Source organism: Streptomyces sp. NPDC054786 (assembly GCF_053611685.1).
The window spans coordinates 1-45,256 of sequence record NZ_JBSHAW010000011.1 but is presented as its reverse complement, the minus strand read 5'-3'; the positions used below and the strand labels follow the sequence as shown (position 1 = coordinate 45,256).

The window sequence follows — 45,256 nt, the reverse complement described above, 5'->3', positions numbered from 1 at the left end:
TGCGCCGCCCCGTCCCCCGGCCTGTCGGGGCGCCCCCCCCCCGGGCCGCCCGGGGGGGGGGGGGGGGGGGGGGGGGGGGGGGCGGGCCCCCCCCCCCCCCCCCGCCACACACCGAGCAGACATTTCCTGACGTAGGCAACACCGCGGCGCCACGGGCGCACCTGCGGTGAGCGGCAAAGGGTGGACGGACATGAACGGCATGCTTGGCCTGGTCACACACGCCGTGCTGCGGCGCAGACTCGCCGTGGGCATCTCCACGGTGCTCGTCGGCTCCCTGTTACCGGTCCTGCCGGCGGTGGCACAACCCGCCGCAGCTGCGGGTGCGGGTGCGGGTGCGGCAGAGCGTGCGGATGTCGGCATGGCCGTGCCCGGCTCCTCCGGCGCACGGATCAGGCCCCGGAAGCTGCCTGCGGGGCCGCGAACCCCCGCGCCGCGCCCCCAGCGCGACTGGCCCGAGGCTGCCACGGCCACCATCCGCCTGACCGGGCCCGGCGCCTCGCCACCGTCGGCCACGGCAGGTGGGAAGGGCAGGCGGCTTCCCCTGACCCTGGCTCCCTCAGCCGCCCGATCGGGCAAGCCGGCCAAGTCCGCAGGGGCGAAGCTCAGTGCGCCGGACGGGACGGTGCCGGCATCGGTGACCGCACGTGTCCTGAGCCGGCAGCACAGCCGCCGGGCCGGTGTCGACGGGCTGCTGTTCACCCTTCAGCCGGCCCAGAGCCCGACGGCGGCCGCCCGTCATGAGCCGGGCCCGCTGCGGGTGGGCGTCGACTACGGCGACTTCGCCGGGGCCTACGGCGGTGGCTACGCCTCCCGGCTGCGTCTGGTCGAACTCCCCGCGTGCGCGGTGACCGCCCCGGACAAGGCCAAGTGCCGCACCGCGAAGCCGCTGGCCACCCGCAACGACACCGAGAAGCACACCCTGACCGCGTCCTCGGTGCCCCTGCGCGCGAACGGGCCCACCGTGCTGGCGGCGGTCGGTGACGACAAGAGCGTCAAGGGCGACTACAAGGCCACCAGTCTCGCCCCGTCCGCCACCTGGGACACCAACCTCAACACCGGTGACTTCACCTGGTCCTACGACATGCCCGTCCCCGAGGTCCCCGGCGGCCTCAAGCCGAACGTGGGCCTGTCGTACTCCTCCGGCTCGATCGACGGCCGCACCGGCAACAGCAACAACCAGGGGTCCTGGGCCGGCGACGGCTTCGAGCTGTGGCCCGGCTACATCGAGCGTCGCTACAAGCCCTGCTCCGACGACGGGGAGAAGCACGCCGACGGCAACAAGCCGGGCGACCTGTGCTGGGGGTACGACAACGCTTTCCTTTCCTTCAACGGCAAGGCCGGTGAGCTCGTCCCCGCGGGCAAGGACACATGGAAGCTGCAGAGCGACGACGGCACGAAGATCAGGCGGCTGACGTCGTCGGCACGGGACAACGGCGACAACGACAGCGAGTACTGGGAGCTGACCGACCCGTCCGGCACCCGCTTCTACTTCGGCTACCACAAGCTGCCCGGCTGGGCCGCCGGGAAAGACACCACGGACTCGACGTGGACCGTCCCGGTCTTCGGCAACGACAGCGGCGAGGACTGCCACAAGGACACCTTCAAGGACTCCTGGTGCCAGCAGGGGTGGCGCTGGAACCTCGACTACGTCGTCGACCCGCACGGCGACGCGGTCTCGTACTACTACGGCAAGGAGACCAACTCCTACGGCCGCGACCTGGACAAGGACGACGACACCCCCTACACCCGCGGCGGCTACCTCAAGCGCATCGAATACGGCCGCACCTCCGCCGACCTCTACGCGGGCAAACCCCTCGCCCGGGTGTCCTTCACCAACGCCGAGCGCTGTCTTCCCCAGGACGGAGTGACCTGTGCCGCCGACACCATCGACGCCAAGAGGTTCTACTGGTACGACACACCCTGGGACCTGAACTGCAAGGCCGGCACCACCTGTGACCAGGGGCGCCTCTCCCCCACCTTCTGGACCCGCAAGCGCCTGACGGGGGTGACGACCGAGGTCCTCAAGGACGGTGCCCTCACCCCGGTCGACTCCTGGTCGCTGACCCACCGCTGGGGCAAGGCCGACGTCGACTACCAGCTGGAACTCGAGTCCATCCAGCACACCGGCCACACCGACACCACGCCCCTCACCCTGCCGAAGACCACCTTCGCCTACACCCAGCTCGCCAACCGCCTCGACAAAACCGGCGACGGCTACGCCCCCTACGTCAAAGACCGCCTGTCGGCCGTCGACGACGAATACGGCGGCGAGACCGACGTCAACTACTCCGAGCCCGCCTGCGCGTTCAACGACCTGCCCACCCCGGAGTCCAACACCACCCGCTGCTTCCCCCAGTTCATCGGCGGCAGCGCCAGTGACGACATGGACAGGGAGTGGTTCAACAAATACGTCGTCGAATCCGTGACGACCGCCGACCGCACCGGGGGCGCGCCGGACCAGGTCACCCGCTACGACTACCGCGATGATGCGGCCTGGCACTACGACGACGATGACGGGCTGACCAAGGAGAAGTTCAAGACCTGGTCCCAGTGGCGCGGCTACGGCCACGTCCGCGTCCGGACCGGCGGCCAGGGCACGGGTGCGGACGCCATGAAGACGCAGGAGGACAGCTACTTCCTGCGCGGCATGGACGGCGACCGCAAGACCGCGGGGGGCGGCACCAAGGACGTCACCGTCCCCCTGGACGAGGGAGAGGGCGAGCCTCTTACCGACGACGCCTCGGCTGCCGGCTTCGCCTACAAGACCGCCACCTACTCGGCGCCCGGCGGGAAGGTCCTGGCCAAAAGCGTCAGCCGGCCCTGGCACCACGAGACGGCCAAGAAAGTCCGCACCTGGGGCACCGTCACGGCGAACTTCAGCGGCACGGCCAGCACGCGTGCCTGGACCTCGCTCGACGACGGCGCCGGCGCGAAGTGGCGCACGACCACCACCGCCTCCACCTTCGACACCGTCGCCGGCCGCGTCACCGAGGTCAGCGACCGCGGCGACGACTCCACTACGGATGACGACCGGTGCACCCGCACCGCCTACGCCACCAACACCGACCAGAACCTCCTCACCCTGCCCACGCGCGTCGAGACCGTCGCCACCGGATGCGGCAGCAGCCCCGACCGTGCGACGGACGTCATCTCCGATGTCCGCACGGCCTACGACGGGGGCGGCTACGGCGCCGCGCCCGCCAAGGGTGATGCCACCGCCGTCGCCACGCTGAAGAAGCACGACGGCACCACGGCCACCTACCTGGAGTCCGGCACCGCCTACGACGGCTACGGACGCCCGGAGAAGGTCACCGACCTGACAGCCAACATCACCGCCATCGGTGACAGCGCACCCACCCGCACCCCCCGCACCGACGGCCGCACCACCACCACCGCCTACACCCCCACCACCGGCTTCCCCACCAAAACCGTCACCACCACACCCCCCGCCGACGCCAAGGACACCACCACAGCCCAGACCACCACCGAACTCGACCCACTGCGCGGCCAGCCCGCCGCCACCGTCGACACCAACGGCAAGCGCACCACCCTCAAGTACGACGCGCTGGGCCGCTCTGCGAAGGTGTGGCTAGCGGACCGCCGCAGTACCTCACTACTGCCCAACTACCAGTTCGACTACTACGTCGACGAGGGCAAGCCGGCCACCGTGGCCACCCGCACCCTCACTCCCGAGGGCGGCACCCAGACCGTCTCGTACACCCTCTACGACGGCTACCTCCGCCCCCGCCAGACCCAGGAGCCGGGGCCCGACGCCGGCTGGCTGATCAGCGACACCTTCTACAACGAACGCGGTCTGGCAGCCAAGACGTTCGCCCCGTACTACGTCGCCAAGAAGCCGGAACGCGAGCTGTTCAAGCCCGCCGACGCCCTGAGCGTCGAGACCCAGACGTGGAAGACCTACGACGGCCTGGGCCGCGAGACCGAAAGCCGTGACGTCGCCGGCAACGGCGAAGGCGGCAAGGTCCTCGCCGTCACCAGCACGCTCTACCGCGGCGACCGCACCACCGTCATCCCGCCCACCGGCGCCACCGCCACCACCACGCTGACCGACGCCCGCGGGCAGACCACCCAGCTCCTGCGGCACCGCTCCCGCGCCGCCGACGCCCCGGCCCAGACCACCCGCTACGCCCACACCCCGGCAGGCAAGCTCGCAGGCGTCACCGACCCGGCAGGAAACACCTGGGCCTACCAGTACGACCAGCTCGGCAACCAGACCTGGTCCAAAGACCCCGACAAGGGCATCACGAAGGCCGCCTTCGACGACCGCGGCCAGCAGATCTCCACCGAGGACGCAGGCGGCGCCGTGCTGGCCACCGTCTACGACGGCCTCGGCCGCAAGACGGAACTGCACGACAAGACCGCGAGCGGCCCCCTGCGCGCCAAGTGGGTCTACGACACCGTCACCGGGGCCAAGGGGCAACTCGCCGAGTCCACCCGCTACGTCGACGGCAAGCCGTACACCAACAAGATCACCCAGTACGACCCCGTCTACCGGCCGCTGCGCACCGCCACGGTCATCCCCGAATCCGAAGGCGCACTGGCCGGCACCTACACCGCCAGTACCAGCCTGTATGCGAACGGTCTGCCCAGAGGGCGCAGCGTCTCCCAGGCAGGCAACATCCTCGGCAAGGGCTGGAACTACGCCTACGACGACCGCACGATGCGGGCGACATCGGTCTACGGCACCGGCATCCGCTCCGACGCCACCTACACGCTCACCGGCAAGCCCCTCACCTACAAGATCGTCGGCAGCGGCAAGCCCGCCCAGGTCACCCACACCTACGAGTGGGGCACCCAGCGCCTGGCCACCTCCCGCGTCGACCGCCAGGACGTCGCAGGCGTCGACCAGTCCGCCACCTACGGCTACGACCCGGCCGGCAACGTCACCTCCCTCTCCGACGTCTCCCGCACCGGAACCGACACCCAGTGCTTCACCTACGACCACCTGCGACGCCTGGCCGAAGCCTGGACCCAGGACGAGAAGGCCTGCGCCGCAGGTCCGGCCGGCAACCTGATCGCGGGCCCGGCCCCGTACTGGCAGTCCTACGGCTACGACGCCGCCGGCAACCGCACCACCCTCACCCAGCACGACCCCACCGGTGACAGCACCAAGGACACCAAGAGCACCTACCGCTACCCCAAGCCCGGCACGCCTCAGCCCCACACCCTCACCGCCGTCGACACCACCGGCCCGACCAGCACCAGCACTTCCACCTACGGATACGACCCCACCGGCAACACCACCACCCGCACCCTGTCCGGCGACCAGCAGACCCTCACCTGGGACGCCGACGGCCACCTCACCAAGGTCACCGAACCAGCCGGCGACAAGGGCACCAAAACCACCAGCTACGTCTACGACGCCGACGGCAACCGCCTGATCACCCGCACCGGCGACCGGACCACCCTCACCCTCGGCGACCACACCGAACTCACCCTCGACAAGGGCGCCGACAAACCCAAGGCCACCCGCTACATCCCCCTCGGCAGCGGCAACCAGGCCGTCCTGTCCGACGACGGCACCTACACCATCACCCTCGCCGACCCCCTCGGCACCGGCCAACTCGCCATCAAGACCGCTGACCAGTCCCTCACCCAACGCCGCAGCCTCCCCTTCGGCGGCCCCCGCGGCACCAAACCCACCAACTGGCCCGGCACCAAAGGCTACGTCGGCGGCACCGACGACACCGCGGACACAGGACTGACACACCTCGGCGCACGCGAGTACGACCCGGAGACCGGCCGCTTCCTCTCCGTCGACCCCGTGATGGACCTGGCCGACTCAGAATCCGCCAACGGATACACCTACGCCGGCAGCAACCCCGTCACCGACTCCGACCCCTCCGGACTATGCCGCCGCGACATCTGCGGAGACGGCTACCCCGTAGCCGGCGACCCCCAACACGCCGGCTACACCGGCCAACGGAAGGGCGAGCGTCCCTTCGGCGGGTCCAGCGGCTTGGGCGCCGCAGGCGCCCACTACACCAGCTCGGTTCACCAGAGCGCGGGGTGGCGAGCGGCTTCCCAGTACGCGTGCGGATGCGAGCGGCCCGAAAGAATGGCCCCCCAGGAAATTCCGCGAACCCCGTTGTTTTTCCCTGCCGGTAGCGTCTTCGGGAAGTTCGAACGTGGAGACTGGCGCGGCGGCCTCCATGACATTTGGTATGGCCCCCCATGCAAATCGGGTGATCTGTGCGAAAACATGGCATACGGCGTCATGCCTATTGTCCCGGGAGGCACGGGTGGGCTCTTAGGCCCGAAGCCGCGTTTTCCTGAGAGCGCTGCCGACGGTGAGCGCTTGCGCAGACAGCTCAGCCAAGAGTCGGGAAGGCTCCCCGGAGTTCGCTCTTATGAGGACATCTTTGACACTCCCTCCATCCTGAGAGGGGGCGTTAAACCGGATCAGGTTCGCCCATTCTTTGAAGGCAAGAAGGGGTGGCAGGAAGAAACATTGAGAAATGGAAAGAATGAAAATGGCGGCTGGGTAATCCGCGAATATACAGATCGCGGACACGAAACCGGGAGGATGCTTAGATGGAATCCTGGCGGCGGCCATCACGGCAAGGGGGCATACTGGAGAGCCGTAGGACCCGAAGGGGATCTGGGAGGAATCATTCGATGAGCGCAGAGGAAGGCATGGCGAGATTCCAACGATGGACATTGTCTGCATTGGAGCTGCTCAGCGCAACGCCGGATCGTCAATCGGCTTATGCTCGGGAGTCGAATGTGGACCTGGATGAAATCGTGCTGCAGTTCGACGACGTGTTGCATGTCGCTCGCGCTAGAGTAAGTGACGGCTCCCTCAACGAAGCACACTACCTCGCACTCCTTGAGGTCAACGAACGAGTGGACTCCGTTCTCGAGATGCCAGATCCCATCTGGACCAGCACCGCTCTTGAAAATTCAGCAGAGTGGAGAGAACTGCGAATTAGCGCAGGGGCAGCAAAGGCGAAGTTGGAAAAGGCTTGGAGGCTGACCACTGAGTAATATCCAGGAAAGTCCTATTCTTTCAAGGCGAGTACACCTACCCTGGCAACAGAGATGAGCTACAAGGTCCAAGAATGGCCGTGCAGCCGCAGGGAAATCCCCTCCCGGGATCATCGGTTGCGCGGCACTCAACTTCGCCAGTTACGTCACCTCGGACGTAGAGCCTCGGCTGGATGCTCAGGGTGAGATCGACCTGGAAAAAGATAACTCGATGACCCCCTCAGAACGAATCATCAATGAAATGGCTCAAGGACTCCTCTCCTTGGAGGAGGGCGTAAAGTGGTTCACCTCGCTAGAGGAGGCCGATAAAAAAGAAGTGCTGCGTGAAATCGGCTGCTACGCCATGCAGGCCCACATCACAACGCAGGACGGCCGGGAAGGCGTTGCCAAATCCGGCGTGAAGCCCACGATGACCCCTGCGGTGCTGATCGTCCGGGAACCAATCCTCGATCGGATGGCGACGATCATCAATCTTCCAGCCGCGGAGTATACGAAGGCTTTTCGCGTCCTCATTTCCACTTTCTCCGTGGCAGACACGCGCCGCAGAGAAACAGAGTGCCGGGGAGCCTGCACTCACGAATGGCATAATCTGGAGTAATTCAACGTGGGCCAACCCGAGGACCACTCAGCCAGCTTTTCTGATCTGGCAGGTGAAACGGGAAAGGCTGGTGCCCGCCGGCGCCGCCAGCCCTTCCCCACTGCCTGGTTGGTTGCCCGCAGTCTGCGGGCTACAGCCCGTCTCATCAGCCGACCCCCGTCCAGCACGTCTCTCTTCATTGCAGCCGAACGGCACACACAAAGTCCCGGGGGATTCTGCAGTGGTTCGGCCGATCATTTCCTTCCTCAAGGCACGCAGTGTGTTCTCCTGAGGGGCCTGTAGGACCTGGTCAACCGTTGATGCAAGTGCGCTTTGCAACGTCCGCGCCATACGTCAGGAGTCTGGACGGGGTGGCATAGAGACTGCCACCAGGGTGTTGTTCGACCCAAGCGAGGCCTCCGATGTCGAGTCGGGTCCAGGTGCGGGTCACGGCGACGTAGGCAAGACGGGCTTCGGCGTCATCGATCGGGCCAGGAATGGGACGGCCGGAATCGTCTTGCTCGCCGCTGTCCCGAGGTGGGGGAAAGTCGTCGGCGATCCGCACGCTGGGCCATTCGCGGCCTTTCGCTTTGTGCGCGGTCGAGACGGTCACGTGCGCCTGGTCTTCATCAGTGAGCTGGCTGACGGCAGCGAGGATGGCGTCCGTGCCGTGCTTTCTAACGAGATCTATCAGCGGCTGCAGGTCGCGGCCTGCTGGGTCGTAGGAGGCGTAGTCCTGCAAGTCGCCCCAGGAGGTGAACAGCACGAGTTCGGGGTGACTGGTTCGGCGGCCTTCCTTCAGGTCGCGGGCGGCCAAGGCCAGGGCGCGCAAGCTGTCACCTCCCCCGACGAGGGCTACGCGGCGTCCGGTAGCGCGGAGTTGGACGACTTCGGTGATGGCGCCGACGTTCGTGCGGCACAAGACGGCGTCCGGGCAGGAGACCAAGCCGAGTTCGGTGGGGATCGCTTCACTGCCTTGCAGGCGGATCGGTGCGCCGGCGATGGCGAGCCAGCGGTTGGCTTCGTGGGCGAGGAGCGGGCCGAAGCGGAAGGACTTCGACAGGGCCAGGTCGGTGCCGCCGAAGCCGGTCATGACGTCTTTGGCGCCGCGCCATTGATAGATGGCCGGTTCGCGGTTGTGGTGCGCGGGACGGGGGGGGTGGCGGTGGGCTGAGCCGCGGGTGTCACTTGCTGCGTCCGCGGTGGCGGATGGCGGTGGGCAGGCGGGGGTGCATGTGCGAGTGATGCATCAGTGGGTCGAAGACCTCCCACTCGGCGAGCGCGAGGTCGGCGGCTTGTGAGGTGGCTGCGTGGAGGGGGCAGCGTTGAGTGCGCCAGCGCAGTTGCTCTGTGTAGGGCAGTTGGCCCAGGTCGTAGACGGCCATCTCGAATACGGGAAAGGTGAGTTGGCCGTGGGAGTGCGTGGCCGACAGGAGTGTCCAGGTTCCCGTCGGTGCGTCCGGGGCGAGGACGGGGTGGGTGCAGCGGTGGCGTGGGTGGGTCTGTGCAACGCACGGGATGTCGTCGAGGGGGCGCTGTGCGAGGTAGCGGCAGTACAGAAGTTGCACCACGGGTCGGGCGGGCTGGCACGGCGTGGTGGGTGGGGCTGGTGCGGGTTCGGTGGGGTGTGGTGTGAAGGCGCCGGTGTCGAGCAGGCGTCGGGTGCGCAGTGCGAGGTGGCGGCGCAGTTCGGCGAGCTGTGCGGTGAGTGGCGCGGTGACGGGGTGTGCGGGCAGAGGGTGGTGTGGGGGACGCGGCACCAGGGTGTGCCGTCCTGCGGGGTGGGCGAGGCCGGAGCTGACGTGCCAGCGGCATCGGGCGGGAACGGCGGCTGCGGTCATCTCGTGCGGATGGAGGCTGATGGGGTGTTGGTTGGTGCGGGTGTACCAGTCGATGCGGTTGCCGCTGTCGCGGCAGCGTGCCGGCTGAGGCGCACACAGCAGACGGCTGGGGCTGACCGTAGCGACGCTCAGGGCACGTGGGCGGTGGTGCGGGCGGGTGGGGCTGCCGTCCCATCGGCGGGCTGGCAAGGCGGTGGAGCGCATGGCCGTGAAAGTGACAGTCGGCGCACCGGAATCGCGGTGCCCATGCCGTCCCCATCCCACGGATGGCTCACTTGCGGCGCGAATACATTCGATTCGCCTCTGTGCGTTCGCGGTCGAGGCCCGGATCGGGCGAACTGCCCGGGGCGGGGCAGGAAGGCTATTCGGCGGCGTCGGCTGGTGGCGTGTGGCCCTTGCAGAGGGCGCCGAAGAGGTGCTCGATGGAGACGTCGAGGGCGTGGGCGAGGGCGTGCCAGGTCTTGAGGCTGCCGATGGTGCGGCCCTGCTCGATCTCGATGAGGGTGCGTCTGGCCAGGCCACTGCGGCGGGCGAGTTCGTCGTAGGGCCATCCGCGCTCGCCCCGCAGCCGTCCCAGCTCCAGGCGCAGGGCGGTGAGGTTCGGGTCGGGCGGGAAGATCGTCACCTTCTTATCCGAAGGTGCAGACCCCTGCCCTGTCAGTGCAGACCTCTGCCCTATTTCCGCAGGTGACGGCCACGCGAAAGAGGGCAGAGGTCTGCACTAACGTTCCGCCCGCCCCTCTCCCACCACCGCGTCGATGACTCCGCCGTCGACGCGGACGAGAAAGAAAGGCCTACGGTCATGAGGCTGTGCGCGACCGAACCGACCGTGCGCCGCACCTGGACGGTCGAGCTGCGACCGCAGCACGGCGGCACGGCGGCACGGCGGCACGGCGGCACCTGATGGCCTGCTCTCAGTGCCCCACATCCGGCAGTCCCCTGCCTCTGGCAGCGGCGGCAGCAGCACGGCCGACAGTGGTGGCGCACCTGGCCGTCCACGCCCGCCGTGATGCTCTGCCGGCGCATCTGCGCACGTGCCAGTGCCACGCGCGCGGCTGCCCGTGGCATCCGCGCGCCACCGCGGCTGCTCAGGCCCCATCAGGCTGGTGCTCACCTGCGAACGCGGGGGACGCCTGTGGCGCCTGACCGACGCCTGCACCGCCTGCGCACACGCCACCGCGCACAGCGCCATCGTCCCGGAGTCGGCGCTGACGACATCCCCTCCCCTGCCTCGTCTGCCAAGGCGGCGCCGGAGAAGGAGAGAACCTCGGGAACCTGGGTCCGCAGTGCGGGTCCGGGAGATGCTCAGCCACCTCGCAGCTGCTCTCCCGCCACCCACTACCGCGTCCGCCCGCTTGCTGGGGCCGTGCAGTGCGCCCTGCGCGCCAACAGTCCGGGGAGACTCTGGATGCCCACGGGCCTGCTCAAGGGGCTGCGTATGGGGCTCGGATCAGCACCATGGCAGGAGCTGGAACAGGCCCGGTGGCTGTGCCGTCTGCCGACTGCACACGGCAAAAACCAGGAAGAACACAACCTCCGACTCGGAGCCTGGGTCAGCAACCAACGCTCCCGAGCAGCCACCCGCACCCCGGAGCGCGTGGAGCAACTCTCCGCCATCGCCATGCGATGGACGTGACGGACGGCAGAGGGTGTGTCCTGATCGGGTCACCGCTGTGCTCAGCTGCGGGCTCGCTCTGCTCGAGCCGGACACACCGGGCGGGGCGGCGTGGGGAGGCCCGGTGGCCGAGATTCTCACAGCACAGGAACGGCTGTCGCGGGAGGGCAGAACCGACCCGGCGATCCAGGCCTGCTGAGCAATCCTCGGGCCGGCGCCAACAAGCAGGCCGGCTCCCGCCGATAGGCCGGCGGCCTCGCCCTGCGCCCTCTTGGGCAGCGTGCCGTGTCACCCGGGCGTGTCCGCGCTTCGCACTTAAGGTGACGCGTGGAGGTGGAGTATGCGAGTGGGGTTGCATGCGCTCGGTATCGGTGACGGTGCCCGTCCCGAGGTGATCCGTGCGGTGGCCACAGCCGCGGAGACGCACGGCTTCGCGAGGCTCTGGTGCGGCGAGCACGTGGTGCTCGTGGACGCGCCCGCCTCGCGCTACCCCTACTCCGCGGACGGCCGGATCGCCGTGCCCGCGGACGCGGACTGGCTGGACCCGTTGCTTGCCCTAGCCTTCGCGGCGGCGGTCACCAGCCGGATCGAGCTCGCCTCCGGTGTGCTCCTGCTGCCTGAGCACAACCCGGTCCTGGTCGCCAAACAGGCCGCCACACTCGACGTGCTCTGCGCCGGGCGGTTCAGCCTCGGGGTCGGGGTCGGCTGGTCGGCCGAGGAATTCGCAGCGCTCGGAGTTCCCTTCGCCGACCGCGGGCGGCGCGCCGAAGAGTACCTCGCCGCGATGCGCGCCCTCTGGGCCGAGGACCCGGCGTCCTTCGCAGGGGAGTTCACCCGCTTCGACGCGATCCGGGTCAACCCGAAGCCGCTGCGCGGCGGGCGGCTCCCGGTCGTGGTCGGCGGCAACAGCAACGCCGCCTTGCGCCGCGCGGCCACGCTCGCCGACGGCTGGTACGGCTTCAACGTCCCGGCGGCCGACGTCCCGGCGCGCCTCGCAGTTCTCGCCGATGAGTGCGCCCGCCACGGTCGCGCTGTTGACGAGCTCACGGTCGCCGTCGCGCTGAGCGACGGCATCCCGGAGCACCTCCCCGCTCTCGGTGCGGCGGGCGTCACCGAACTCGTCGTCGTCGGCGCACCGCCGCCCGCTCCCGACGCGGCGACCACCTGGGTCGCGGAACTCGCCCGGACCTGGATTCGCCCGGCGGAATAGCCAGGGCCGGCCGGAGCGCCGGCCGCATGTCCGCAGCATCATCCGGTTCACCGTGAACGTCGTCCCGGTCCCCGGCGATGAGGACACCGCCGACACCTTGGAGACGATGCGGGACGAGCACCTGGTGCTGGCAGCGTCCTTCCACGGTGCGCACCGGTAGCCGCACCGCCGCGCGCACGTGGTGCGCACCGGTGGTGCGTACGGCCGGGAGTGGTGCGCACCCGGGCGGATTCGCTGCTTCGTCACCGGCGATGTCGTGCACTCAGCGGCCGGCTTCTCGCCGTGGTGCGGGCCGGGATGCTCGGGGCGGTGCGCCTGCTGGTTGTTCTCGCGTACCGGGTGCGGTGCGCCGCTGTCCTTCGGTCGGCGTAGCGGTTCATGGTCGCGTGGGTCCGGTCGACCGCCTTAGTGAAGGCGGCCGTGAGTTGCGCAGCCGCTTGTTGGTGAGATCGAGGGCCTCCACATCCACGTCGGTGCGTGACTGCTTGAGGGCCCGCAGCGCCGTCAGGTCGATCGCCGGTCGGGGCGGTGTCCCCGGCTCCGGGCAGCCGGGGTCGGGGCCGGGCTGGGGTCAGGGTCGGGGGTCGGCGCTGGGGCCGGGGCCGGGGTCGAGGTCGGGGTCTTGGCGCGCGAGCATCTGCTCGGGCAGCGCGGCCTGTTGGTGCGCGGCGGCGTCGGACCCCCGGTTTCGCACGGCGGTCGTGGTGCGCAGCTTCTCGCGCACCACCGCGCTGGCAAGGACGGCACGGTCGTGGCGCAGCGGGACGCGGGGTACCTCCCGCTCCCCCGGTTGCCGGTCCGGGGGCGGTGCGCGCGGCCGGCGGGTGCCGGGCGGGTGCGAGGCCGGCAGGCCCATCGGGCGGTGTAGAGGCGGTAGGCCGGTATCCGGCCGTGTGGCGTCTTCGGTTCGCTGATGTCCAGGCAGTGCGCGGCGAGCGCGGCGTCCACGATCTGCTGGTCAGGCCGGGCTCGCGGGTGCGATCGCGCAGGACGAGGGCGAGGTGGCGGCGGGCTTCGGCGAGCAGGTGCCGGCGGTGGACCGGCCACCGCCGTTCACACGAACATCATCGCGGTGACGTCGACGGCGCCAGCGCGATGTCCACGACCTTGGCGACCTGGGCCCGGATCGCTCGGGCTGCGGCGCGGGCGTACTCGAGGAGCGAGTCGATGACATCGACGGCCACCCCGGGGGTGAGGATCGCGCTCGCCCTCCACCAGGCGCGCAGTTGCGCGAGCGGATGGGCCTGCTGCTTGGGCGGGCGGGGCTTGCGGGCAGCGACCCGGTTCAGCTCGGCGTGGGCCCGCTCGGAGACCTCGGGCAGGAAGCGGGCTTGCCGTCCGAAGCGGGCTTGCCGTCGTCGTCCGTGGCGGTGACGTACTCGTGCTCCAGCTCCGTGAGGCAGGCGGCGATCCGCTCACCGCGCCGCGCGGTCCAGCCGATCAGCTCGTACGGCACACCGGCGACCTCCCTCACCGGTCGGCGACCGGCCGTGACGGTCCGCGGCTCGGAGGTCAGCCCCACAGCCTCACACGCCTCAGCCATCACGATTTCGTTGTCCAGCGTCGATGCGGCCACAACGTTCTCGTACAGGGTCTCTGTGAGCACCGAGGCCAAGTGCCGTCCGGGCGCAGGGCTTTGACCGACAGCAGGAGGTGATCGTGCAGCAGCGGCATCCCGGAGCGGGCCTCGTAGTGGCGGAAGTGGGCGGCGACCAGACCGTGCGCGGGGCGGGTACCGGGGCGGGTGCGGGGCGGGTGCCGAGCGGGTGCGGGCGCTTCCAGCGTGTCGGCCTCGGCTCCTTCATCCCCGGCCTGCGCAGAGCGCGCGAGTTCGCGGATTCCAGGGTGGCCATGTGCGTCAACCCGCGCGCCGAGGTCATGGGAAGACTCTCGGCGAGCGGTTTGCGGCGCTGCTTCGTCGCGAACGACGCGGCCGCGTCCGGCGGGTCAAGAGGGGTGGGTGGCGCGGGCATCGGCGGTGCGCCAAGTGCTCGGTGACTGTCCCGTGCCACGCTGGAAGAAGGTGGTGAAGTTCGCGGCGTCCAGGAAGCCCAGGCGCTGCGCGCACCTGCTCACCGGCAGGTCGGTGTGGGCGAGGAGCCGCTTGGCCTCCAGCAGGATTCGCTGGTCCAGGAATTCCTTGGCGCCCACGCCAGTGGCGGCGCGGGCAGCCCGGGTCAGCGTTCGCCGGTCGTAGCCCATCACCCGGGCGTAGTCGGCGACTTGGTGCCACTCGGTGAAGTGCTCCTCGACCGCAGCCCGGTAGCGGTGGAAGACATCCCGATCACGCCCTCCGGCGGTGGGGGTGGGGGTGGGGGTCTCGGCCGGCGGCACGCGCAGGAGCAGCGCTGCCAGCTGGTGGGAGAGCAGCGCGGGAGAGTCCGGCCGCGGTTCCCGCACTGCGTGCTCGCGTCGCAGGTGGTCGGCTGCCAGCCGGGCGAGCGGTTGCGCCTATGGGGGCAGGTGCCAGGAGACGGGCAGCAGCGCACACTCGACCCCACGGCGCCGCCGAGCAGGCGGGCGCCGATACGCGCCACGATCGCGCCTCGTACACCGGACGCAGCGCCTCACGGCGGACGAGACGATCCACTGCGGAGAGGCAGATCAGGACGCCAGGCGGGCTCCAGGCCGACGTCACCCGAGGAAGGGAATCGACAGGGATTGCGCTACGTCCACGGCCTGGGCCTCAGCGCCATCGTGCTGCTCCCCATGGTTTTCTTCATAGCCGTCTTCGCCATGGCCAACTGACCACGCCCGTCCCAACGCGCCTGCTGCAGGCCGGGCCGTCGGTCACTTCCCACCGAAGGGCGGAGTGTCCTGCGGCGCCCACCCAAGAATCTCTTTGCTGACTGAGCGTGGCCAGGACGAGGCTGCCTGGAGTTCACGCACCGTGTCTGGGTCGATGCCGACCTGCGTTCCTCACCCCCACCAAAGGGAAGGAGTACCGGCACCACGCCCAGGGCGCCACCTGGTGCCGCGGACAGTCGGTCACTGCTCCGAGGAACGTTGCGTCGCAGGTCATCGAGTCGTCGTCGGTGGAGCGCGGCAGCGGCGAAGCGGCGAAGAGACGATGACGGGCGCGGGCAGCCGGATCTCCTGATGCACGAGGCACATCGACCGCCATACCGGGGTTCTGACGCGTCAGGCCGGTGGCGACGGCCACGCCGCCCCGTGCCCGCGGTCGGTGGAGTCATGAGCCTTGGAAGGAGCCCGGTCCGCAACGACCGGCCAGGTGGGTGGGGCAGTGCCCGCGTCGCTCCGGGCGGACGGATAGCCTGGGCCCGTCAGCAAAGAACACACAAGGGCGGACACATGACAGACATCATGGAAACAGCGGCGCGGAAGGTCTTCGAGCGCTACGACATCGACGGGGACGGCCTGGTCACCGCCGACGAATACCGCAAGGCCGTGGCGGAGTTGGAGGGCTCACAGATCACCCAAGCGCAGGCCCAGGAACTGATCGACTCCCTCGACACCAACGGCGACCGCCAGATGTCCTTCGAGGAGTTCTGGGCAGCCATGAACGGCTGACACCACCACATCCGGCACGTGAACCCGCCACAGGCGGTGCAGCCCATTCCCGCTCAGAGCAACATCCGCCCACCGCGCCCCCGTCGCTGCGGAAGCCGGCCAGGGCGCGGCGCCCGGACCTCCTCACATGCCATCCGCTCACCGAGGCCGGTGCGGTCGACGTACAGGGCAACGGCAGCGAGGGCCAGCCGGCGCACAACTCGTGCCTCAGCGTCCCACTGCCACCGAACGGCTGCAGCATCACGCACTCGTGTGCGTGACCAGGACAGCACCCCGATCCCGTGGCCTTCATCGACAAGGCCGTCCAGGAGCGCCGCACCGTCGCTGCCGGCGCAGGCACTGAACCGCGTGCTCAGCGGCAACCGGGCAGCACCATCGGCGCGTACACCGTGGCCTCGCTGCTGTGAGGGCCCGCCCGCCAGACACGGGCGGGCCGCGCCGGACACGGGCGGGCCGGTGCGCCACTGCTACTCCTGGAGCTTCTCCCGGATCGCCCTCAAGGCGGCCACCACATGCTCCTCGGTGTTCGCCTTGTCGAGGCCGAGCCCACTGAGCACGCCCTCGCCGTTCTCCTGCTCCAGCAGCGCCAGCAACAGGTGCTCCGTGCCGACGTAGTTGTGGCCCAGCCGCAGCGCCTCGCGGAAGGTGAGCTCGAGGACCTTCTTCGCGCGGGGGTCGAAGGGCACGAGGTCGGGCACGGCCTCACCGGAGGGCTCCGGCAGCGCCCCGGCCACAGCCTCTGCGACCGTCGCCAGCTCTACGCCCTGGGCGACGAGCACCTGTGCGGCCAGCCCTTCCGGGTCATCGAGCAGCCCGAGCACGAGATGCCCCGTACCGATCTGCGTGTGACCCCCTTCACGGGCCTTGTTCTGGGACGCGACGACGACACTCCTGGCCCGGGGGGTGAACCTGCCGAAATCCTGGTTCATGTCAGACGCCGGCTCGTCCTTCGTCACGAACCGCTTCTGGGCAGCCTGCCGCGTCACACCCATGGACCTGCCGATCTCGCTCCACGAAGCACCAGAACGGCGAGCCTGATCGACGAAGTGGCCGATGAGGTGATCGGCCACTTCACCGAGATGGTCAGCGGCGACGACAGCGCTCTGGAGCTGTTCGAGGGCGCCGCCGTGCACCTTCTTGATCGCCTCGATGAGGTCATCGAGACGGACGGGATTGTTCATCTGAGTCGGTTCCACCATGAGGCAACCCTAGGTTGACAGCCGAGCGAGTGTCAACCCGTGGTTGACACTCGGTGAGGGATTCAGCCGGCCGTAGACGGCCAGGGTGCCCACCACGGGCCGACGGTGATCAACCTTCAGCGGCTCCACACCGGTACGCAGCGCCCCCAGACCAACGGAAGGACACGCCTCCCGCACGGCCCGCCCGTCCAGGCCGGCGTCACCGAGGACGAGTTACTCGGACAACACGGCCATCCGGCGCCCGGCGGCGTCGCACACGGCGCCGCCGGGACGGGGCGTGTGCAGAACCTGCCCTGCGGCGGCCACGGCGCCGGCGTGAACGTCACCGCCGCGCACCCTGCAGCCCGCGCCGACCGTGCCCAGGAACTTGACCTCAGCACGGTCAGCAGTCAGCGGAGCTTCGCGGAGACCCAGCCGGCGACGCAGGCGCAAACAGCATCCTTCGCAGTGACAGCCGTGGGACAGGCACTGCCGCAGATGCGCGCCCGTGGCGGGCGGGGACACTGCTGCTGACTACCGGTGACTACCGGCACGCCCTCCACGGCCGCCGCACCGCTCCAGGCCAATGCGGGTCTGGCCATGGCCTGCTTGCACAACCGGGCACACGCCCTGCACGCCGAGTTACGCCCCGAGGGATCCACACGGCAACGGTGACGAACGCCTCCCGTACCGTCCCCGGCAACAAGGTGACCGACCCTGATGCCATTGGCACTCGCCACTACGACCTGCACCAGCAGCGAGACCCTGCGGAAGGAGTCATCGGCGATCCGGAAACCTTCCGCGCCCCCATCACCGAGCGACCGGTCGATGAGCACGGCCCGGCGACTTCGCCGGACGCAGGCCGGACTGTGTGTTTGCCGAACCGTTCACCGCACGCCGCCCGGCGCCGTGGACGCCGGGCGCGCGGATGACGGTCAGCAGCCGGTGTTGTGCACACCCGGCGTCTCGAAGTCGCCCTGGCCCTCTACCGCCAGGACACCGTAGATGGTGCTGCAGCCCAGGTTCTGGTTCTTGAACTTGTACGTCTTCGTGTCACCCTTCTTGACCGTGAACGCGTTGCTGAAGTGCTTCGCGTTGCCCTTCCGGTAACCGAACTTCACGGTCACCGCGGAGCCGCCGGTCTTCCCGTACACGAGATTCACGGTGTGGCCGCCGTCGATGATGCCCACACAGAACGAGCCGTTGGACAGCGAGGTGCAGGAAGGCCCCGCGTTGCGGGCCGCACCGGCCGGCCCATCGGCCGAAGCCGGAGCCGCCAAGCCCGCGACGGAGAGGAGGGAGGTGGCGAATATGACGCCGGCCCGAGTGCGCTTGCGCATGGAAAACATCCTTTTCCTGCAGGTAGCCGAGTTGATCATCGGCCAGACTACCCAGACGAAATCAAGCCAACAAGGCGGATGTGCCCTGAAAAATCGGACTTCCACGTTCCGGGTGAGCCATGAGATGCAGCAGCGGTCCCACCGGCTTCCGTCCGCCCGGTCCTGGCCCTCAAGGTGCTTCGCACCCCGGGCTCAGGTGCAGCGTCGTTGGGTGAGTCCGCATATCGCCCGCCCCACGGCGACGCGTACGAGCATCCGGACCATGACGGACCCAGACCCTCACATGACTGGACGGTCCAGCAGCCGAGTTCGACGAAGACGATGCCGGTGAACTCCACCAGGCGCCCATCGGCGCGGCGGTCACGGTCTTTGAAGCAGATCTCCTGCAAGCCTTCGGCAGCGATGTACTGCACCCGCTGCTCAGTGACGCCCTGCGCGTCAGGCGGGCAGCCTGGCGGCGTCGGGCCAGGGGCGCGGACGGTGCCAGGCCTGCACGAGCGTGTCCCGTTCGGCATCGCCGAGGTCGTCGAGCCCGTGCTCGGCCAGGACGTCATCGAGCGTGAGCCGGTGCATATCGTCCAGGGGCCGCCCAGGCAGCTCTCCGCCCAAGACGCGCTCCAGCACCGGGCGGTAGCGGCGTCGGTGACAGTGGGCCAGTCAGCATCCAGTCCGGCCCGGCCGCCGATATCGGCCAGCTCGTCGGCCACGCTGGAGCGCCAGTCGGTCATCGTCCCGAAAACATCGAACACGGCGGCATCGACGTCCATACGACATCCCCGGCCCTCAACTCATCGTTTGTCTCGGTGACTTGGCTTTGCCCGTGACGACGAGTCCCCCACCCCACCGCTCCGAAGCCAAGACCAACCTGGCGGTGATCGATCTCATCAGCCGCAGGGTCACACGCGAAACCATCCCGAACCGGCGGTATGCCTGAACTCCGAGTGACTCAGTCGAGTGCGTAGGCCCGCTGACGCGGACCAGGAGGACCGAAGCTCAGCCCGTTCTCATCGAGGGCATTGAAGACGGTTGCCCGGTTCGCCTCGAAGACGAAGCTCACGTCAACGTTCCCTTGAGCCACATCCCGGCCGGTCCACTCGAGCAGTTCGACCCCCTTGAGGGACATGCCCCGCAGAGCACCCAGCTCGGGAAGAGGCTCAGGGCGCCATTGCAGGTCGAAGCCTGACCACCGGACCGGACGACCGATGTCGATCGTGTTCCACGTAAGGGAGAGATCGTCGAACTTGTGATGGTTGACCTCGACCTGCTCGCCATCGAAGTCGAACAGCACGGGACAGTCACAGAACCACTCGTCATCCTTCAAGTCCCAGAGCAACCAGACTCTTGTGAGAGTGCGGCCGGCAAGGCCACGCAGGCGGTGCCCGTGCTCCCGCACAACCTCTCCACGGCCGTGCAACCACACCGGCTGGTATCCGTCGATGCCGAAATCGAACATTGAGTCATCTTGTCAGGGCTGCCCCAGGTCAGCACGACGAAGTCCCAAGTGCCGGCCAACCGCCCACTTCTCAAACACCCCTGTCGGGACAAGGCCCTCTTTCACAGGTCGCCCGAAACAGCTGCGGGCGCTCCTGCCCTGGCAGATAGCTCTCCGCCGTGAACGAGGTCTTGCTGCGCCGGGAGAAGTTTCCCAGCGTGACCCCGGACTCGGTGCCGGCCCGCCCCCGGGCATCCGCCACTGGCACCGGCGCCGTGCCGATTCTCTGACGCAGGCGTCGGGGCGGGCAGGGACGGCCCAGATTCACGGTATGCCGACAGCGCAGCTGCGGGAGGCTCACAGATGGGTGGCGCCCTGAACGCTACTGCGGGCGTGTGGTCACAGGAGCCCGCCCGCTTTGGGGGTATTGGGCCGGTAGTGGTTGATGACGCCTGCGTATTGGTCGGGCCGGGCGGCTCGGTGGGATTCAGCGTGGTCGTACCGGGGCCGACGTCCGCGCAGCAGGAATGATGCGGTGCGGGAGGCCAGACGGCTGAGTGTGGTTTTCATCGGTCCTCCGTTCGTAGCGTTCGGTAGTTCGAGCGTACGCAACGCAGGGCGAGCGTGGAGTGATCCGAGTGAGATTTGAGGTGCACGGCGCAACGTGCCAACTGCCAGTGTTCGCACGGACCGTGGACGCCCTGCCCGCCCCCCCGCCGACCGCCACCGGCACCTTCCCGGCGTCTGCGCTGTAACGCCCCTTCCGCGGAACCGCACTGACGAGCCGCGAACGGCCCGGACACCACAAGAGCCAGTGCGCAGCGCGTCCACGTCGACTGTCGGGCGGCTCTTCCGCTCGGACGGTCCTCCGCCTTACGGCCTAGTTCCGCCGCCGGATGCGACTGAGCGCTGCACGCCATAGCCTCCCCACATGACGACAGTTGACTCTCATCCCTGCGGACCCCGCAGCCCGGAGCAGCGCAAGCACGAGGCGCTGGAACGGCTCGTGCGGGACAACGACGTCTGGGTCGCCACGGCCGACGCCACCGGCGAACCGTGCCTCGTTCCGCTTGCCTTCTGGTGGGATGGCGATGTGGTGTGGCTGTCCACCCGCGATACCAACCCGACCGGGCGCAATCTGTGTGCCTCAGGGCGAGCCCGGCTCTGCTTCGGCCATACCCGGGATGTGGTCCTTATCCACGGCACCGCGCGCATGGTGCCCCGCGAGGAGCTTCCGGCAGAGGTGGGCGACGCCTTCGCCGCCAAGGATGGCTGGGACCCTCGCGAGGACCACCCGTCGTACGTCTTTTTCCAGGTCACCCCGCAGGTGCTGCAAGCATGGGGAACAGTTCCCGAGATGGCCGCAAGGACTCTGATGCGCGACGGGAAGTGGCTGGTCTAAGCCGTGTCTCGCACTGGTCACGGCCACGCGTTGACGACCGCGACCAGCACGGCATCCTCATAGCGAACCGCACTCACGGTGTCCTTGCCAGGTGACTCACATCAGCCTGACCAGGCCAGCAAATGCCAGGCTCTTGTAGGTCACTGTCCGGGCAGGCGGATCGAGCTCGTCGGGGACCTGTCTCGCAAGGCGGCCCGCCGCGGCCCGACGGATTCGGGCACGTCGTCCCCCATGATCCCGCCGCCGCCCGGCACCTGTGTGCGAAACATGGGCTCCGATGCCGTGACCACACCTGTCACCGCATGAGCGTGCCATCTGCCGTCGCGTCTCACCAAGGCCCCTGGCCGCTCGCCGCTGACCGCGCCACATGTCGTCGAGGGCACCAGACCGCTTGAAGTGTCGCCCTTGCTCGGGCGTGCGAACGATCCCTCTCCATCTACGGCGCAAGGCTGGCGGACTTCAGGACCACGTTCTTGAGCTACGCGTGGTGCGGCGGCTGACTCCCGAACTTCGAGCTGCCGCGGAGGCCAGTTGCTGCGTTTGTGATCCTGCTGGTCGAAGAAAACGGCATGATGCGAGCATGACGTGGTCGACGGCGTTCACGGAGATGCTCGGCGTGCGGTACCCGATCGCGCTCGCGCCCATGGGTGGGTCGGCCGGTGGGGCGCTGGCCGCAGCTGTCTCCCGCGGTGGAGGGTTCGGGATCCTGGGCGGCGCGTACGGGGATCCGGAGTGGCTGGCACGTGAGGTGCCGATCGTCGCGAGTACTGAAGGACCGTGGGGTGTCGGATTCCTGACCTGGGGGATCGATCTCGCCGCGGTGGAGCTGGCGTTGAGCTACGGCCCCAGCGCCGTGATGCTGTCCTTCGGCGATCCGAGCCCATATACGGAGCATGTCCGCCGGGCAGGGGCTCTGTTGATCCTCCAAGTCACCGATCTGGAGGAGGCCAAGCAGGCCGTGGACCTGGGCGCCGATGTGATCGTGGCGCAGGGAACCGAGAGCGGTGGGCACGGAGCCGTGCGCGGGCGGTCCACTATGCCGTTCGTGCCCGCGGTGGTGGATCTCGTAGCTCCGGTGCCGGTGCTGGCAGCGGGCGGGATCGCCGATGGACGCGGAGTGGCGGCGGCTCTCGTGCTGGGCGCTGCCGGAGCGCTCATCGGCACCCGCTTCCAGGCCACCACCGAGGCCCAGGTCGGTCCCTCGATCACCAAGGCGATTCTCGAGGGGCGGGGGCAGGACACCGAGCGCAGCACGGTGCTGGACATCGCGCGCGGCTCCCGATGGCCGTCGAAGTACCCCGCTCGCACACTCGGCCACCCGTACCTCGACCGCTGGCGCGGCCGGGAGACCGAGCTCGCCGCCGACCCCCAGGCCCGTCAGGCGTACCAGGACGACGTGGCACGAGGCACCGTGCCGCCGCTGCCGGTCTGGGCGGGCGAGGCCGTCGACCTCATCGCCGACCTGCCCTCTGCGGAGGACCTGGTCTCCGCCATGGCCACCCAGGCCCAGGACGCCCTGACCCGAGCAGGACGCCACTGACCCCCGAACCGTCAGCGCCGTTCCGGCTCGCTCGCCACCCGACGCGGCCAAGCTACCGAGCCATGAGCGATCACTCGCAGCCACACCGCAACTGACCGACCGCGGAGATTTTCCCGTGGCGGGTGACTGTTCCCGAAGGCGAAACCCGCCCCGGCAGTTGCGGGACAGCCCTTAGCGATGCACTGGGGTCAGACACAGCGTGGTATCGCCAAGCCGGCTGCCTCGCTCGGTGTACTCGTCGAATTCCGGTGGGCATTTTCCTTGGCGGGTGGCGCTGAACATGACCTTGTAGTCGGCTTTGGTTTCACTGCAGGCGATGGTGAAGAGGAGAGGGCTGGGTCCGCGTGTGTGCCGCGGTTTTCCAGACAGTCGCCGGCGACCGCGTCGCGGGCGTCTCTCTCCGGGGGCTTACCGTCGTTGGTCACCATGCTCAATACCCAAAACCCTGCCAGGACCACGATCACGGCGCCGAGCGCGACAAGCGGCCGGAGCCACGGACGTCGCGCGGGCCCCGTCGGCGTGAACATCGGGACGCCGGACCGCTGGACCGGCGAAGGCGCGTACGCAAGCTGCTGACCGTGGAAGAACGGACCAGTGTCAGGCGGCCCGTAGGGGGCCGGGCCGCCGTGACCTGCAGGCGGCCCGTACGGGATCGGGCCGGGCCGCTGGCCATGGGGAGTCGGCCCTTGTGGTGGTGAGTACGTCAGCGCATTCGTGCCGGCGCCTGTGATGGCGAGCGGCCTGGCACCGGCGCCGAACTGCACGGCAGGGCGGCCGGCCGTCGCGCTGCAACCGCGGGACAGCACAGGTCAGCGCTCTGCAGATGCCTCAACTGCGCTGTGTCGTCCCACTCCCGGTCTCTCAGTGACGGCGTGGTCGATGGCCCACGCCTCTTCGGCGGCTGCGTCTGCGGTGCGCCGGTTGGGTTTCCGGTTGGGTTGGGTTTCCCGTTGGGTTTCCGGCCGGTCTCCCGGGCGACACCTCATCGAGCTCCTGAGGGCCGTAGGCGGTGCGGGTGCCGGAGAGGGTCATGCCGTTGGCTTCGGCGAGAGACTCCAGGCGGTAGGCGGTACGGGCAGTGCCCTGGAACTCGCGGCCACCGGCGAGCAGTCGACGGATCCCGGCGTCCCGCCGCGGCCGGCTCACGTGCGGGCGCAGTCGGGGCACAGGCCCCGGTAGGTCACCTCGACCTCGGAGACGGTGAAGCCGAAGCGTTCGGAGGCGGGCAGATCGGCCAGTGGGTCGCCGCCGGGGTGCACATCACGAATGGCATCGCAGCCCGAGCACACCAGGTGCTGGTGGGGGCGGTGGGCGTTCGGGTCATAGCGCTTGGCGCGGCCGTCGGTGGCCACCTCGACCACCTCGCCGAGCGAAACGAGTTCGCCGAGGGCGTTGTAGACGGTCGCACGAGAGATTTCCGGCAGCCGGGCGGTGGCGCGCGCGAGTACCTCGTCCGCGGTGAGGTGGACGTGCTCGCCGTCGAGTACCTCGGCGACCACCCGGCGCTGGGCGGTCATCCGCCAGCCACGTCCGCGAAGCCGGTCCAGCAGGTCACTCATGCCCACCAGCCTAACTGTGCATCGTCCGATGAATGAATCCGTACGGGTCTGGTTGTTGTATTGACTTGGATTTAGTCCATCGTAGGATCGGTTCCGGCGACAGCCAAGGGACAGGACAACAGCAGGGAAAAACCCGTGACGGTTCAGGAGACGGGTCCGCTCACCACCGAATCCGGTGCCCTGGTCGCGGACAACCGGAACAGCGAGCAGGCGGGCCCCGGCGGCCCGGTGCCGGCCCAGGACCAGGGCCTGCTGGAGGAGCTTGCCCGCTTCCACCGCGGGCGCATCGTCCACGCGCGCGGCGTCGGTGCCTGGGCGGTCATCACCTCGACGTCAAGGGGTCGCCTCCGGGGTGCGCGATCGTGTACGCCATATCTCCCCTCAAGCCACATATGCCGTGCATGAGGCCCTCCGCTCCCGCGGTCGCGGCGGGAGTCGTTCCGCTTCGGCCCGGTCAGCAGCCCGGCCCCGTCCGGGAGACGCGTTCGCGACGATCGCCGCCATCGTGTGCCGCTCGTGCGGTGTCGTCGCTGACGTCCACTGCACGGTCGGCACGGTCGGCGTGGCACTCTGCCCGACCACCATGTCCTACCGCCACGGCTTTCGGTCGACGAGGCCGAGGTCGTCCACTGGGGCCTGTGCCCCGATTGCTCCACCGGCCGCAGTTCCTGAGCACCGAGTTCCGCACAGTTCGGAAGGATTGCCATGACTGACAACCACGACGCGATCGTCACGGATGCGAAGAGTGAGGAGGCAAGCGGCGGCTGCCCCGTCGCCCATGGGCGCGCCCTCCACCCGACCCAGGGGGGCGACAACCGTCAGTGGTGGCCGCAACGGCTCAACCTGAAGATCCTCGCGAAGAACCCCGCCGTGGCCAACCCGCTGGACGAGGACTTCGACTACGCCGACGCGTTCAAGAGCCTCGACCTTCCGGCAGTGAAACGGGACATCGCCGAGACGCTGACGACCTCACAGGACTGGTGGCCGGCCGACTTCGGTCACTACGGCCCGTTCCTCATCCGGATGGCGTGGCACAGCGCGGGCACGTACCGCATCAGCGACGGCCGCGGTGGCGCCGGTGCAGGCCAGCAGCGTTTTGCCCCGCTGAACAGCTGGCCGGACAACGCCAACCTCGACAAGGCCCGCCGTCTGCTGTGGCCGGTCAAGAAGAAGTACGGCCAGAGCCTTTCCTGGGCGGACCTGCTGGTCCTCTCGGGCAACGTCGCTCTGGAATCCATGGGCTTCGAGACCTTCGGTTTCGCCGGTGGCCGCGAGGACGTCTGGGAGCCGGAGGAGGACGTCTACTGGGGTCCCGAGAACATCTGGCTCGACGACCGGCGCTACACCGGCGACCGGGAGCTGGAGAACCCCCTCGGTGCGGTCCAGATGGGCCTCATCTACGTCAACCCGGAGGGTCCGAACGGCAGCCCGGACCCGATCGCGGCGGCCCGCGACATCCGTGAGACGTTCCGCCGCATGGCGATGAACGACGAGGAGACCGTCGCGCTGATCGCCGGCGGCCACACCTTCGGCAAGACCCACGGCGCGGGCCCGGCGGACAACGTCGGCCCCGACCCCGAGGCCGCCACCTTCGAGGAGCAGGGCCTGGGCTGGAAGAACGCCTACGGCACCGGCAAGGGCGCCGACGCCATCACCTCCGGCCTGGAGGTGACCTGGACCAGCACACCCACCCAGTGGAGCAACGGCTTCTTCGACCACCTCTTCGGCTATGAGTGGGAACTCACCGAGAGCCCGGCCGGCGCCCACCAGTGGAAGCCGAAGGACGGCGCGGGCGAGGGCACGGTGCCGCACGCCCACGACTCCTCGAAGAAGATCGCCCCGTCGATGCTCACCACCGACCTGGCGCTGCGCTTCGACCCGGTCTACGAGCCGATCTCCCGCCGCTTCCACGAGAACCCGCAGGAGTTCGCGGACGCCTTCGCCCGCGCCTGGTACAAGCTGACCCACCGCGACATGGGCCCGAAGTCGCTGTACCTGGGGCCGGAGGTCCCGCAGGAGACCCTGCTGTGGCAGGACCCGCTGCCGGGGGCCGAGGGCGAGGCCATCGACGCTGCCGATGTCGCGGCGCTCAAGGCCAAGCTGCTCGACTCCGGCCTGACCGTGTCCCAACTCGTGACCACCGCGTGGGCGTCGGCCTCGACCTTCCGTGGCAGTGACAAGCGCGGCGGCGCCAACGGCGCCCGTATCCGCCTTGAGCCTCAGCGCGGCTGGGAGGCCAACGATCCCGACCAGCTGGCCCTGGTGCTGCGTTCGCTGGAGGGTGTGCGGCAGGAATTCAACGCCGCCTCCGGTGCCAAGAAGGTCTCCCTGGCCGACCTCATCGTCCTCGGCGGCGTGGCGGCCGTGGAGAAGGCCGCCAAGGACGCGGGCGTCGAGGTTCAGGTGCCCTTCGCCCCCGGCCGGGTCGACGCGACCGAGGAGCACACCGACGTCGAGTCCTTCGAGGCGCTGGAGCCGGCCGCAGACGGGTTCCGCAACTACCTCGGCAAGGGCAACCGCCTGCCGGCCGAGTACCTGCTGCTCGACAAGGCGAACCTGCTCACCCTGAGCGCCCCCGAGATGACCGCCCTCGTCGGCGGTCTGCGCGTCCTGGGTGCGAACCACCAGCAGTCGTCGCTCGGCGTGTTCTCCACCACCCCGGGGTCCCTGACCAACGACTTCTTCGTCAACCTGCTGGACCTGGGCACGACGTGGAAGGCGACGTCCGAGGACGCGAACACCTTCGAGGGTCGCGACGCCGCCACGGGCGAGGTCAAGTGGACCGGCACCCGTGCCGACCTCGTCTTCGGCTCGAACTCCGAGCTGCGCGCGCTCGCGGAGGTCTACGCGAGCGATGACGCGAAGGAGAAGTTCGTGAACGACTTCGTCGCGGCATGGGACAAGGTGATGAACCTGGACCGGTTCGACCTCGTCTGATCATGGCGTCCCGGTCGGCCCGCGTCGGCCGACCTGGACGTCCTCGGTCCGAAGGGTCTCGACATCGTCCCCGCCGGCGCGCCGCCGGGAGGGGGCCTCACACCCGGCCGGCCTCCGGGCGCCGTGCGAGGAAAACGAACTCCCGGCCCGGGCGGTCAGGAGCGTCACGAACGTCGTCCACCACATACCCCCGCGAGACCAGGTCCGCCTCGACCTCCTGCCGCTCACGGAAACGCAGCGTCGAATCTGACGTCAGCACCTTTCCGTCCGCAGCGAAGACGTAGGTCCACCGGAACGTCACCAGCGCACAACTCACCTCGGTCACCTGCACCCAGCTCTCGACCGCGCCGACGCCCGGGATCTCCCTCACACCGTAGGACTCCTCCCGGTTCCACTCTTCCCAGGCACGCCGGGCCGGCTGCCGGGTCTCGAACAGCAGACGCCCGCCCGGCCGCAGTGCTTCGTAAGCGCCTCGCAGCGTTTCCTGCCACATCCGTGGATCGACGATCGCCTGAGCAACGTTCGCCGTCATGGTCGCCAGGTCAACCCGCAGCGGCGGGAGTGCTGTCGCATCACCACAGATCCAGCGCACCCGTTCACCGCCCGGCTTGCCCCGGGCCACATCAATGGATTCCCCGGCAGGATCGACCCCGACGGCCTCAATCCCGCGATCAGCCAGGAGAAGGGCGAACACTCCTGTCCCACAGCCGATGTCCAGCACCCGATGTGCCCCGAACTCCTCCACCATGCGGACGTACGCGTCGAGATCGCTGCGATCAGGGTCGAGCGCGTCATAGATCGCGGCGAGCCGTGGATGCTTGAAGCCCTCGTCAGCCATGCGGTCGAAGGTATGCGGAGCTGATTCCCCACCTCTACTCAGTTTCGCTGCCGACCAACGGGGAGTCGGCTGCCTGAGGTTCGAGCAGACCACCGCTCTCCACCGGCACGACGGGCGGCGAAGACCACTCGTGTCGAACCGGACGCGGCCGGCAAGCGCTGGCGAAGCCTCACTGGAAAGCTTCCCTACCAGGGGCTTTCGCCTCGTGATCTTGTTCGGTGGATCATGGCCGGCTGATGCGTCGCCCTGAACTGTGCGATACGGAGCGGGAGTTCGTCCGTCCGCTGCTGCCCCGTTCGGAGCGGGGTCGCAAGCGGTGGGACGACCGGACGGCCCTCGGCGGGACAGGGCGCAACCGCCCCACTCCGCAAAGAGACTCGTTCCCGGAGCCCAGGACCGAGGCCTGCCCGGTGCGTCCGTAAGGAGCTCAGCGAGTGGGGTCGTGGCCGGCCGTCCCTCGCTCCGGACCGGCGTGGTTGTCGCGGGAGAGGGGGGTGTGCCAGTCCGGCGAACGGCCGAGAGCCGTCAGGATCTTCTCCAGTGTGCCCGTGTCGTGGTCCGCGGCCAGCGCCGGCCGGAAGGCGCTGCCGGGGGCCAGCCGGAAGTCGCCGTCCGGGACGGCGCGGGCTATCGGCAGTGCGGCCTGCAGGAGTTCGGGGCCGGGTGCGTACGCGATGCCCAGAGTGCGGGCGACGTCCCAGCTGTGGACCAGGTAGTCGATGAGGTGGAAGCCGATCGCGCGGGCGGCGGGGAACGTCTGAGGGTGGGGGAATTCGGGGAGGGTGAACTCACGGTCGGGGCTCTCTACGGTCGCGAAGGCGGCGAGGGCGCGTTCGGCTGCGTCGCGGTATCGCGCGACGGGGTCCTCGCCGAGCGGTCCGACCGACCAGTGCGACAGGTCCCGCCCGTGCCCGAGCGCTGCCGCCGCGAACCCGTTGTGCTGGGCCGTCATATGGGCGAGCAGATCGGTCAGCGTCCACGCCGAGCAGGGGGTTGGCCTGAGGAGGTCGCCGGGGGTCATCCGGCGTATCAGGGTCACGCTGTCCCGGACCGCCCGGGCATTGAGGCGCCGGAGGCGCGCGAAGTCGGCGTGCGGCGTGGGCGCATCTTCGAGATTCGTATGCATACGTTTACGATCTGCGTGAGCACATGAATTGTCAACGGGTATTTTCTTGACCATGGCCGAGAACGCAGCCGACAGCGGCACCACATCCAGGGGGCGGCCGACCCGTCCCGATCTGGCGGCGATGATCGTGCCCCTGGGCCGTGCGCTCATGGCGGCCGAGCAGCCGATCCTCGACGCGCACGGTCTGACGATGTGGGCGTACTCGGTACTGCTGCACCTCGACGAGACACCGATCCGCACTCAAGCGGCGCTGGCCGAGGCCATCCGGGCGGACAAGACCCGCATCATCGCCGTCCTCGACGACCTGGAGGCACGGGAGCTGATCCGCCGTCAGCCGGATCCCAAGGACCGACGGGTACGTCTGCTGTCGCTCACCGCCGAGGGCCGACGGCTGCGGGACGCGGTGCAGGCCGCGATCCAGGAAGGCGAGGAGCGACTGCTCACCCAGCTGCCGGCCGCCGACCGCGCCGGTTTCCTCAAGGGACTGCAGGCATTGTCCGGGCTGCCGGAACTGCCGTCCGGGCGGGGCTCACCGCAATCCTCCTCCGGACCCGGCGCCGACCGAAGAGACAGGACTTAGCGCTCCTGACAAAAGTGGTGGGCTTGACCTGGTCAGCGGTCGGTGTCCTGCACGAGGACGCCGGGTGGCGGGACGCGGTCAGCCGCGCAATCGCACGCAATAATCCCGGCGACGTGGACGGTCATCCGGGATACTGGTCGCCCATGGATGAGGTCCAAGTCGTCGTCGCCCATTCCGAGCGCGCGACCTTGCGCGTCGGCGACGTGTTCATGAAGGTGGACGCCGATCAGGCGCGCATCGATGTCGAGGTCGAGGCGATGGCCCTGGCGCCGGTCCCGACCCCGCAGGTCCTGTGGCGCAAGCCGCCCGTGCTCGCGATCGCCGCGGTCCCGGGGACGGCGCTCGGCCGCCTCGGCGAGCCGTCGACCGCGTCCCCGGCGGCGTGGGCCGCAGCGGGTGCCGCCATCCGGACGTTGCACGACGCACCGTTGCCGCCCTGGTCCGGCCGGGGCGGCCGGAGCCTCGACGCGTTGGCGGCGGATCTCGACGGCGAGTGCGCGTGGCTCGTGACGAACGGCGTCCTGCCCGCCGACCTGGTCACCCGCAACCGCCAGGTCGCTGAGGCCGCGCTCCGGCCGTGGACTCCGGTGTTCACGCACGGCGACCTGCAGATCGCTCACGTGTTCATCGACGGCGACGAGATCACGGGCATCATCGACTGGTCCGAGGCGGGCCAGGGTGATGCCCTGTTCGACCTCGCCACCTTGACGCTCGGACACGAGGAGCACCTCGGCGACGTCGTCGCCGGCTATGGCACCGACGTCGACCTCGACGTGATCCGCGCGTGGTCGTCCTTGCGAAGCCTGCTGGGGGTTCGCTGGTTGGTCGAGCATGGCTTCGACCCGACCGCGCCGGGCTGTGAGGTCGACGTGCTGAGATCCCGGATGTGAGGCTGCGCGGGCCGACTGCCATGAGTGCGTTCTCACGCATCGAGCAGGCCGTCTCCTGGGGCGCGTTGTCCGCCCTCACTCCCGACAAAGTGCGGTACGAAGTCGTCGCCGGCAGATGACGGCGCAGCCGAGGGCGACGAACGCGTGGTGGATGTCGTCGCGCGTCGTCGCCCGTGCCCACCGCTCGCTCCAGGCGTTCCACTTCCTGTTGGGTGAAGCGCCGGGAGACGCCTCCGGTGTCCGTGATCGGCAATGGCGTGGACGCGCGGGCCGGGACGATCTAGCGTCGGGGCAGCGACGGCGCCGCACTTCCGCGCGCACCGCACCGGCACACGGGGAGACCATGTCCAACGGGAACGTGTCCATCGAGAGCACCGAAGCGCCCGTCACTTTCCTCACCGGCGGGTCGAGCGGGATCGGGGCGGAGACCGTGCGCCGCCTGCTGGGCCTCGGCCACCGGGTCGCGGCGACCGGGCGCAGCACGAAGAAGCTGGCCGTGCTGGCCGAGGCCGCGGCGGAGGCGGGCGCGGGCGAACGGCTGCTGACGTTCGAGGGCGATGCGGCGGACTGGGGGCAGGTGTCGTCGGCGGTCGAGGAGACCGTGCGGGTGTTCGGGCGGCTGGACTACGCGATCGCCAACGCCGGGTACTCGACCAACGGCAACGTCGAGACCGGCGACCCCGAGGAGTGGCAGGGCATGGTGCTCACCAACGTCCTGGGTCCCGCACTGCTGGTGCGGGCCGCGCTCCCGGCGCTGAAGGCATCGCAGGGCCGGATCGTGCTGATCGGGAGTGTCGCGGGGTTCAAGAACACGCCCGGCAACCTGTACTCGATGACGAAGTTCGCCGTGACCGGACTGGCGGAGAACGTCCGCATGCTGACGACCGGGTACGGGGTCGGCACGACGCTGATCGCGCCGGGCCGGGTGCGGACGCCGTTCTGGGACGACCGCCCCGGCGGCGCCGACGCGGCGGGCGCGATGATCTCCGCCGAGCAGCTGGTGGACACCGTCGTGTGGGCGATCTCCCAGCCACCCGGCGTGGACGTGAACACGCTGGTGGTCCGGCCGATCGGCCAGCCGAACTAGGGCGTGTCTGTTGGGTCACGGTTGAGCCGGAGGAAGGTTGCGGCGACGCCGATGCAGCGGCGGTCTTGGACCAGCCGAAGCCGGCGCTGCCGGCGAGTTCGGCGCCCCGTCCACCGGCACCCTCCATGAGCGCGGGCAACAGATTCAACCCCCGTGCCGGGCAAGGCCGCCGGCGGCACGGATACCGCCCGACAGCACCTCTGCCTCGGGCGCTTGCGCTGACCACACCGGAAAGTGAGACGCCCTGGATTGATGTGGCCGAGCTGTCGAGAATGGCAGGCATGGGAAAGACCTACGCACACATAGACGGCAGGCTCCGCACCTTCATCGAGGCACAGCCCGTCTTCTTCACCGCGACGGCGCCATTGTCCGGCGACGGCACTGTCAACCTCTCCCCCAAGGGCCTCACCGGGTCGTTCGTGGTACTCGACGAACAGACGCTGGCCTACCTCGACTTCGCCGGCAGCAATGCCGAGACCATCGCGCACCTGCGCGAGAACGGCCGTATCACCCTGATGTGGTGTGCCTTCCAGGGCCCGCCGAACATCGTCCGTGTACACGGCCACGGCGAGCCGGTCTTCCGCGACGACCCACGCTTCGAAGAACTGCTCACCTGCTTCCCCACCATCGACCCGGTCCCGCACGGACTGCGCGCCATCATCGTGGTGACGGCCGAACTCATCCGTGACACCTGCGGCTACGCGGTCCCCTTCATGGCGTATGAAGAGGACCGCGACTTGCACGGCAAGCGTTTCGCACGCGAGGACGACGAATCCCTTGCCCGCTACTTCGAGAAGAAGGAGCACATCGCCACGAGTATCGACGGTCTTCCCGGACTGCCGCTCCCCCTGCCGCCGCGCCCTCTCCGAGCCGCGGAGACCGGTGCCGTGCGCAGCCCGTCAAGGGGCGGTCGTTCGCCCGGTGTAGGGGTACGGGGGGACAGCTCGTCGGCTATGCCACTTTCAACATGAGCAACAGACAGCCCAGAAGTACGAGCGGAGCGCCCATGGCACGAAGGCAGCCCGGCCGCGCGTTGACCACCGGGACATACGGCGTCTCCATACGGCCGTTCCGCCACAGCATTTCGCGGTGCCGGTCAGCCGCCTCGCGCTGTACTCGCGCACACCTTCGCCGAATGAAACCCCCACAGTCGACGAGCACGACCACACCCACAGCTACGTACACAAGCGCCAGTCCGATCCCCATGCCCCAAGCCTATGTGGCGTTGGCCGGCACCGGTTGCCCGCACGCCCAACCAGGTGAGGACGACGACCGGAGGCGTGGATCCGGGGAACGTCCCGAGCCCGCGCCCGAGCCCCGCACTCGGGACCCTGGTCAGAGCCCCCTACTGACGGCATCGCGTATCACTGTGTCGTGAGTTGGCTGGGACGACGCCGGCGTTGTGCCCGTTGCAGCTGTCTTCAGGCGCTGGTGAGGTCGACCCATACCCATGGTGCGTGGTGCCACGAGCGCACTTGGCCGACGACCAGTTCGATGGCTGTTCCCACGGGCGGGAGGTCATGGGCCAGTCTCTGCACCGCTGGCTCGCCGCCGCGGCGGATGGTGTCCAGTGATGCGCCCACCGGCTCGTATGCGTTGAGTTTCGCGGTGATGCCCCATGGTTGGTGGCTGGTGATGGTTGCTCGGACGCGATCGCCTGGGCGAAGTTCGCCAAGGGGGCGCTTCGGCTCGTCTGACATGGCAGCATCATCTCGCCCTTCACGAGCAAGGGGCCGAACCGCACCGGACTTCAGTGAGGCCGCTCAGCGCTGTCGGGCAAGCTGTCGGCCCTGGAGCGCCAGGGCCGACGGAGTGTTCGGTCGGTGCAGGTGAGCCACACCGTCTCGTTGTCCGCCCCTGCGGCGGGCGGCGTCGTCTCCGCCCGGGTCTGGACTCGCGGCCCGAAGCCGTGGGGCCGAGGCGTGAATGGTCCGTTGTCAGTGGCCTCGTGCATCATCGTTGCCATGACACAGAGCACCGCTGACCCGCTCCATGCACTGGCCCGCCAACACCTTCCCGACAAGATCGCCGAACGGTGGATCGGCCTGCTGAGGCCGGGCATCCGACTGGAGAAGGCCACGGGTGCGGACCCGGTTGCCGGTCGGCTCGGCGGCCTGCCGGAGCTGCCGGAGACCGAGGAGTGGCCCGTATGGGAGGGCCACGGCCCGCTCGCCTTCGTCGCTTCACTCGACTGCGCCGTGCTCCCCTCCGCCGCCCTCGACATCGCCCTGCCGGCAGAGGGCACGCTGGCCTTCTTCTACTTCGACGGGCAGCTGGACGAGGGCTGCGCGGTGGTCGCGCCCGACGAGCCCGGGAGTTGGGCGGGCGCGCGCGTGCTGTACGTACCGGCAGGCGTCCCCGTCGCCGAGCGGGCGACGCCGGAGGAGCTTCAGCCGTACCCCGCGGTGACTCTGACGGCGCGCGTGGAGACAACGGCGCCGTACCTCACCCACCCATCGGTGTACCGGGAGTTCGGGCCGACGCCCAACGACCACCCGGTGGGGGGCGACGAGTTCCAGGAGGCCCTGTGGGACCACTTCGATGGCACGGAGCACCGTATCGGCGGCCACGCGCACCCGGTGCAGGACGAGGTGGAGTCCGAGGTCGCCCGCGGCGCCCTGGGCAGCCCGCCGTGGGATGACCCCCGCATCAAGGAGGAGGCGCTGCGCTGGGTGCTGCTCGCTCAGTTCGACAGTGACAACGACGCCGACATGATGTGGGGCGACTGCGGCGCCCTCTACTGGCTCATACGCCCCGAAGACCTGGCCCAACAGCGCTTCGACCGCGCGATGTTCACATGGCAGTGCTGTTGATCAGAATCCACCCGCCTTGGCCGTCCGGTGCACCAGCCACCGCCCGGCGGGCAGTTGCGTGACACGGCTGCGCACGACTGCGGCGCTGCCCCAGATCGGGGGTGGTCGTCCTGGCCCGGAGACCGCAGCGTCTCCTGGGCCCGGCCGGCTGCCGTGGTGAACACAGTCTGGAGCCGGAGGAGCTGACCGGACGTGGACTCCGGCGACTGCAGATCCGTACTCGGCAGCTGTGGGCCGGTCGGTCGCCGTACGGGGCGCGGGCATCTTCTCCAGAACGGAGGCCACGAACGCACAACTGGGGATGCCCCCGGGCACCCTCGACGAGGCCACCACGGCCTGCACCGCACTCCACCTGCCCGCAGAGAGCCACCCACTCCCCCGAACCGGAACGCCGGCCATGGGGCGTTCGCATGTTCTCCCAGTCCCGGCCTACCGCACCTCGCCCCGTACCCACGACGATGAAGCATGCCCAACCCTCACTGCTCGAACTGCTGCCCCGTCGAGAAGCCCAAACCCGAGGTGCCGGCTCCGTGGCCACTCAGCGCGCTGGTGTGGCTGACCATCATCTGCGGGACCGGGACGGGCCTGTACGCCCTCGTCATGTGGATGGCGTCCAGCCTGTTCTGAGCAGCGCCACACCCCGACCGGGACTCCCCCGGCGTGTGGCACTGACGTATCCCCGTACGCCCGCGGGCCTGCCGGCTGAAGAGCTATGGACGCCGCGCGTGAGCTGTTCGGAACGCAGCCGAAGGGCCATACCACTCTCCCGAGATTGGCCATGCTGCTGAAGCCGGCACCGGGACAGACTCTCCGCCGGTGGCATTGAGGAATGAGCACACGAGAGGCGATCGGCATGGAGCAGGAGTTCAGGGTGCGCTCCGAGCGCGCGCTTCAGCGCCGTCACGAGGAATGCGCGGCAGCCGTAAGGGCACCGAGGCGTGGTGGCCGGCCGAAGATTGCGCTCATGGACGCGGGGATCGGACTGCTGGCGGCAGCCGCCGAGTACGCCGCCTGCAGCCCGACGCCGATCTCGTCCTCTCCTCCGATCCCGACGGCATGCCCTGGGGACCGCGCACCCCACAGGACCTCACGAACCGCGCGCTCACCGTCGCAGAAGCGGCTGTCGCGCACCGTCCCGACGCGCTGATCGTCGCCTGCAACACCGCTTCCGTGCACGCCCTGCCCGCCCTGCGCGCCCGCCTGGAACCGGATCTGCCGGTCATCGGCACCGTCCCGGCGATCAAAGCGGCCGCGGCGGGCGGCGGACCGGTCGTCGTCTGGGCCACCCCCGCCACCACCGGCAGCCCCTATCAGCGCCGTCTCATCGAGGAGTTCGCGGCCGGCATGCGCGTCGTTGAGGTGCCGTGCCCGGGGCTCTCCGACGCCGTCGAGTGCGCGGACGAGGCGGCCACCGGACGTGCGGTCGCCGCCGCGGCGGAACGCACCCCGGGCGAGGCATCGGCCGTAGTCCTGGGCTGCACCCACTACGAACTCGTCGCCGAACGCATCCGCGCGACCGTGCAGCGCCCCGGTCAGCCACCGATCGCCCTGCACGGTACGGCCGACGCGGTCGCCGCCCAGGCCTTGCGTCGGCTCGGCAAGCGGCCCGCCCCCGAGATGCCTGCCGAGGGAACCCTGACCGTGATCCTCAGCGGGCGCGAGGCGGCGCTCCTGGCAGCGGCGCTGGCGTATGAAGAGGGCCGACTACTGCAAGCTGTCGGTCCCGCGTGCCGGGAGGCCCTACCCGAGCGGTGATGCCCCATATTTCCGGGCCGGCGATCCGGAACATGACACCGCGGCTGCGCCGGCTGCCGGGAGGTCTTCTCCGCCCGGCCCGCCGCCCGCCGCCCGCCGCCCGCCGTTCGTCGTGCTGCGGGCAGCGGGCAGCGGGCAGCGGGGCGTAGCCGGCGGTGCACTCGGCGTATGACGGCAGCAGTGCCGGCCGCTCGGCCTCGCCTGCATGAGCGCCCGGCGAGGTCAGCCAGTCGATCGTGTGCCTCCACCAGCGGTTCGTGACCCTTCGCTGTCATGCGTGCGGGCAGCGGAGAGGCCGATGACGAGCGCGATGGCCGGTGCGGCCCGGTCGGCCGGCTGCCCCCGATCCGAAGGGCACCGGTGACCTCGGCACGGTCGGCGATCGCCGCAGCACCGTTGGCGATCGTCACGGCGCGGTCGGCAATCGTCACGCCGCCGGCCTGGTCGAGTGCGCATCGGTCCGAGTGAGTGGGCCAGCTTGCCGGGGGCGGGCCGCCCGCAGCAGGGGGCGGATGCTCGTCCGGTACTGAGCGCGTCACGCGAGGGCCACGCCGGATCAACACCGCGGTCATGGCCGACCCCGCACGCTGACTGTCAAGACCCATCCACTCAAGAGGAGGCATCATGGCCACAATCATCCGGAAGCGCATTCCCCACGTGATCGGCGCGTCTCTCCTGGCCGTGGCACTCACCGGAACGGTGGGCGCGGTCACCGCGATGAGCAGTGACACAGCGCCCCAGACAGCGAAGGCTTCGGCGCCGAGCAGTAACGAACAAACCACGGGTGCCACCACAACCGGCGCCACGACCGGCGGCGGAGGCGGCGGCGGAACGACAGGTGCCACCACGACCGGCGCCACGACCGGCGGCGGAGGCGGCGGCGGAACCACGGGCGCCACCACGACCGGCGCGACCATCGGCGGAGGCGGCGGCGGAACCACGGGCGCCACCACAACCGGTGCCACCATCGGCGGCGGCGTCGGCGGAACGACAGGTGCCACCACGACCGGCGCGACCATCGGCGGAGGCGGCGGCGGTACCACGGGCGCCACCACAACCGGTGCCACCATCGGCGGCGGTGGCGGTGTGGCCTGCCAGTTCCGCATCGTCAAGGGCAAGATCGTCCTGGTCCCGGTGGGCTGCAGGCTGGGCGGCGGGACGACAGGTGCCACCTCGACCGGCGCGACCATCGGCGGCGGTGGCGGTGGGACCACGGGTGCCACCACGACCGGTGCCACGATCGGCGGCGGTGGCGGCGGGACGACAGGTGCCACCACGACCGGTGCCACGATCGGCGGCGGTGGCGGCGGCACCACGGGTGCCACGTCGACCGGCGCGACCATCGGTGGCGGTGGCGGCACCACAGGTGCCACCACGACCGGCGCGACCATCGGCGGCGGTGGCGGCGGTGGGACCACGGGTGCCACCACGACCGGCGCGACCATCGGCTGAGGCGGAGGTCCGGTACAGCAGCCGGCGCTGGGTGACCAGGCACCGCGGGGCGAGGGGCGGCCATCAGCCGCCGCACCGCCCGGGTGCCGGTGATGTCGAGCGCGCCGTGGGTGAGCGCGGTCACTTCTCCGTGGCCCGGTGCTGCCGGGCCACGGGGTCGTGGCTCAGCAGCTCCGAGGCATCGCTCACCAGCCAGGGCGCGCGCACCGCGCCGCTGTCAACAGAGGCTTCCACCAGGCTCGATGTTCGCGGTACCGGCGGACGGTCTCGTCGAAGCCGGTGGTGAAGTCGTTCCGCGGCCGGTGGCCCAGTTCGTCGCTTATCCGGCTCGCCGTCCTCGCGCTCGCCGGCCGCGTGGTGCGGCGCCACCTCACGTACGGAATGAACCCGCAGCAGCACCGGCCGGCGGCCCCGACTGCGCGGCATCAGGACGAACAGAGCGGCCCCCGGCGGCAGTTGCGTGCTCCGCTCGGTCCTGCCTCCGCTGCTCCGTCTCGCGCCGGTCAGGCATCATGAGCCACAGGTCCCGCAGCGCCGCCCGCTCTTCGTTCACGCCCTCCCCCCTGACGCTGTCGACTCCGGCTGACGAGTACCCCGCACGCCAAGGGCCCGGTGCACCTGGTTCCCCAGGAACACCGGGCCGTTGCGGAGTCCTTCCGTTGCCTGACGGGCCCCTGGTGCCCGGCCGGGCAGCCGTTGTCCGACGGGACCCTCGGTCCCCGGCCGGGCGGCCGGTCAGGCGGGCGACATCAGTCGACCGGCTCATGTGGAACGGGCTGGTCTGAGCGGACGCCCGGGGCCTTGGGAACGCCGGTCCGCCCGGTGCCGGCCTGATCGGTGTCAGGAACCGTCTCGTCAGGCTCCTCTTTTTTTTCGTCCTCCGACAGTTCGGGGTCCCACGGATCGGGGACCGGGCTGGAGGCATCGGCCTGGTGGCTCGGCAGGTCGTGGGGCACTGGCGTGCTGTCTTCGCTGGACGTGTCACGACGGGACATCAGTTGAGGTGCCTCCTCCATGGAATGTGGGTGTCCTGGCCCGGTACCCCGGCTCCACAGCGCCATGCTCGACGCAGGCTGAGAGACGGACCACGCCGCTCCCGACATGACGCCCCGCGTGGCTGAAGTCCGTGAGTGCACACCGTCATCGCGCACCGGGGCCCGCGGCGGCGAGAACGGGTACGACGTCCGCCGCTTCCCGTACGGGCGGAGCGTCGGCGGCCGCCGGGCAGTGGAGAAAAACTCGTGTGCGCACCGTCTGAGAAGCCGGCTATCGGGCACCCGTGAACCACGCGAAATCCGCGCGCGGGATCTGCTCCCGCGAAAGCCACCACTGAGGAGGCGTAGTCATGAGCACGGTGAAGGAGACGGTGGAAGTCGAGGTCCCGGTCCACACCGCCTACAACCAGTGGACGCAGTTCGAGGAGTTCCCGAAGTTCATGGAGGGCGTCGAGAGGATCACCCAGCTCGATGACCGGCACAACCACTGGACGACCAAGATCGGCGGGGTCCGGCGGGAGTTCGACACCGAGATCATCGACCAGCTGCCGGACGATCGGATCGCCTGGCGTACCACCAGCGGCGACACCCAACAGAAGGGCCTGGTCAGCTTCCAGCGCCTGGACACGACGCACACCCGGGTGGAGCTCATGATGGAATTCGAACCCAGCGGTGCGGCGGAGAAGACCGCTGACATGACGGGAACCATCGCCCGCCGCGTCAAGGGCGACATGCAGCGCTTCAAGGACTACATCGAGCACCGCGGAGCCGAAACCGGTGCCTGGCGTGGCCGCATCACGCCCGGCTGACCCCGACCCCGGCGCCCGGCCGGCCAACCCCGTTGGGCGGCTGCCTCGACCACCGGCAGCCGCCCAACGGCCCGGCGCACCAAGGCCGTCGGTGCTCTGCATGCCGGCGGTGCCGAACCACCCAAGGGCCCACCACCAGCCGTAGCCCGAGCGGCAGTTGACCCTGTGCCGTGGGCATCCCCCTTCAGCGCAGTGTCGTAGTTCCTTGCTTCATGGACTTCGGCTGCCGAGGTGACGCAACGCGGAATTTGCCGCTCCGGCACCGCACATGCCGTGCGCTCCAGGGCCCGGCGGGGTGGCGGCCGAGCACAGGAACACCCCGGCAAGGCCGGTGGAGTAAGGGTCGAAGGTGAGACGGGCACCAAGGACGAGCCGGGGGATCGTCTCGGCGCCGGTGAGGATGTCGCCGCCCACGAAGTTCGGGTTGGCGGCCTCGAAGTCGGCGGGCCGGGTGACACGCAGGGCCACGATGCGTTCGCGGGTGCCCGGCGCGAATCGCTCCAGCTGGTTCAGGATCGCCTCGGTGGCGTCGCCGTCGTAGCCGTGCGGGACGTGGGCGTAGGCCCAGACCGGATGCACGTTCCCGGCCGACCGCGAGGGGTCGGCAAGGTACTGCTGGCCGACGAGCACGAAGGGGCGCTCCGGCATCCGCCCGGACGCCACGGCCTTTTCGGCCCGCGCGACCTCGGCCAGCGGGCCGCCCAGGTGCACGGTGCCGGCCCGGCGTGCGTACGCGTTCGTCCACGGCACACCCCCTTCCACTGCCACATCGACCTTGAATGCGGCGGGGCCGTGGCGGAACCGCTGGTAGGCGGTCCGGACTCGCGAGGGCAGACGGTCGCCGTAGATGCGGGCGACCTGGCCAGGGGCGAGGTCAAGCAGCGTCACGTCGGCGGGCGGGAGCTGCGACGCATCGGTGACGCGGACGCCGGTGTGCACTTCGCCGCCGTGCTCGCGCAGCACCTTGGCCAAGCTGCGGGCGATGGACTGCGAGCCCCCCTCGGCGACGGCCCAGCCGGCGGCGTGGCCGGCGGTCAGGATTCCGAGGCCGATCGCCGAGCTGAACGGGTGGGACAGCGGGCGCAGGGCGTGCGCTGCGACACCGGCCCACAGGGCCTGGGCCTGCGGTGTGCGGAACAGGCGCGCCAGGAGCGTGGCGGGCGCAACGGTCGGCAGGCCGAACCGCGCGAGGAGCAGCGGGTGTGCGGGGACGCCCAGCAAGGGTCGCATCACATCACCGGCCAGCTCGCCCCAGTGGGACACCGACGGTCCGACGAGTGCACGGTAGCGGGCACCGTCGGCGGCGAGCATACGGGCGGTGTCCTCGACGGAGCGCAGCAGCACCCCGGCCGTCCCGTCGTCCAGCGGGTGCACGCAGTCCACCTCCGGAAGCCGCCAGCGCAGCCCGTGCCCTGCGAGGTCGAGGGATTGCAGGGCCGGGGAGGTGACCGCCATCGGATGGATGGCCGAGCAGTGGTCATGGAGCAGCCCGGGCAGGAGCGCCTCGTGGCTGCGGGTGCCACCGCCGACCTCGTCCGCGGCCTCGAGGAGGGTGACCCGCAGCCCGGCCTTGGCCAGGAGGGCCGCGGCGGCGAGCCCGTTGGGCCCGCCGCCGACGATGACCGCCGACGTCATGACGCCGTGCCCCGAGGCAGCACACCCGCGTCAGGGCCCTCCGTGTCCGGGTGCGGGAGGTCACCGGGTACGGGCCGCAGCGGGCCGAAGGACTCCACGTCGTACACGGGGTAGTTCGGGCCGTCGGTGGGCCAGGGCTGGCGCGTCAGCATGTCGTGCACCTTGACCTGGCCGCGTTCGAGCAGCCCGTGGACGGCGTCATGGACCTCATAGGCTTGAGTCTGCCGGTGGATCGGCTGACTCTCCAGGCAGATCACCCGGACTTCCCCGGGGGCGAAGCCACACCTGGCCTGCACGGCGCCGAGGAGCTGGTCGTTGTGGAGGTGGCCCTCGCCGAAGTTCCAGCCGATCGCGAAGCCGGCGATGAGCTCGCCGTCCACGACCACCGCGTCGTCCTGGCCCTCGGTGACTCGGTCGATGAGTCCGTTGTGTGCACGGCCATGGGAGTGCATCGACCGCCAGCTCTGCACCTTCTGGCCCATGAGCATGGCGGTGTCCGCGTCGTAGAGGCTTTCCAGCTGACGGGTGGGAAGCCGGCACGCCGTGGTGAGTCCGGCCTCCAGACGCTGCAGGGCATGGCCCCTGAACACCCACGCGCTGGTCGCCCAGTTGCCCGCGTAGTAACGCATGGCCGGCAGGAACGACACCAGGTCCGGCCGTACGTTGCCGAGCAAGGGCAACAGGAGCAGGCTCGGCAGGATCACGGCGAGCAGCCAGGGCGATTGCAGGTCCTGGACCGCGACCTCGCCATGGGCGCCGAAGAGGGAGAACAGCGAGAAGATGAAGAAGATGTTCCACTCCAGCGGCACACCCATCGGCACGGTCGAGAAGATGTGGATGTGGAAGACGGCCATGTAGATCAGGGCCGCCCAGGTCCAGAACCCGCCGTCGCCGAGGAAGACGAGGTAGAGCGGGACGGCGTACTCCGTGGCGGTGCCGGCATGAGCCAGGAGAAACGGCAGGCGGGCGGGCCGCAGGTCTCGCGGGTGATCGCGGTACATGAACCGCTTCAGGCGGCCGGAGCGGACCAGCGGTGCGTTGCTCATCATCGTCGCCACCACGAACGGGAAGTGGTGGTTGAGCTTGGAGGTCGCAGCCCCCCACCACAGCGCCAGCATGACGAGCTTGAAGCCGATGACCATGTCGGAGTACGGGAAGAAGAAGATCAGCAGCGAGAGCCAGTACTGCTCCCCGCGAGCGGCCAGGAAGATGGTCTTGTCCCGGAGGCCCAGTATCGCCAGCGAGACGATGAGGGGGATCGCCGCGAGCGGATCGAGCAGCCCGACGTCACCGAAACCCGGGACGGCGCTGCCGTCGCCCGGCCGGCCGAGCAGCCATACTCCGGAGGCGAGAACGGCCGCGTAGAGCAGTACGTCGGCACCGGTACGGCGGTGACCCCGCGTCAGCGGCACCCGGTCCGGCCACGGCGGCAGCCGGATGGTCCCCGGCCGCAGCCAGTACAGGGCGGCGCCGATCGGCGGATTGAAGCGGGACGTCAGCGGACCGGACCCGCAGCCCAGGCCGAGCACCTCGTACAGAAGCGTGAAGACGATGAGCTTCTGGTAGACGATCGGCTCGGACCACCACGAGGCAGGATCGGTCACCGAGCCGATGCCCGGGGTCAGCGAGATCACGCACGCCGCTCCGCCGACGTACAGCAGGCACTTGACCAGGTAGAAGAGGTACACCACGTACGGACTGCCGAAGCCGTGCTCGACCCAGTGCCGGGTGAGTACCTGCAGGCGCTCGCTACGCGGCAGCGTCCGGAACGCTGCCGCGTCGACGGGCGGCAGCTGAGGGTTCATGAATCCCATGCGGAACACACCTTTGTGTCTCGAAAAGGAGCCGCGGCGCGGCTCAGCGGACGGGCCCGAGCGCCTGGCGGCGCAGCAGGGGCTTGTCGATCTTTCCGACGGGGTTCTTGACGACGTCGGGGACGACGACGACATCGACCGGGATCTTGTAGGCGGCGAGCCGGGCGCCGAGGAACCCGGTGACCTCGGCCGGGGAGAGCTCCGCGCCGTCGCGGACGGAGACGAAGGCGACCGGCACCTCCCCCATCACCTCGTCGGGGCGCCCCACGACGGCGGCTTCGAGAACGGCGGGGTGGTCGTGCAGGACGGTCTCGATCTCTTTGGGGTAGATGTTCTCCCCGCCCCGGATGATCATGTCTTTCACCCGGTCGACGAGGACCAGGTAGCCATCCTCGTCGAGTCGGCCGACGTCGCCGGTGTACAGCCGGCCCTCCCGGACGGCCCGGGCGGTTTCCTCAGGCCGGTTGCGGTAACCGCGCATCACCGTCGGGCCGGAGATGACGACCTCGCCGACGCCGCCGTCAGTGATCAGCTGCCCGTCCTCCCCCATGATGGCCACCGTCTGGTGCGGCAGTGGCAGCCCGACCGTGCCGGGTTTGCGGACGCCGTCGAGCGGATTGGACGTCGACGCGCAGGTCGCCTCCGACAGGCCGTAGCCCTCGATGAGTTGCACACCGAAGCGCTGCTCCACCACGCGGATGAGCTGCGGGGGCATCGGCGCCGCCCCGCAGACCACGAAGCGGAGCGAGGAGGTGTCCGGCTGCACCTGGAGCGGGAGGTTCGCCAGCATCGCGTATATCGCCGGGACGCCGGAGAAGAAGGTGGGGCGGGCTTTCTCCAGTGTCGGGAAGAATCCCTTGGCGCTGAAGCGCCGCACGATGGTGGCCCGGCCGCCGGCGCGCAGCGGCGACAGGATGCTGACCACGATGCCGTTGACGTGGAACAGCGGCAGGATGAGGAGGCTGTGGTCCTGCTCGCTCAGCTTCATCGATTCGGTCATCGCCGCGGTCATCGCGTCGAGGTTGCGGTGCAGCAGCTCAACGCCCTTGGGACGTCCGGTGGTACCGCTCGTGTAGATGACCAGGGCAAGGTCCTCGCCGCCGGCCTCCAGGTCCACTTGCGGCTCCGGCAGCTGGGCCGCGGGCGCCGGTCCTGCCAGCTCCTCGAGGGCGAGTGCGACGACGGAGCTGGGCAGGGCGGTGGACGGCTCCTCGACGATGACGACTTTCGCGCCGGCATCGTCCAGTTGGTAATGCGTCTCCACCGCGGTCAACGCCGGGTTGACCGGGGTGAGTGCGGCACCCAGGCGCCAGGCGGCGAACAGCGCCACCACAAGTTCAACTCTGTTGGGGAGCTTGACCGCAACGACGTCCCCACGGCGGACGCCCCGGCCGGCGAAGTGCCGGGCGTAGGCATCGACCAGGTCGTCGAAGGCGGCGTTCGACAGGGGGCCGTACACGTCGTCGGCTATGGCCGGTGCGTCAGGGGCTTGTTCGCGGCGCACAGCGGGCAGGCGGCTCAGGTTCATGCGGGCTTGCACCTCAACGGTGGTCGATGGACGAGATGCAGGCGAAGCTAGGGCCCGGCGTGTGACCACGGCCACGGCCGCGCGCCACAAGATGTCGGCGGCCTTTCGTGCTCCGCGCACAGACCCGATGCGGCACCGGCGCCGTAGCATGCGGGCATGTCGACGGAGCAGGTGCTGGTCGCGCAGGTGGCGGATCGCGTGTGGGAAGCACGTGAAGGCCTGATCGCGGACCTCGTGCGGATGACGCGCGCTCAAATCAGTGCGCTCGATCACGATGCCGCCTCACGCTCCCTGCTGGAGGCGAGCATCACCGAGAACATCGTGGCCGCGGTGCACTTCCTCAAGCAGGACATCGACGTGGAGTACCTCGACGCCCCGACCGCGGCCCTGGCCTACGCCCGGATGCTGGCCCAGCGCGACATCCCCCTGTCGGCGCTCATCCGGGCCTACCGCATCGGATACTCCCAGTTCCTCGACCGGGGCTTCGCGGTCCTCGCCGACCTGCCTGCCGAGGACCGGGTCCCGCTGGTCGTCACGCTCGTGCGCCGCGCGGCGCAGTACATCGACCAGATCTGCGAGCAGGTGGGCCGCACCTACGAGATCGAGCGGGACCGGTGGGTGGCCAGCCAAAGCGGCGTCCGTCAGCAGTGGGTCAACGAACTGCTCGGCGGCGGCCCCGGCGACCGGGCCGGCCCCGAGCGGGGGCTGCACAAAACCCAGGAGGCGGTGGAAGTGGCCAGCACGCAGTGGCCCGGCGGCGAGTT

Annotated in this window: 39 protein-coding genes and 2 pseudogenes; 21 read left to right on the top strand and 20 right to left on the bottom strand. The window is 69.5% G+C overall.

Going from position 1 to position 45,256, the window contains the following annotated elements:
• The first annotated feature begins 634 nt into the window (after window positions 1-634).
• From ACWGI6_RS11685 to ACWGI6_RS11675, 3 genes are all read left to right on the top strand, one after another.
• On the top strand, window positions 635-6,643 hold the full coding sequence (locus ACWGI6_RS11685) for an RHS repeat domain-containing protein (protein ID WP_453267330.1): 6,009 nt from the start codon (window positions 635-637) through the stop codon (window positions 6,641-6,643).
• Window positions 6,640-7,008 (top strand): hypothetical protein, encoded by a 369-nt coding sequence (locus ACWGI6_RS11680; RefSeq protein ID WP_453267329.1) that lies wholly within the window; start codon window positions 6,640-6,642, stop codon window positions 7,006-7,008. The genes ACWGI6_RS11685 and ACWGI6_RS11680 overlap by 4 nt, the downstream gene beginning before the upstream one ends.
• A 211-nt stretch (window positions 7,009-7,219) precedes the next feature.
• A complete protein-coding gene (locus ACWGI6_RS11675; RefSeq protein WP_453267328.1) occupies window positions 7,220-7,606 on the top strand; it encodes a DUF5958 family protein in 387 nt (128 codons plus the stop codon).
• Between the two features lie 289 nt (window positions 7,607-7,895).
• On the opposite strand, the pseudogene ACWGI6_RS11670 reads toward ACWGI6_RS11675, so the two are convergent.
• The 3 genes and pseudogenes from ACWGI6_RS11670 to ACWGI6_RS11660 form a co-directional block, all read right to left on the bottom strand.
• Window positions 7,896-8,711, bottom strand: a pseudogene (locus ACWGI6_RS11670) (3'-5' exonuclease); the annotation flags it as partial.
• A gap of 58 nt (window positions 8,712-8,769) precedes the next feature.
• On the bottom strand, window positions 8,770-9,630 hold the full coding sequence (locus ACWGI6_RS11665; protein ID WP_453267327.1) for a DUF6083 domain-containing protein: 861 nt from the start codon (window positions 9,628-9,630) through the stop codon (window positions 8,770-8,772).
• 157 nt (window positions 9,631-9,787) lie between these two features.
• Window positions 9,788-10,051, bottom strand: a complete 264-nt coding sequence (locus tag ACWGI6_RS11660) for a helix-turn-helix transcriptional regulator (RefSeq protein ID WP_453267326.1) — start codon at window positions 10,049-10,051, stop codon at window positions 9,788-9,790.
• Window positions 10,052-10,435: 384 nt separating this feature from the next.
• Here ACWGI6_RS11660 and ACWGI6_RS11655 point away from each other — a divergent pair, with 384 nt between their 5' ends.
• Both ACWGI6_RS11655 and ACWGI6_RS11650 read left to right on the top strand, forming a co-directional pair.
• Entirely contained in the window at window positions 10,436-11,062 is a 627-nt protein-coding gene (locus tag ACWGI6_RS11655) for a helicase associated domain-containing protein (protein WP_453267325.1), read from the top strand.
• Between the two features lie 319 nt (window positions 11,063-11,381).
• A complete protein-coding gene (locus ACWGI6_RS11650) occupies window positions 11,382-12,251 on the top strand; it encodes a TIGR03619 family F420-dependent LLM class oxidoreductase (protein ID WP_453267324.1) in 870 nt (289 codons plus the stop codon).
• A gap of 571 nt (window positions 12,252-12,822) precedes the next feature.
• On the opposite strand, the gene ACWGI6_RS11645 is transcribed toward ACWGI6_RS11650, so the two are convergent.
• The 4 genes from ACWGI6_RS11645 to ACWGI6_RS11630 form a co-directional block, all read right to left on the bottom strand.
• Window positions 12,823-13,107, bottom strand: coding sequence for a hypothetical protein (locus ACWGI6_RS11645; protein ID WP_453267323.1), 285 nt, complete (start codon window positions 13,105-13,107; stop codon window positions 12,823-12,825).
• A 429-nt stretch (window positions 13,108-13,536) separates the two neighbouring features.
• Window positions 13,537-13,857, bottom strand: a complete 321-nt coding sequence (locus ACWGI6_RS11640; RefSeq protein WP_453267322.1) for a hypothetical protein — start codon at window positions 13,855-13,857, stop codon at window positions 13,537-13,539.
• Complete coding sequence (locus ACWGI6_RS11635; RefSeq protein ID WP_453267416.1) at window positions 13,794-13,967, bottom strand: relaxase domain-containing protein; 174 nt, start codon at window positions 13,965-13,967, stop codon at window positions 13,794-13,796. Before ACWGI6_RS11635 ends, ACWGI6_RS11640 begins: the two co-directional genes overlap by 64 nt.
• A 231-nt stretch (window positions 13,968-14,198) precedes the next feature.
• Entirely contained in the window at window positions 14,199-14,651 is a 453-nt protein-coding gene (locus tag ACWGI6_RS11630; RefSeq protein WP_453267321.1) for a helix-turn-helix transcriptional regulator, read from the bottom strand.
• A gap of 912 nt (window positions 14,652-15,563) precedes the next feature.
• On the opposite strand from ACWGI6_RS11630, the gene ACWGI6_RS11625 reads away from it, so the two are divergent.
• The gene (locus ACWGI6_RS11625; RefSeq protein WP_453267320.1) at window positions 15,564-15,782 is read left to right on the top strand and encodes an EF-hand domain-containing protein; all 219 of its coding nucleotides are present in this window, start codon (window positions 15,564-15,566) and stop codon (window positions 15,780-15,782) included.
• 281 nt (window positions 15,783-16,063) lie between these two features.
• Window positions 16,064-16,189 (top strand): hypothetical protein, encoded by a 126-nt coding sequence (locus tag ACWGI6_RS11620; RefSeq protein ID WP_453267319.1) that lies wholly within the window; start codon window positions 16,064-16,066, stop codon window positions 16,187-16,189.
• A gap of 60 nt (window positions 16,190-16,249) precedes the next feature.
• On the opposite strand, the gene ACWGI6_RS11615 is transcribed toward ACWGI6_RS11620, so the two are convergent.
• The 4 genes from ACWGI6_RS11615 to ACWGI6_RS11600 form a co-directional block, all read right to left on the bottom strand.
• Window positions 16,250-16,981, bottom strand: coding sequence for a Clp protease N-terminal domain-containing protein (locus ACWGI6_RS11615; protein ID WP_453267318.1), 732 nt, complete (start codon window positions 16,979-16,981; stop codon window positions 16,250-16,252).
• Window positions 16,982-17,895: 914 nt separating this feature from the next.
• Entirely contained in the window at window positions 17,896-18,300 is a 405-nt protein-coding gene (locus tag ACWGI6_RS11610; RefSeq protein ID WP_453267317.1) for a hypothetical protein, read from the bottom strand.
• Window positions 18,301-18,738: 438 nt separating this feature from the next.
• Window positions 18,739-18,909 (bottom strand): hypothetical protein, encoded by a 171-nt coding sequence (locus ACWGI6_RS11605; RefSeq protein ID WP_453267316.1) that lies wholly within the window; start codon window positions 18,907-18,909, stop codon window positions 18,739-18,741.
• A 337-nt stretch (window positions 18,910-19,246) separates the two neighbouring features.
• Window positions 19,247-19,753, bottom strand: coding sequence for a hypothetical protein (locus ACWGI6_RS11600; protein ID WP_453267315.1), 507 nt, complete (start codon window positions 19,751-19,753; stop codon window positions 19,247-19,249).
• Between the two features lie 910 nt (window positions 19,754-20,663).
• Between ACWGI6_RS11600 and ACWGI6_RS11595 the strand changes: the two genes are divergently transcribed.
• Together ACWGI6_RS11595 and ACWGI6_RS11590 are read left to right on the top strand one after the other, a co-directional pair.
• Window positions 20,664-21,134 carry a pyridoxamine 5'-phosphate oxidase family protein gene (locus tag ACWGI6_RS11595; protein ID WP_453267314.1) on the top strand — a complete coding sequence of 157 codons (471 nt, stop codon included), beginning with the start codon at window positions 20,664-20,666 and terminating at the stop codon, window positions 21,132-21,134.
• 580 nt (window positions 21,135-21,714) lie between these two features.
• Window positions 21,715-22,674 (top strand): NAD(P)H-dependent flavin oxidoreductase, encoded by a 960-nt coding sequence (locus ACWGI6_RS11590; protein WP_453267313.1) that lies wholly within the window; start codon window positions 21,715-21,717, stop codon window positions 22,672-22,674.
• 171 nt (window positions 22,675-22,845) lie between these two features.
• Here ACWGI6_RS11590 and ACWGI6_RS11585 read toward each other — a convergent pair whose 3' ends face one another.
• Window positions 22,846-22,992: an LppU/SCO3897 family protein gene (locus tag ACWGI6_RS11585; RefSeq protein WP_453267415.1), complete on the bottom strand. Its 147-nt coding sequence runs from the start codon at window positions 22,990-22,992 to the stop codon at window positions 22,846-22,848.
• A gap of 824 nt (window positions 22,993-23,816) precedes the next feature.
• Entirely contained in the window at window positions 23,817-24,233 is a 417-nt protein-coding gene (locus ACWGI6_RS11580; protein WP_393910458.1) for a Fur family transcriptional regulator, read from the bottom strand.
• A 135-nt stretch (window positions 24,234-24,368) separates the two neighbouring features.
• Here ACWGI6_RS11580 and ACWGI6_RS11575 point away from each other — a divergent pair, with 135 nt between their 5' ends.
• Together ACWGI6_RS11575 and katG are read left to right on the top strand one after the other, a co-directional pair.
• Window positions 24,369-24,638 (top strand): catalase, encoded by a 270-nt coding sequence (locus tag ACWGI6_RS11575; RefSeq protein ID WP_453267312.1) that lies wholly within the window; start codon window positions 24,369-24,371, stop codon window positions 24,636-24,638.
• Between the two features lie 300 nt (window positions 24,639-24,938).
• Window positions 24,939-27,170 (top strand): catalase/peroxidase HPI, encoded by a 2,232-nt coding sequence (gene katG / locus ACWGI6_RS11570; RefSeq protein WP_453267311.1) that lies wholly within the window; start codon window positions 24,939-24,941, stop codon window positions 27,168-27,170.
• Window positions 27,171-27,267: 97 nt separating this feature from the next.
• On the opposite strand, the gene ACWGI6_RS11565 is transcribed toward katG, so the two are convergent.
• Window positions 27,268-28,008 (bottom strand): class I SAM-dependent methyltransferase, encoded by a 741-nt coding sequence (locus ACWGI6_RS11565; protein ID WP_453267310.1) that lies wholly within the window; start codon window positions 28,006-28,008, stop codon window positions 27,268-27,270.
• Window positions 28,009-28,435: 427 nt separating this feature from the next.
• Window positions 28,436-29,134, bottom strand: coding sequence for a TIGR03086 family metal-binding protein (locus ACWGI6_RS11560; protein WP_453267309.1), 699 nt, complete (start codon window positions 29,132-29,134; stop codon window positions 28,436-28,438).
• 52 nt (window positions 29,135-29,186) lie between these two features.
• Between ACWGI6_RS11560 and ACWGI6_RS11555 the strand changes: the two genes are divergently transcribed.
• The 4 genes from ACWGI6_RS11555 (at window position 29,187) to ACWGI6_RS11540 (ending at window position 32,662) form a co-directional block, all read left to right on the top strand.
• On the top strand, window positions 29,187-29,714 hold the full coding sequence (locus ACWGI6_RS11555; RefSeq protein WP_453267308.1) for a MarR family winged helix-turn-helix transcriptional regulator: 528 nt from the start codon (window positions 29,187-29,189) through the stop codon (window positions 29,712-29,714).
• A gap of 143 nt (window positions 29,715-29,857) precedes the next feature.
• Window positions 29,858-30,604 (top strand): aminoglycoside phosphotransferase family protein, encoded by a 747-nt coding sequence (locus ACWGI6_RS11550; protein WP_453267414.1) that lies wholly within the window; start codon window positions 29,858-29,860, stop codon window positions 30,602-30,604.
• Window positions 30,605-30,947: 343 nt separating this feature from the next.
• A complete protein-coding gene (locus tag ACWGI6_RS11545) occupies window positions 30,948-31,691 on the top strand; it encodes an SDR family oxidoreductase (protein WP_453267307.1) in 744 nt (247 codons plus the stop codon).
• A 281-nt stretch (window positions 31,692-31,972) separates the two neighbouring features.
• On the top strand, window positions 31,973-32,662 hold the full coding sequence (locus ACWGI6_RS11540) for a pyridoxamine 5'-phosphate oxidase family protein (protein WP_453267306.1): 690 nt from the start codon (window positions 31,973-31,975) through the stop codon (window positions 32,660-32,662).
• A gap of 450 nt (window positions 32,663-33,112) precedes the next feature.
• On the opposite strand, the gene ACWGI6_RS11535 is transcribed toward ACWGI6_RS11540, so the two are convergent.
• Window positions 33,113-33,391 (bottom strand): hypothetical protein, encoded by a 279-nt coding sequence (locus tag ACWGI6_RS11535; RefSeq protein ID WP_453267305.1) that lies wholly within the window; start codon window positions 33,389-33,391, stop codon window positions 33,113-33,115.
• A gap of 264 nt (window positions 33,392-33,655) precedes the next feature.
• Between ACWGI6_RS11535 and ACWGI6_RS11530 the strand changes: the two genes are divergently transcribed.
• The 4 genes and pseudogenes from ACWGI6_RS11530 (at window position 33,656) to ACWGI6_RS11515 (ending at window position 37,711) form a co-directional block, all read left to right on the top strand.
• Window positions 33,656-34,504 (top strand): YwqG family protein, encoded by an 849-nt coding sequence (locus ACWGI6_RS11530; RefSeq protein WP_453267304.1) that lies wholly within the window; start codon window positions 33,656-33,658, stop codon window positions 34,502-34,504.
• A 465-nt stretch (window positions 34,505-34,969) separates the two neighbouring features.
• A complete protein-coding gene (locus tag ACWGI6_RS11525) occupies window positions 34,970-35,131 on the top strand; it encodes a hypothetical protein (RefSeq protein ID WP_453267303.1) in 162 nt (53 codons plus the stop codon).
• A gap of 337 nt (window positions 35,132-35,468) precedes the next feature.
• A pseudogene (locus ACWGI6_RS11520) lies at window positions 35,469-36,259 on the top strand (glutamate racemase).
• Window positions 36,260-36,883: 624 nt separating this feature from the next.
• Complete coding sequence (locus ACWGI6_RS11515; protein WP_453267302.1) at window positions 36,884-37,711, top strand: hypothetical protein; 828 nt, start codon at window positions 36,884-36,886, stop codon at window positions 37,709-37,711.
• Between the two features lie 749 nt (window positions 37,712-38,460).
• On the opposite strand, the gene ACWGI6_RS11510 is transcribed toward ACWGI6_RS11515, so the two are convergent.
• Window positions 38,461-38,727 carry a hypothetical protein gene (locus ACWGI6_RS11510; protein ID WP_453267301.1) on the bottom strand — a complete coding sequence of 89 codons (267 nt, stop codon included), beginning with the start codon at window positions 38,725-38,727 and terminating at the stop codon, window positions 38,461-38,463.
• Between the two features lie 329 nt (window positions 38,728-39,056).
• On the opposite strand from ACWGI6_RS11510, the gene ACWGI6_RS11505 reads away from it, so the two are divergent.
• Window positions 39,057-39,515: an SRPBCC family protein gene (locus tag ACWGI6_RS11505; protein ID WP_453267300.1), complete on the top strand. Its 459-nt coding sequence runs from the start codon at window positions 39,057-39,059 to the stop codon at window positions 39,513-39,515.
• 210 nt (window positions 39,516-39,725) lie between these two features.
• Here ACWGI6_RS11505 and ACWGI6_RS11500 read toward each other — a convergent pair whose 3' ends face one another.
• The 3 genes from ACWGI6_RS11500 to ACWGI6_RS11490 are packed head-to-tail and all read right to left on the bottom strand — an operon-like array spanning window position 39,726 to window position 44,492.
• The gene (locus tag ACWGI6_RS11500; protein WP_453267299.1) at window positions 39,726-41,150 is read right to left on the bottom strand and encodes a phytoene desaturase family protein; all 1,425 of its coding nucleotides are present in this window, start codon (window positions 41,148-41,150) and stop codon (window positions 39,726-39,728) included.
• Window positions 41,147-42,964, bottom strand: a complete 1,818-nt coding sequence (locus ACWGI6_RS11495; RefSeq protein WP_453267298.1) for a DUF3556 domain-containing protein — start codon at window positions 42,962-42,964, stop codon at window positions 41,147-41,149. Before ACWGI6_RS11495 ends, ACWGI6_RS11500 begins: the two co-directional genes overlap by 4 nt.
• A 43-nt stretch (window positions 42,965-43,007) precedes the next feature.
• The gene (locus ACWGI6_RS11490) at window positions 43,008-44,492 is read right to left on the bottom strand and encodes a class I adenylate-forming enzyme family protein (protein ID WP_453267297.1); all 1,485 of its coding nucleotides are present in this window, start codon (window positions 44,490-44,492) and stop codon (window positions 43,008-43,010) included.
• Between the two features lie 156 nt (window positions 44,493-44,648).
• On the opposite strand from ACWGI6_RS11490, the gene ACWGI6_RS11485 reads away from it, so the two are divergent.
• A partial coding sequence (locus tag ACWGI6_RS11485; RefSeq protein WP_453267296.1) for a hypothetical protein occupies window positions 44,649-45,256 on the top strand: 608 nt, incomplete at its 3' end.

Coding starts and splice junctions, on each gene's coding strand:
- ACWGI6_RS11600 (WP_453267315.1), bottom strand. CDS start 19,753: ATGTTCGATTTCGGCATCGACGGATACCAGCCGGTGTGGTTGCACGGC.
- ACWGI6_RS11550 (WP_453267414.1), top strand. CDS start 29,858: ATGGATGAGGTCCAAGTCGTCGTCGCCCATTCCGAGCGCGCGACCTTG.
- ACWGI6_RS11645 (WP_453267323.1), bottom strand. CDS start 13,107: ATGGGCCTGCCGGCCTCGCACCCGCCCGGCACCCGCCGGCCGCGCGCA.
- ACWGI6_RS11535 (WP_453267305.1), bottom strand. CDS start 33,391: ATGTCAGACGAGCCGAAGCGCCCCCTTGGCGAACTTCGCCCAGGCGAT.
- katG (WP_453267311.1), top strand. CDS start 24,939: ATGACTGACAACCACGACGCGATCGTCACGGATGCGAAGAGTGAGGAG.
- ACWGI6_RS11610 (WP_453267317.1), bottom strand. CDS start 18,300: ATGCGCAAGCGCACTCGGGCCGGCGTCATATTCGCCACCTCCCTCCTC.
- ACWGI6_RS11680 (WP_453267329.1), top strand. CDS start 6,640: ATGAGCGCAGAGGAAGGCATGGCGAGATTCCAACGATGGACATTGTCT.
- ACWGI6_RS11490 (WP_453267297.1), bottom strand. CDS start 44,492: ATGAACCTGAGCCGCCTGCCCGCTGTGCGCCGCGAACAAGCCCCTGAC.
- ACWGI6_RS11590 (WP_453267313.1), top strand. CDS start 21,715: ATGACGTGGTCGACGGCGTTCACGGAGATGCTCGGCGTGCGGTACCCG.
- ACWGI6_RS11665 (WP_453267327.1), bottom strand. CDS start 9,630: ATGCGCTCCACCGCCTTGCCAGCCCGCCGATGGGACGGCAGCCCCACC.
- ACWGI6_RS11560 (WP_453267309.1), bottom strand. CDS start 29,134: ATGCATACGAATCTCGAAGATGCGCCCACGCCGCACGCCGACTTCGCG.
- ACWGI6_RS11545 (WP_453267307.1), top strand. CDS start 30,948: ATGTCCAACGGGAACGTGTCCATCGAGAGCACCGAAGCGCCCGTCACT.
- ACWGI6_RS11625 (WP_453267320.1), top strand. CDS start 15,564: ATGACAGACATCATGGAAACAGCGGCGCGGAAGGTCTTCGAGCGCTAC.
- ACWGI6_RS11495 (WP_453267298.1), bottom strand. CDS start 42,964: ATGGGATTCATGAACCCTCAGCTGCCGCCCGTCGACGCGGCAGCGTTC.
- ACWGI6_RS11525 (WP_453267303.1), top strand. CDS start 34,970: ATGCCCAACCCTCACTGCTCGAACTGCTGCCCCGTCGAGAAGCCCAAA.
- ACWGI6_RS11565 (WP_453267310.1), bottom strand. CDS start 28,008: ATGGCTGACGAGGGCTTCAAGCATCCACGGCTCGCCGCGATCTATGAC.
- ACWGI6_RS11540 (WP_453267306.1), top strand. CDS start 31,973: ATGGGAAAGACCTACGCACACATAGACGGCAGGCTCCGCACCTTCATC.
- ACWGI6_RS11505 (WP_453267300.1), top strand. CDS start 39,057: ATGAGCACGGTGAAGGAGACGGTGGAAGTCGAGGTCCCGGTCCACACC.
- ACWGI6_RS11530 (WP_453267304.1), top strand. CDS start 33,656: ATGACACAGAGCACCGCTGACCCGCTCCATGCACTGGCCCGCCAACAC.
- ACWGI6_RS11595 (WP_453267314.1), top strand. CDS start 20,664: ATGACGACAGTTGACTCTCATCCCTGCGGACCCCGCAGCCCGGAGCAG.
- ACWGI6_RS11515 (WP_453267302.1), top strand. CDS start 36,884: ATGGCCACAATCATCCGGAAGCGCATTCCCCACGTGATCGGCGCGTCT.
- ACWGI6_RS11675 (WP_453267328.1), top strand. CDS start 7,220: ATGACCCCCTCAGAACGAATCATCAATGAAATGGCTCAAGGACTCCTC.
- ACWGI6_RS11580 (WP_393910458.1), bottom strand. CDS start 24,233: ATGAGTGACCTGCTGGACCGGCTTCGCGGACGTGGCTGGCGGATGACC.
- ACWGI6_RS11500 (WP_453267299.1), bottom strand. CDS start 41,150: ATGACGTCGGCGGTCATCGTCGGCGGCGGGCCCAACGGGCTCGCCGCC.
- ACWGI6_RS11555 (WP_453267308.1), top strand. CDS start 29,187: ATGGCCGAGAACGCAGCCGACAGCGGCACCACATCCAGGGGGCGGCCG.
- ACWGI6_RS11650 (WP_453267324.1), top strand. CDS start 11,382: ATGCGAGTGGGGTTGCATGCGCTCGGTATCGGTGACGGTGCCCGTCCC.
- ACWGI6_RS11655 (WP_453267325.1), top strand. CDS start 10,436: ATGCTCTGCCGGCGCATCTGCGCACGTGCCAGTGCCACGCGCGCGGCT.
- ACWGI6_RS11615 (WP_453267318.1), bottom strand. CDS start 16,981: ATGGTGGAACCGACTCAGATGAACAATCCCGTCCGTCTCGATGACCTC.
- ACWGI6_RS11510 (WP_453267301.1), bottom strand. CDS start 38,727: ATGGAGGAGGCACCTCAACTGATGTCCCGTCGTGACACGTCCAGCGAA.